The organism is Streptomyces sp. NPDC043726, assembly GCF_056436565.1.
The window spans coordinates 94,244-151,090 of sequence record NZ_JBWKCI010000019.1 but is presented as its reverse complement, the minus strand read 5'-3'; the positions used below and the strand labels follow the sequence as shown (position 1 = coordinate 151,090).

The window sequence follows — 56,847 nt, the reverse complement described above, 5'->3', positions numbered from 1 at the left end:
GGCCCTCGACTGTGTTCAGCGCGCGGGCAGTTCGGCCTCGATGAGGTCGGCGGCCCGCCGGGTGCCGCCCTCCTCGGCCATCTGCGCCTGGATCTCCTTGAGCCGCCGGGCCACCTCGGGGTCGTCGACGAGGGCGAGCGCCGTCGCGCGCAGGGCCTCGGCCGTGGCCTCCTCGGTGGGCAACTGCCGGGCGACACCGAGGGCCTGGAGCATCTCCGCGTTGCCGAACTGGTCCACGGCCTGCGGTACGGCGATCATCGGGGTGGCGGTGGCCATTCCCTCCTGGCTGCCGCCGGCGCCGGCGTGGGTGACGAACAGGTCGGCCTGCTTGAGCACGGCCAACTGCGGTACCCACGACCGCACTTCGACGTTCGGCGGTACGTCGCCCAGCTCGGCGGGGTCGACATGCCGGCCGATCTGGAGCACCAGGTGCCAGCCCGGCAGCTCGCCGAAGGCCTCGACGCACTCCCGGTAGAAGCCGGGCTGCTTGGTGAAGGCCGAGCCGAGCGAGACGAGCACGACCTTCTCGGCATCGTCCGGCCGCCGCCAGTCGCCCTCCGCGGTGCGGTCGCCCTGGCAGGCGCCGACGAAGGTGTACACCTTCTCGTCCACCCGGTCGGCGTGCGGCTGCAGCGCCTTCGGGAGCAGCACGAGCGAGCGGTCCGGGCGGCCGGCGAACGGATCCGGGTGCTGGGTGATGCCGTTCTCCGCCAGCCAGTTCTGGAAGCGGGCGTAGTAGGCCTGACCCCGCTCGGTCTTCCTGGGCTCGGCCCACATCGGCTCGGCGACCTCCTCCTCGTAGCCCTCCCAGGCGACGAGGTTCGGCGAGAGCGAGATCGCGGGAACGCCCCAGCGATGGGCGAGGACCCGGGCGGGGTAGGAGGCGATGTCGTGCAGGACGAGGTCCGGTTCGTCGCCCTCGTAGGCCTCGACGAGCTGCGGCAGCGCCTGGATGGCGTCGGCCAGGAACGGCTCGACGTTGTCCAGCAGGGTGCTGCCCCAGGCCTCCGGGTCGGCGTCGGGTCCGGGCAGGGTCGAGTTCCACGGCTTCGGCTCGGCGCCGGTCTCGGCGACCTTGTCGGCGAACACGGGCGGGATCGCGTAGGTGACCCGGTGCCCGCGCGCGACGAGCTCACGGATCACCTCCAGGCTCGGGTTCACGTGACCGTGGGCGGCGATGGAGAACATGGCGATGTGCGCGGGTGAGGTCATGGGGATGAGAGTAGACGAGACGAGACGTCTCGTGCAACCCGAAAGGCCCGGGAGTCTGGAGGTCGTCCGGCTCGGGAGCCGGGAGGTCGTCCGGCTCGTAGGGCGGCCAAGTCATGCGGCTCAGCGGCAGCGACGTCAGTCGGCTCAGGTGCACGGACGGCTCCCCAGCGCCTCGTGCAGCCGCAGCCAGCGCTCCGGTGGGACCTCGCCGACCAGCACCCTCGGATCGAGTCCGGCGGCCCGGAACGCGGCGTCCACCCGGCTCCGGGGCCGGGCCCGGCGCAGGGAGGCGTGCAGTGAGCCGCCGGCCCCGGAGAACCCGAGCTCGACCAGGCGGCACCAGCTGTCGTACCCGGCGCGGTCGAGCAGGGGCGCGGGGCGCCGTTCGATGCGCAGGATCCCCGCGTCCACGCGGGGCGCGGGCCGGAACCGGGTGCGATCGACGCGTCCGACCAACCGCCACTCGTGGCGCGGCCAGCTGCGGACGGTCAGCAGGGTCCAGCTCCCGAAGTCGCCGGTGCGCTTGCGGGCGTATTCGAGCTGCGTGATCAGGGTGGCCTCCGTGAGGGTGGCGGCGCGCAGACACCAGTCGACGATGTCCGCGGTGCGCGAGAAGGGGACGTTGCCGACGACCGAGAAGGGGGTGCGCGGCGGTCGCAGAGCGAGGAAGTCGCCGCCGAGGACCCGGACGTGGGGCGTGGCGGAGAAGCGGGCGCGCAGTGCGGGGAGCAGCCGGGCGTCGATCTCGTAGGCGCGCAGTTCGCGGCACCGAGGGGCGAGTACGGCGGTCAACGCGCCCTTTCCCGCGCCCACTTCGAGGACCAGACCGGCTCCGCGGCCGGGCGGGACGGCGAGCCGGGCGAAGCGTTGGGCGGTGGCGCGGTCGGCGAGGAAGTTCTGCGAGAGCGCGCGGGAAACGTGCGTGGAGCGGGCCATGGCCTGCGGTCCTTGTCTTCCGTGACAGGGGAAATGGGCAGCCGAAGGCCCTGACCGGAAGACAGAGAAGAGGAGACGGAGGCTCTACCGCGCCCGCGCTGACGTCAGCGGGTGCGGCTCCCCGGGCCGGTCAGGGTTCCGAGGCCACGACGCATCCGGATGGCGTGCGTGCAGCCCCGGCCGAGACCGGAGATGAAGATCGCGTTGAAGGCTCCCACGCAGGGCACGTTAGGAGGGCGGGCCGGGGACGGACAACTGGTTTTCGACGTCGTACGACGGATGCTCGTCGTACGACAGGTGCTCACCGCTGGTAGCGGGCCAGGACCAGGTTCCCGTCGTCCTCCAGCCGCTCGCGCAGGTCGTCCAGGCCGATCGCCCCGCTGTAGTACTCCTGGAGCGCGGGCGTGGCGACCTTGTCCTTCCACTCCGGGTAGCCCCGTACGGACTGGGCGGGCGCCGACCGCAGATGCCCGGCGAGGGCGGTGCCGGTGGCCCAGTCGTGCTTGGTGGTGTGCAGGGCGGGGTCCTTCAGCGCCTCGGTGCCGGTGGGGAGCATCCAGTCGCCGAGGGCGAGCCGGACCATGTTCTCGGGCCGGAGCAGGAAGTCGATGAACTCGGCGGCCTCCCGCTGGTGCGGGCTGTCCGCGGCGATGGAGAGGGTCTGCGGGCTGACGCCCTGGGTGAGCCCGTCCGCGCCCGCCGGGGCGGGGAGGACCTGCCAGTCGAAGCCCTCCGGCGCCTGCTGCACGATCTGCTGACGGTAGGAGAAGCCGAGCGGGACCATGGCGTACCGGCCGCCGAAGAAGCCGGGCAGGGTGTCCGAGCCGCCGCTGCCGAGGGTCGAACCGGAGGCGCTGTCATCGGTGTTGACCTGGTCGCGGATGGTCCGCGGGACCACCTCGTCGGGGGCCTGGAAGCGGACCTCGACCTTGCCGTCGGCGTCCCGGTGGAAGAGCTGTCCGCCGGCCGACAGGGAGAGGTTGAGGGTGGCGGAGACGGGCTCCTTCAGCGGCCAGGCCACGCCGTACTTCCCCGCGCCGCTCAGCTCCTGGGTGATCCGCCGGAACTCCGGCCAGGTCCAGGGCCGTTCGGGGGTGGGGATGCGTACGCCCGACTCCTTCAGCCTGGTGGCGTTGGCGATGAGTACGCGCGGCTCCTGGAGGAACGGCACGCCGTAGACGCCGTCCCCGAAGGTCGTCGTACGCCAACTGCGCTGCGGAATGTCGTACTTGAGGCGGCCGGGCAGCAGGTCGGTCAGCTCGGCGAGGTGGCCGCCGTATGCGAAGTCCGCTAGGTCGTCGGAGGCGTCGTGGACGATGTCCGGTGCCTCGCCGCCCTCGAAGGCGGTGAGCAGCTGGTCGTGGACGCTGTCCCAACTGCCCTGTACATACTCGACCTGGACGTCGGGATGGCTAGCGTTCCACTCCTCCACGAGCTCCTTGTTGACCGCGACGGACTCCTCCTGCCAGGCCAGGGACTGGAAGCGGAGGGTGACACGGCCGTCGTCGTCCGAGGAGCCGCCGGTGCAGCCGGCCAGGAGGCCCAGGAGGAGGAGCAGGACGATGATCCAGCGTGCGCGCACAGCCCTTTGACAGCCCATCAGTTCTTCACCGCCCCCGCGAGCATGCCGCCTGTGATCCGGCGCTGGACGACCGCGAAGACGACCAGGGACGGAAGGGTGGCGAGGAAGGCGGCGGCGGCCAGCGGGCCGAGGTCGGCGACGCCCTCCGCGCCGATGAAGTGGGTGAGGATCACGGGAAGGGTCTGTTTCTCCGGGGTCTTCAGCAGTACCAGCGCGAAGAAGAACTCGTTCCACGCGGTGACGAAGGCGAACAGGCCGGTCGCCACGATGCCCGGCGCGAGCAGCGGCGCGGTCACCGAGACCAGCGTGCGCAGCCGCCCGGCTCCGTCGACGGCGGCCGCCTCCTCCAGCTCGGCCGGCACGGCACGGACGTATCCGACGAGCATCCACAGCGCGAACGGCAGCGCCCAGACGACGTACACCAGGATCAGCCCGAACAGTGAGTCGATCAGGCGGAGGTTCTTCAGGACCAGGAACAGCGGGATGATCACCAGGACGAGCGGGAACGCCTGGCTGACCACGACCCAGCCGGTCGCGGCGCGCGCGAGCCGGGTGCGCTGCCGGGCCATGACGTAGGCCATGGGGGTGGCGACTGTCACGGCGATCAGCGCGGCGCAGACGGCGGCGATCAGGGAGTTCGCCGCGGCCTCCAGCAGGGGCTGTTCGTCGAAGGCCTGGCGGAAGTTGTCGAGGGTGGGGTTCTCGGGGATCCAGGTGGGGTGCAGGCTGCCGAGTTCGCGGGGCGGTTTGAAGGCGGTGGAGAGCAGCCAGAGGAAGGGGAAGGCGAGGAAGAGGAGGTAGGCCAGGAGGGCGGCGTACTGGCCCACGCGGGCCGTGGCGCTGGTCTTCATTCCTTCGCACCTCCGCGCAGTCTGCCCACCAGGAACAGTGCGAGCAGGATCGAGATCAGGGCGACCATGACGCAGCCCATCGCGGCGGCGTAGCCGAACTGGCCGTAGCGGAAGGCCTCTTCGTAGGCGAAGAGCATCGGCAGCCGGGTGCGGCCGCCGGGGCCGCCGCTGGTCAGGACGTAGACCAGGGCGAAGGAGTTGAAGTTCCAGATCAGGTTGAGCGCGGTGATCGCGAGGGCGACCGGCCGGAGCGCGGGCCAGGTGACGGTCCAGAAGCGGCGCCAGGCGCCCGCCCCGTCCATGGCGGCGGCCTCGTGCAGTTCGCGCGGGGTGTTCTGGAGGCCGGCGAGCAGGGCGACGGTCGTAGTCGGCATCCCGGCCCAGACGCCGACGACGATGACGGCGGGCAGGGCGGTGGCGAGGCCGCTGAGCCAGTCCCGTCCGTCGCCGAGGCCGAGGTCGCGGATCGTCTCGTTGAGGATTCCGGCGTCCGGGTTGTAGACCAGCCGCCACATCACCCCGACCACGACCTCCGGCATGGCCCAGGGGATGATCGCGAGGGCGCGGGCCAGCCAGCGCAGCTTGAGGTCCTGGTTGAGCAGCAGGGCGAGCCCGAGCGCCAGCAGGAACTGCGGGACGGTGACCCCGACGGCCCAGACCAGGCCGATCCGGAACGACTCCCAGAACAGGGTGTCCTGGAGAAGGTCCCGGAAGTTGAGACCGCCGATCCACTGGGTGGGCTGGGTACGGCCCGACTGCGAGTCGGTGAAGGCCAGCAGGATGCCGTACAGCAGCGGGCCGACGCTGAGCAGCAGGATCGGGAGCAGCGCGGGCAGCACGAGGAACCAGGCTCCGCCCGCGCGGGGCGGCCCGCCTGGTGCCGACCGCTTCGTCGCGGTCACCAAGGTCACGTGATCGGCTCCTCGCACGGCTCGTGGCGATCTCGGACTGGGTTTGGTCATGGTCGTGACAGGTGTATGCGCCGTCAAGGGCCCGCGCACACCTTCCTACCTGTGCGAATGCGAGACTGGCCGACGGATGACCACGCACCGAGGGCGACATGGAGGCCAACGATGGACGAGATGCGGGCCCGGGAGGTACTGGCCGCGGCGGACGTGCTGCCCGGTCCGGCACGGGACGCGGCTCTCCTCGCCCTGGGCGAGAACGCGGTGTTCGCCGCCGGTGACCTGGTCGTCAAGGTGGGCCGGGACACGGAGCTGATGGACCGGGCCCGGCGCGAACTCGACATCGCGGTGTGGCTGGCGAAGGCGGGCGTACCGGCGGTCCGGGCCGCCGCGCCCGAGCCGCTCCTGGTGGCGGGGCACCCGGTGACGGTGTGGCACCGGCTGCCGGATCCGGTACGCCCGGCGGAGCCCCGCGATGTGGCCGAACTGCTACGGGTCGTCCACGCCCTGCCCGCGCCCTCCTTCGCTCTGCCGCCGCGCGACCTGCTCGGCGGAGTGGAGCGCTGGCTGCGTCTCGCGGGCGACGCGATCGACCCCGCGGACGCCGATTACCTCCGCGCGCGACGGGACGGTTTCGCGGCGGCCGCGGCCGCTCTCACCCCGCGCCTGCCCCGGGGGCCGATCCACGGGGACGCGCTGCCCCGGAACGTGCACGTCGGCCCCGACGGGCCCGTACTGGTGGACCTGGAGACCTTCTCCGCCGACCTGCGGGAGCACGACCTGGTCGTGATGGCCCTGTCCCGGGACCGCTACGGCCTGCCCGCCGAGGCCTACGAGTCCTTCGTCGCCGCGTACGGCTGGGACGTGCGCGAGTGGGACGGCTGCCCGGTCCTGCGCGGAGCCCGGGAGACCGCGAGCTGCGCCTGGGTGGCGCAGCACGCGCCGAGCAACCCGAAGGCCCTGGAGGAGTTCCGCCGCCGGGTGGCCTCCTTGCGCGACGGGGACGAGACGGTGCGCTGGTATCCGTTCTGAGCCTGCCGGGCCCTGGTCGGCTCCTTCTCCCGCGGGCGGCGTCAGGTGTCGGCGGCCTGGACCGACCGGGCCGCGCGGCGGAGTTCGGCCAGGACCGTGCGCACCGCCTTCCTCGCCGTGCGTTCGGGTCGGTAGAGGGCGTCGATGTGGCGTCTCGCCTGCACGCCGCTCAACGGCTTGAGGGTCAGGGCGGGGTGGGGGCGGGTCGTCCAGCGGGGCATCAGGGCGATCCCTCCGCCGGCCGCCACCACCTCGGCTGCCACCGCGAACTCGTTGATGCGATGGGCGAGACGCAGCCGGCGCCCGGCCGCCGCCGCGATGGCGTCGATCGTGGCCAGCACCGGGAAGCCGTCGTGGACGGTGATCCAGGGCTCGTCGGCCACATCGCGCGGGGTGACGCGGCGCTTGGCGGCCAAGGGGTGGTCCCTGGGCATGGCCACGTCCAGGGGCTCCCGCAGGAGCGTGGTCACCGTGACCGTGTCCGGCCAGGGCGGGGCGTGGTCCAGGCGGTGGGCGAGGACGATGTCGTACTCCCGGGTGAGCCGCGGGAAGTCCTCCTGGGGCACGTCCTCGTCGGCGAGCCTCGGCACCGGTCGGTCCGGTCCGGCGAGCGCGCGCAGCAACAGCGGGAAGAAGGTGCCGCCCGCGCTGTGGAAGGCGGCCACCGACACCTCCCCGTCCGGCCGTCCCACGAACTCCTCGACGCTGCCCCGGGCCCGCGCCAGCGCCGTCTCGACCTCCACGGCGGCCCCCGCCAGAGCCTGCCCGGCGTCGGTCAGCACCAACCGCCTGCCCTGCCGCTCGGTGAGCGGGACCGGGATCGCCCGCTGGAGCAGCCTGAGCTGCTGGGAGATCGCCGACGGCGTCACCAGCATCGCCTCGGCGACGGCGGTGACACTGCCCAGCTCGCCCAGCTCCCGCAGGATCCGCAGCTGCCGTTCGTCCATCCTCTCAGTGTAGGAGTGCTAAAAGATCCTTTTAGAAACTGCTACTGGGCTTCAGAGACGTATCGGTGCACCGTAGGCACGTGTCCGACGTCCGCCGTACCGATGCGGTACTCCTCCTGGTCGCGGTCGTCTGGGGATCGAGCTATCTCTCCGCCCAGACGGCCACCGCCGCCCTGCCCGTCCTGCTGGTGCTGTTCGCCCGCTACGCCCTGTCCGCGCTCGCCTGTCTCGGCCTCGTCCTGTCCCGGCGCGGCGCGCGCCGCTGGACCCGCGACGAACTGCGCGCCGGGGTGCCGCTGGGTCTGACCCAGGCGGCGGTGCTGATCGTGGAGACGTACGGCGTCGCCCACACCACCGCCGCCAACGCGGGGCTCATCATCAGCCTGACCATCGTGCTCACCCCCCTCCTCGACCGGGCCGGCCGCTCCGGCGGACTGCCGCGCGCCTTCTACGCCGCCACCGGCGTCTGCGTCCTCGCCGTCGCCCTGCTGATGTCCGGCAACGGCTTCCACGCGCCGCGCCTCGGCGACCTGCTGATGCTCGGCGCGGCGGTGGTGCGGGCCGGCCATGTCGTCCTGGTCGGACGGCTCACCGTCGGACGGGCGGTCCGTCCGCTGCATCTGACGACGGTGCAGACCCTCGTCGGCACGGTTCTGTTCCTGCCCGCCGCGGGGGCCGGACTGCCGACGCTGGCCCGCGCCGACTCGGCGACCTGGACCCAGCTGGTGTATCTGGCCCTGTTCTGCAGCGTGTTCGCCTTCCTCGCGCAGACCTGGGCCGTGCAGCGCAGCTCCGCGAGCCGGGCCAGCCTGCTGCTGGGCACCGAGCCGCTGTGGGCCGTGGCCGTGGGCATCGCCCTCGGCGGCGAGCACCTCACCGCGCTCACCGGCCTGGGAGCGGCGCTGATGCTCACCGGCACGTACTGGGGGCAGTCCGTGGAGCGCGCCCACCGCACGGCACCACCGCCTCCGCCACGGACGCCGCCGCCGCCCACTCCTCGCACCGAACGGGATCCCGCATGTCCGAGCACGCCACTTACCACCACCTGATCTCCCTGCTCGACTCCTCCTCCGTCGACTACCGGCTCCTCGACCACGCGCCCGAGGGCGCCACCGAGGCCGTCTGCGCGCTGCGCGGTCACCCCGCCTCCCAGGCGGCGAAGTGCATCGTGCTGCGGGTGAAGGTGGACCGCCGCACCACACGGCACGTCCTCGCGGTCGTCCCCGGGGACCGCCGGGTCGACCTGGACGCCGTACGGGAGCTGTACGCGGCGCGCTACGCCGGGTTCAGCGACCCGGAGACCGCCGAGCGGCTGGCCCGCTCGGTGCCGGGCACCGTGCTGCCGTTCAGCTTCGACCCCGAGCTGGAGGTGGTCGCCGATCCCGAGGTGGTGGCCCAGCCGAAGCTGTACTTCAACGCGGCCCGGCTGGACCGGTCGCTGATGGTCTCCGGCGCCGACTACGCGCGGCTGGCGGAGCCACGGATCGAACGGATCGCGGGCCCCGCCGAGAACATGGCGGATCCCGCCGAGTAACTCGCCCGTCCGGCCGGACAACTCGCCCGCTCCGCCGAGCAACTTGCCCGCCCCACCGGATAAGTTGCCCAGCCCGCCGAGTACACCGCCCGTCCCGCCGAGTACACCGCCCGTCCCGCCGGACAACTCGCCCGTACCCCCCGAGTACACCGCCCGTCCCGCCGAGTGATCAGACCGTCTCGTCGGCCGGCTCCCGCAGCGGCCAGGTGCCGTCGATCACGGCCTCGGTCTCGCCCTTGCGGCGCAGGAAGCTCTGGAAGTCCGCCGCCCACTCGGCGTACCACTCGATCTGGCGGCGGTGCAGTTCCGCCGGGCCGAGGGCCGCGATCTTGGGGTGGCGGTCGGCTATCGCACCGGCGAGCCGGGCCGCGGCGAGGGCGTCGGCCGAGGCCTCGTGGGCGGAGTCGAGGGTGACGCCGTACTCCGCGCAGACCGCTTCCAGGTTGCGCTTGCCGCGGCGGTAGCGGTCGGCCCAGCGGTCGATGGTGTACGGGTCGATCACGGGCGCGGGGTCGTGTCCGCCGAGCCGGTCGCGCAGCGACGGCAGTCCGTGGCGCCGCAGTTCGGCGGAGAGCAGGCTCAGATCGAAGGCGGCGTTGTACGCGACGACCGGGACGCCCGTCTTCCAGTAGCCCGCCAGGACGTCCGCGATGGCGTCGGCCACCTGGTCCGCGGGGCGGCCCTCGGTGGCCGCGCGCTCGTTGCTGATGCCGTGCACCGCCACCGCTTCCGCCGGGATCTCCACGCCGGGATCCGCCAGCCACTCCCGGCGTCCCAGGACCTGGCCGCCCCTGACCTCGATCACGGCTCCGGTGACGATGCGTGCCTCACGCGGATCCGTGCCGGTCGTCTCCAGGTCGAATCCGATCAGCAGCTCACGGTGCCAGCCCATGGGCGGTCCCCCTTCTTGGTGGTGCTCTCCCCCAGTGGCCTCCACCTTCCCATGTGCCACTGACAATCAGAGGAGCGCGTTCCGCTTAGCGCGCCGACATCGGGGTTGGCGCGCCGACATCAAGGTCGATTCAGGACACAGGCCTCGAATCAGCCCATGCCACCTCGAACTCCTCGCGATAGGTGGGGAAGAGCCCGCCGTCGTCCACGTCGCCCGGCTTGACCACCCGGTTCCCGCCGCGCAGCACCAGCACCGGCGCCTCCATGCCCCGGCTCCGGCGCAGATAGGACTGCAGGACCGCGATGCCGTCCGAGCCGTCGCCGTCGACCAGATAGGCCGTGAAGCGCGGGGTCTCGTCGTAGACCTGGATCTCGAAGGCCCCGGGGTCGCGCAGCCGGGCGCGGACCCGGCGCATGTGCAGGATGTTCATCTCGACCGAGCGGCTCAGCTCGCCCCGCTTGAGGCCCAGTTCCCGCTCGCGCCGCTTCACCGCGCTGGACGCCGGGTTCAGGAACAGCAGCCGCACCCGGCAGCCCGACTCGGCCAGCCGCACCAGGCGCCGGCCGGAGAAGTTCTGCACCAGGAGGTTGAGGCCGATGCCGATGGCGTCCAGCCGCCGGGCGCCGCCGAAGATGTCCTCGGCCGGGAACTGCCGCAACAGCCGTACCCGGTCGGAGTGGACGGCCACCACGTCGCCGTACCGGTCGCCGACCAGGTCCTCGACCGCGTCCACGGGCAGCCGGCGCGCGGAGGGGACGTCGCCGCCCGCGCCGAGGATCTCCAGCAGCCGCGCCGAGGCGCGTTCGGCCTGGTTCAGGACCGCCTCGGACAGCGCCCGGTTGCGCGAGACGACGTTCCGGGTCACTTCCAGCTCGTCCAGGGCGAGTTCGACGTCCCGGCGCTCGTCGACGTAGGGCTCGAAGCACGGCCAGTGCTGCACCATCAGCTCGCGCAGCTGCGGCAGCGTCAGGAAGCTGAGGACGTTGTCGTCGGCCGGGTCCAGCAAGTAGCCCTTGCGGCGGCTGACTTCGCGTACGGCGACCGCGCGCTGCACCCATTCCTGCCCGGCGGGTCCGGCCGCCGCGACCACCCAGTCGTCGCCGTGGACGGGTTCGTAGATGGGGCGCAGCACGGCGGCCACGACCGCGCGCAGCCGCTGCTCGACGAGGTTCAGCCAGATGTAGGCCCGGCCGGCCCGCTGGGCGCGGGTCCGTACCTCGCGCCAGGCGTCGGCGTCCCAGTCCAGCTCCGGTCCGATGGCGCCGACGCCCGCGTCCATGGGACGCGCCAGGGACACCGTGCCGGGCGGGACGTCTGCGGAGTTCCCCTCGTGACCCTCGTCACCAGGGGGCAACTCCAGCCCTCCCGAGCCCACCCGCGCACCGCCTTCCGCTCCCCCGAGCACTCCCCGTGTCAACGATCAAGGAAGGGTACTCCGGGAGCGGTCGGCGGTGCAGCAGGATGGACAGGGTCGTTGCTCAACTACCGCTGTTCCAGTCGCCGTTCTGGTCGGCGAGCGCGGGCGGAGTGAGCGGATTCATAGCGGTGACGTCGCGCGGGGCGATGGAGAAGCCCTGCCAGTGGACCGGCATGGGCTGCTGGTCCTCGTCCCTGGCTATGTGGTGGAAGCCGATGTTCATCCACACCGAGGGGCGGGTGAGCGTCTGTCCGTTGACGAACTGGTCGACGGACTCCCCCGTTCCGGCGCCGCATCCGGGCATGTTCTCGCTGGCGTACTTCTCGCACTTCTTGTACTCGGTGAAGTACACGTCGTGCTTGGTGAAGCCGCGTCCCGCGTACTTGCTGGTGGGGCCCGGGACGAGTTCGTACGACCGCGGGTGGCCGTCCTTGTTCTTGCCGGCCGTGCTCACCACCCGCCACCAGCGCAGGTTCTTCAGGTCGCCGGCCAGTTCCTTGGTCACCTTGGTGCGGGTGGTCTTGGTGGTCGGGCCGTCGCCGGCGCCGGCGGGCGGGCTGACCTTGGAGTCGTACTGCTCGACCTTCGTCTTGGAGGAGCCGTCGAGCGCGAAGTCGAGCTTCCAGAAGACGTTGTGGCTGTGGCTGTCCGCCTTCGCGGCGGAGCCCTTGCCGATGGGCCAGCTGCGGCCGTCGCCGCCGTCGTAGTCGTACGGCGAGAGGCTGCCCGTCGCGCCGACGTTCATCGTGAGGGTGCCGTCGTCCTGGAAACGCCACTCGGTGATGTACTCGTACCAGTCGACCTTGTTGACGGTGTACACGAGCAGGTCCTTGCCCTGCTTCTGGTAGACCTTGTTGTCCTGGTTGGCGTTGAGGAAGCGGTAGGCGTGCCCCCGCGCGCGGGTCGTGGTGCACAGGCCCTTGATGTTGCCGTCCTCGTAGTACGACGGGTTCTGGACCTTGACCGTCTTGATGGTGCCGCCGGGGCACTCACCGGCGGCCATGTTCATCAGGCCGTTGCCGAAGTTGTACCGCGTCAGGTCGTTGTACTCGCTGCGCCCGTCGTCGTAGGGCACGTGGATCTGGGCGAGCTTGGCGCTGTTGAGGACCTTGATCGGCGCGGCCTCGCCGGGCGGCTGGTAGGAGATGTCCTCCAGGACGATGCCGGCCTTGCTCTCGAAGCGCCAGCACATCCGCCAGGTGGTGCCGGTGGAGAGCTTCTGCTCGATCCGGTAGGCCGTGCTGCACTCGGCGGCCGCCGCGGGCGCGCTCCTCGGCTGCCCCTGGGGCGCGGTCTTGCTCTGGGCGGTGGCCGGGCCCGCTCCGGTCGTCGCGCCGGCGGCCAGCGTGGCGACGGCGAGCGCCAGGGCCGACCGGTTGCGGGCACGGCTGATTCTGGTGACGCGCATGAAGAAACGACTCCCTTACAGGGGGTGCAAGTAGGAAAAGCGAACGGACTGGCTCAGCCGCGGTCGATCGCGAAGACCTTGCGAGCGCTGAGGTCGATCACCAGGTGCCGGGCGTCGATCCACGGCCCGTTCGTGACCTTCGGGGTCAGCGTCGCGCAGCGGTGCTTGCCGCAGTCCGCGAGCGCGGCGGGCCGGATGCCCGGATCCGCCTTGAAGATCATGCTGTTCAGCTGGAGCTGGTCCGGCGAGGTCAGCTCCTTGCCGGTGGCGTCCTTGTAGTCGCCCTTCAGACCCGCGGCCTGCGGGTCGGCGAGCAGCAGTCGTGCCGCCTCGGCCTCCTCCTCGGCGCTGAGCGGCGGCTGCACGCCCCGATGGGTGGAGGTCTGCTCCACCTTGCCGGTGTCGAGGTTGACCGTCCGGGTGACGAGCGTGTCGTCCTTGTAGTCGTAGAAGGTGACCTCGGCTCGCCGCGGCGCGCCCGGGTCGTCGAGCTCGTCCGCCTCGGGCTCGGCCAGTTCCAGGCCGAGCTGCTGCGGACCGCGGTCCCCTTCGACGTCCTCACTGGCGTTGACCAGCTGCCGGCTCAGGGCGATCCGCTCGACCCTCTCCAGCTCGCCGTCGGTGAGCGGGTCGCGTCCCGTGCCCTTGTCGCCCTCGGCGGGCGCCTGTTCCACGACGCCGGGTGCGACGGCCTGGTCCCCGGCCTGTCCCTGCGTCTGGCCCTGTCCTTCGCCTGCCTGCTGGGCCCCCGTCGTGTTCCTGTCGCCCGAGTCGTCGGCCCCCGCCGTCCCGGGCAGGGTCACGGCGATCATCGCCGCGGTCCCGGCCAACGCTATGGCCGCACCGGCCACCACCTTGCCCAGATGGCGGTGCACTGTGTTGCGCACGTCTTTTCCCCCTACTCCCCCTGGGTCCCCGGGAGTATGTGATTGCCCCACTGGTTCGGCATACCGGGTATGCCTGGTCGCCCGGTAAGAGGGGCGTAAGTCATAGGTGGTTCCATCACTTTCGGGGAGACTCGGAGCCAAGGCGCCACCGACGGCGCGGTCCACCTGAAAGAGTCGTGTGCATGCAGGTCTGGCCTGGAGAGGCGTATCCACTCGGTGCCACGTACGACGGCGCCGGCACCAACTTCGCGGTCTTCACGGAGTCCGCGAACCGAGTAGAGCTGTGTCTGCTGCATGACGACGGCTCGGAGACGGCGGTGGAACTGCGGGAGAGCGACGCGTTCGTCCGGCACGCGTACCTGCCCGGCGTCATGCCGGGTCAGCGGTACGGCTTCCGGGCGCACGGTCCGTACGCCCCGGAGCGGGGCTTGCGCTGCAACTCCGCCAAGCTGCTCCTCGATCCGTACGCGAAGGCGGTCAGCGGCTCCATCAGCTGGGGCGAGGAGGTGTACGGCTATCACTTCGACGCGCCCGACGAGCGCAACGACCTGGACTCGGCGCCGCACACGATGTCGTCGGTCGTGGTCAACCCGTACTTCGACTGGGGCGACGACCGGCGCCCGCGCACCGACTACCACCACACCGTGATCTACGAGGCCCATGTCAAGGGCCTCACCATGCGCCATCCGGGACTGCCGGAGGAACTGCGCGGCACCTACGCGGCGCTGGCCCACCCGGCCGTCATCGAGCACCTGACCGCACTGGGGGTGACGGCGCTGGAGCTGATGCCGGTCCACCAGTTCGTGAACGACCACCGTCTGGTGGACATGGGCCTGAACAACTACTGGGGCTACAACACGATCGGCTTCTTCGCCCCGCACAACGCCTACGCGTCCTGGGGCGACCGCGGCCAGCAGGTCCTGGAGTTCAAGTCGGCGGTGAAGGCGCTGCACGAGGCCGGCATCGAGGTGATCCTGGACGTCGTCTACAACCACACGGCCGAGGGCAACCACCTGGGCCCGACGCTGTCCTTCCGGGGTCTGGACAACCTCTCCTACTACCGGCTCACCGACGACCGCCGCTACTACATGGACACCACGGGCACCGGGAACTCCCTGCTCATGCGGTCCCCGCACGTCCTGCAGCTGATCATGGACTCGCTGCGGTACTGGGTCACCGAGATGCACGTGGACGGTTTCCGCTTCGACCTCGCGGCCACCCTGGCCCGGCAGTTCCACGAGGTGGACCGGCTGTCGTCCTTCTTCGACCTGGTGCAGCAGGACCCGGTGGTCTCCCAGGTGAAGCTGATCGCCGAGCCCTGGGACGTGGGCGAGGGCGGCTACCAGGTGGGCAACTTCCCGCCACTGTGGACGGAGTGGAACGGCAAGTACCGCGACACCGTACGGGACCTGTGGCGCGGCGAGCCCCGCACGCTCGCGGAGTTCGCGTCCCGGCTGACCGGCTCCTCCGACCTGTACCAGGACGACGGGCGCCGCCCGCTGGCCTCCATCAACTTCGTCACCTGCCACGACGGCTTCACGCTGAACGACCTGGTGTCGTACAACAACAAGCACAACCAGGCCAACGGCGAGGACAACCGCGACGGCGAGAGCCACAACCGGTCCTGGAACTGCGGGGCGGAGGGCGAGACCGACGACCCGGAGGTGCTGGAGCTGCGGGCCCGCCAGCGGCGCAACTTCATCGCGACGCTGATGCTGTCCCAGGGCGTGCCGATGATCAGCCACGGCGACGAGTTCGCGCGCACCCAGCGGGGCAACAACAACGCCTACTGCCAGGACAGCGAGCTGGCCTGGCTGAAGTGGCCCGAGGGCGAGGAGGCGGACACCGAGCTGCTGGACTTCACCCGCGCGATGGTGTGGCTGCGCCGGGACCATCCGGTCTTCCGCCGGCGCCGCTTCTTCCACGGGCGGCCGGTGGAGGGCACCCACGACGAGCTGTCGGACATCGCCTGGTTCACTCCGCCGGGCAAGGAGATGACCCAGCGGGACTGGAACTCGGCGCAGGCGTCGGCCCTGACGGTGTTCCTCAACGGCAACGCGATCTCCGAGCCGGGCCCGCGCGGGGAGCGCATCGCCGACGACTCCTTCCTGCTGATGTTCAACGCCTCCCCGAAGACCCTGGACTTCGTCGTGCCGGTCAACCACGGCCGCCAGTGGCAGGTGGTCGTGGACACCGCGCGCGGAGAGGGCGTCGCGGCGGGCTCGGGCCCGAAGGTGCAGGCCGGGGACCGGCTGACCCTGGTCGACCGGAGCATGGTGGTGCTCCAGCGGCCCGTCTAGGCCCTGTCGGCCTGTGAGCGGGTGCCCGCGCGCGGGTGGCTCTCGGCGTCGTACGAGGCGTACGGCGCCGCGGGTGCCGCCAGCGCGAGGGCGCAGGCGAGGGCGGCGGCAAGGCTCGCCGCCCCGAACGCCGCGGTGGGGCCGTACGTCTCGGCGAGGCGGCCGGTGACGGCCACCGCGAGGGCCTGGCCGCCCACCAGGGCGCTCGTCGCGACGGCCATCGCCTCGGCGAGCCGCCCGGGCGGCACCACCCGCTCGGTGAGCCCGAACACCGTGATCAGGTGGGGCGCGTAGGCGACCCCGAGGACGACGACCGTCGCGTACAGGCCGATCAGTGACTCCGTCCAGAGCAGGGGCAGCGAGAGCGCGCACGCGGCCGCGGTGGCCGTCCGCCACCGTGCCGTGAGTCCCACGCGCGCGGGCACGGCGGCCATGGCCAGTCCCGCGACGGCGCTCATCACCCCCATGGCGGCGTACACCAGTCCCGCCTGTTCCGGCCGCCCGAGCCGCTCCGTGAGGGCGGTGATGCCCGCCTGGCAGGCGCCGAACATGGCGCCCTGGAGGGCGAGGGCGGCGCGCAGCGAGTGGACCGGGCGAGGCATGCGTCCACGGACTCCGGTACGGCGTACGGCCGCCGAGCGGGTCAGCGCGGCCGTCGGGTGGAGGGCGAAGCCGCTGCCGCACACGGCGACCAGGAGCGCGGCGGCGATCAGGGCGTGCGCGGGGTGCGCCAGGACCGCGGCCAGACCGACCAGGGCCGGGCCCAGAACGAAGGAGATCTCGTCCAGGGTGCTCTCGAAGGACAGGGCGGCGCCGACGACCGGCTCGGGCGCCTTCTCCCGGCGCGCGAGGGCGACCAGCCGGGCCCGGGCCAGCGGGCCGACGAGCGGCACGCTGGCGCCCGCGCAGGCGCCGAGGAGCGCGAGCCACGGCATGCCGAGTCCGGCGAGCGCCCCGGCCACGAGCGCGGTGATCGCGAGGGCGTTGGCGAGGGAGAAGCCGAGCACGACCGCGCGCTGGCCGTGCCGGTCCGCGAGCCGGCCCACCAGCGGGCCGCACACCACCTGCCCGATCGCCAGCGCCCCGCCGGTCACACCGGCGGCGGCCAGCGAGCCGCTCGTACGGGCGACCAGCAGCACACTGCCGAACTGGATGGTGGCGGTCGGCAGCCGCCCGAGGAACGACACGCCCGGCAGGAACGGCCCGGTCAGACCGATCACCTCGCGGTACGTGCCCAGCGTGCCGCCGTGTCCCACAGATCCCATCGCTCGACGCTAGCCACGCGTGCGGGGGCACGTGGAGCGGACGATGACACGAAGCGCGGCAGGGCGGGTACGTACGTTTCCATGACACCTGAGCGACCTGACCCGGTGGCGCCCACGGCCACGTACCGGCTGCAGCTGCAGCCCGAGTTCCCGTTCGCTGCCGCGGCCGAGGCGGTGCCCTATGTGGCCTCGCTCGGCGTCTCGCACCTGCATCTGTCGCCCGTGCTGGAGGCGGTGCCGGGCTCGACGCACGGCTACGACGTCGTCGACCACGCGCGCGTGCGCGGGGAACTGGGCGGCGAGGAGGGACTGCGCGCGCTGTCGCGCACCGCGCGGGAGCACGGGCTCGGCCTGGTGGTGGACATCGTCCCCAACCACATGGCCATGGCGCCGCGCCAAAACCGCGCCCTGTGGGAGGTCCTGCGCGAGGGCCCGAAGTCGCCCTACGCGCGCTGGTTCGACATCGACTGGGAGGTGCTCGGCGGGCAGGTGCTGCTGCCGGTGCTCGGCGGCCCGCTCGGCCAGGAGCTCGACCGGCTGCGGGTCGACGGCGACGTCCTGCGCTACTACGACCAGGAGTTCCCGCTGCGCGAGGGCACCGGGGAACTGCCGCTGCCGCAGCTGCTGGACGCCCAGTGGTACCGACTGGCCTGGTGGCGGCTGGCCCGTACGGAGCTGAACTACCGCCGGTTCTTCAGCATCTCGGAGCTCATCGGGGTGCGGGTGGAGGACCCGGAGGTGTTCGAGGCCACGCACGACAAGACCCTGGCCCTGCTGCACGAGGGCGTGATCGACGGGCTGCGCGTCGACCACCCCGACGGGCTCGCCGACCCCGACGCCTATCTGCGGCGGCTGCACGAGGCGACCGGGGGCCGCTGGACGGTCGTGGAGAAGATCCTCGCGGACGGCGAGCACCTGCCCGCCGCCTGGCCGGTCGCGGGCACCACCGGCTACGACGCCCTGCGGCACATCGACGGCCTCTTCACGGACCCCGCCGGGTGCGGGGAACTGCTCGGCCAGTACCGGCGGTTCGCGGCCCCGCAGACGGACCGGGGCGGGCAGTGGGAGGCGACGGTACGGCGGGCCGCGTACAAGGTCGTCACGTATGAACTGGCCGCGGAGACCGACCGGCTGACGCGAGTGGCCGACCGGGTGTGCGCCACGTCGCTGGAGCCCGCGCTGCGCGACCGGGCGCCCTGGGCGCTGCGCACCGCCCTCCAGGAGCTCCTGGTCCGGCTGGAGGTGTACCGGCCGTACGCCTCCGGGGACCCGGCCGCCGTCGTCACCGAGGAGGCGGCGGCCGAGGCGCGGCTCGCCTTCGTGGTCCCGGAGGAGGCGGGCGCGGTCGACGCCGCGCGCGATCTGGTGCTGGGGCGCGCCGGGGACGGGCCCGACCAGGTCGAGTTCCGTACCCGGTTCGCGCAGACGGCGGGGGCGCTGCGGGCCAAGTCCGTGGAGGACACGGCGTTCTACCGCTATGTGCCCCTGCTGTCGGCGACCGAGGTGGGCGGGAACCCCGGGGCTCCCGCGATGTCCCCGGAGGACTTCCACGCCTACTGCGCGCGCGTGCAGCGCGACTGGCCGGCGACGGGGACGGTGGTGTCGACGCACGACACCAAGCGCAGCGCCGACGTGCGGGCCGCGCTCGCGGTGCTCACCGAGTGCCCCGCGTGGTGGGCCGACGTGCTGGCCGAGGTGACCCGCACCGGCGAGGGCGTGCCGGACGCGCAATTGGCGTGGGCCGCCTGGCAGACCGTCTTCGGGCTCGGTCCCGACGCGGAGGCCGGGCGGGTGCAGGGGGCGCTGCTGAAGCATGTGCGGGAGGCGGGGCTGTTCACGAGCTGGACGGAGCAGGAGCCGCCGTACGAGGAGGCGGTGGCGGCGTTCGTCGCGGCGGGGCCGTGCGGCCCGCCCGGCGAGCGTGTGGCCGCCCTGCGCGAGCGGCTGGCGCCGCACATCCGGGCCAACGTGCTCGGCACCGCCCTGGTCCACCTGACGATGCCAGGCGTGCCGGACGTGTACCAGGGCACGGAGAGCGAGTACCGGGCGCTGGTGGACCCGGACAACCGGCGTCCGGTGAGCTTCCCGCCCGCGGAGCCCGGCGAGAAGGACGAGGTCACCGCGGCGGCCCTGCGCCTGCGGGCCCGCCGCCCCGCGGTCTTCGGCGACGCGGCGACGTACGTCCCGCTGCCCGCGGAGGGTCCGGCGGCGGCGCACTGTGTGGCGTTCGCGCGTTCGGAGCAGGTGGTCACCGCCGTGACCCGGCTGTCGCTGCGGCTGGCGGAGGCGGGCGGCTGGCGGGACACACGGCTCGCGCTGCCGCCGGGCCACTGGGTCGACGTCCTGGCACCGGACCGGGAGTTCACGGGGCACGCACGCGTGGAGGAACTGTTCGGACGACTTCCGGTGGTGTTGCTGGAGCGGGTCTGAGGGGGCGGGGGACGAACGCGGGCGGCGCACGAGCAAGGGCGGGGCGAGACGAGCAGGGGCGGGGCGGGACGAGCAGGGGCGGCGCACGAGCAGGGGCGAGGCGGGACGAACGCGGGCGGCGCACGAGCAGGGGCCCGGGGGGAGACGAACGCCGGCGGCGGACCCGAGCAGGCTCCGGGCGCACCCGCGTCGCGCCGCGCTCAGCGCGCGCCCTCTCGTCGTGCGCCCCGGCACCCGCCCCGCCACCGGCACACACCCGCGCCCGCCCCCGGCGCCGACCACGACCGGGCGGCGCACGGGAACGACCGACGCCGCTCCCTCCCGCGCCCGGTGCTCCCAGCCGATTCCCGGCCGTCGGGTCTCCCACGGGCCCCGCCCGCACCACCCGCCCTGTCCACGGCCGGCGAATGCCCCTGGGCGCCCCCTGGAGCCTCCCCCTGGGTGTCCTTGACAGTGCACTGCGACCGTGGGGTACTGCGGATTGCGAAGCCGGGCGGATGTGACGGGGGTGAGTCTCCTGCCGGAGCTGCGCTACCCCACGGTGACCGAAGTCGTCTCGACGGCCCGGGCGTTGGCTGCCCAGCGACCGGGCCTGTGCACTCTGCGGCAGGTGGGTGCGTCGCGGGCGGGCCGCCCCCTCCACCTGCTGTCCGTCGGCCGGTCCCGGACCGCCGTGCTGGTGGTGGCGGGCGCCCACGCCAACGAACCGACCGGCGGCCGTACCCTGCTCGCGCTCGCCGAACGCGTCCTGCACGAGCGGGCGTTACGCGCCGACACCTCCTGGCACTTCCTGCTGTGCGCCGACCCCGACGGGGCGCACTTGCACGTCACCCCGGCGCCCCGCAGTCTCTTCGACTACCACCTCGGCTTCTTCCGGCCCGCGGGACCCGAGCAGCCGGAGTGGTCCCCCGCCGTCCTCCCGCCCGACCGGCTGCCGCCCGAGACGCTCGCCCTCACCGGCGTCATCGACGAGGTGCGCCCCTACCTCCAGGCGACCCTGCACGGCACCGACCTGGGCGGCAGCTGGGTGCAGTTGACGAAGGACGTGCCGGGGCTCGCCGAGCCGTTCGCGAAGTCGGCGGCGGAGCTGAACATCCCGGTGGAGACGGGCGCCTCGGACGCGGCGGGCTGGCCCGCCTCGGGGCCGGGCGTGCATGTGATGCCGGCGCCGGGGACCCAGGCCGCGTACCCGAGCATGCCGGACGACGCCCGGCACAGCACCTGGCACCACGTGCACCGGTACGGCGGTCTGACCGCGGTCGTGGAGGTGCCGATGTGGGCCAGCGACCTGGTGGACGACCCCGTGCCGCATCCGGCGCCGGCCGCGGCGATGCGGCGGCTCGCGGGCCGGCTGGTGCGGGACGCGCTGGAGGTGGAGCGCGTGCTCACGGAGGCGCTGCCCCGGCTGGACGGCGTCGACGGGCCGCTGCTGCGGGCCGCGCGATGGGCGCTGGAGCTGGTGCCGGGCCTGGCCGCGGACTGGATCCACACGGTGCCGGCCGACAACACGCGCGCGTACATCGGCAGTGTGGACGCCTTCGCGCGCCGGCTGCCGCTGCGGGCGGCGGCCATGCTGCTGCGGGTGCTGCAGGAGACCGACGACCGCGCGGCACCGGGTCTGGAGCGGCTCGTGGCGTCCTGGAGCTGCTCCTTCGAACGGCGGTTCCGGGCGCGCTGGGTGCCCTTGGAGCACCAGGTCGAGCACCAGTCCCGCACGGTCGTGGCGGCGGCGCGGCACGCGCGCGACCGGGCGGCGTGAGCACCGGCCCGCCACGCGCGCGTGCGCGGCGCCGCCGCGCCGCCGTCACTCGTCCAGCGCGAACACCGCCCCGGTCAGCGCCCCCATCTCGCAGGTGTTGCCGAACTGCCGCTGGTACTCGACCTGGCGGCCGTTCCACTCGCCGCTCGCCCGGACCGAGACCGGGGCGTAGATCATCGGGCAGACGGTGTCCCGCGCCGCCATGCGGTCGATCTCGCCGTCGACCGCTGTCAGTTGCGCGCAGGCCTCGGCGGCCCGCGCGTGGCCCTGCGGCGGGTCGCACATCAGCAGGGTGCCGCGGGTGTCGCTGGACTGGGCACTGCCCTTGGTGAGCGTGAGGTAGAGCCAGTTGCCCGGGATGCTCTCCCGCTCGACGGCCTGCGCGGGAACCGTCGCGAGGACGAGCAGGGAGGCCGCGGCCAGCAGGACGCCCCGGACACCGGCCCGTCCCGCCTTCACTGTGGTGGAGTGTGTCATTCCCGATGCATCGGCACGGCGGCCTCGGATCCCCACCCCGGCTCACCCGAACGGGACTCCCCGCGCGTGTGGCGCGCCGCCAGGTCGAACGCGGCGAGCACCACACGGGACTGGTATTCGACCTGCCGCGCGACCGGTATCCACCGCGCCCCGCAGCCGTCGCGGTAGTCGGCGCACCAGGCCTCGATGAGCCGGTCCAGCTCCGGCAGCGCACCGGCCGGGTCGCGCCCGGCGTCGGTGACGAGCCGGTGCAGCAGCCCCGCGGTGCGCAGCGCGAGGCGCCGGCCGGCGATGCGCAGGGTGGCGAGGTGGCCGGTACTCAGGGGTGGCAGCGGCTGGGCGTCGACGGTGGCGAAGTCGGGGTCCCAGGCGTCGGCGAGGCCGGGGCAGACCAGTAAATAATCGTCGACCGGGGCGAGCAGCCGCACGGTGTCGGGGGTGGCGGGCAGGTGAGGGCGGATCCGCCCGAGGAGCCGCGCCAGCAGCCGGGAGTCGTTGCGCAGGGTGCGGCTGACCGTGCGCAGGACCGTGGCCGCGTCGGCGGGTGTGGTGTCGTCCTCCACCGCGGCCACGCCCCACATGGGTGCCTCCACCACAGCGGTCACCGTGCCGTACCGGTGCGGGTGGAACCACGTCGACTCGACGGCGGCCTCGGTGATGGCGGCGGCCAGGTCGCCCCGGCGCGGCGGCGGGATCCGGTAGACGGCGGGCCCGAGGCGAGGCCAGTACAGGGTGTCGTACGGGCCCAGTTCGCGCGGGATGCCGAGGCGGGCCGCGGTCTGGGCGAGGCGGCGCGGGAAGCCGGGCAGGTCGTGGGTGAGTTCGGCGAAGCCGCCGCCGACGTCGACGCCGTGCAGGGAGCACTGCAGGAAGGGCCGCAGTTCGTCCTGGAGGGCGAGCAGGGCGCGGGTCTCGGGCAGTGCCACGCTCTCCGGGCCGTCGGGCAGCCATTCGGGCTGTTCCAGGAAGCCGGGCCGGAAGAAGTTGCGGAAGTAGCGGTCGAGGGTGTACGGGCCCTGCAGCCAGCCCTCGTTGCGGCGCAGTCCGTCGGGGTCGAGGCAGAGCAGGAGGTTCCAGGTGGCGTCGGCGCGCTCGTGGCGGCGGGGGTCGGCGAGGGCGTGCTCGGCGAGCCGGAGGGCGGTGGCGCCGCCCACGGGTTCGTTGGCGTGCGGTCCCGCGACGACGAGGGCGTGCCGGCTGCCGTGGCCGACGGAGAGCAGCCACAGGGGGGTGCCCGCGCGGGAGGTGCCGACGCGGCGCAGCCGTGCCTGCGCGGGGTGGCGGGTGACGAGCGCGGCCGCCCGGGCGCCGAGTTCGTCGACGGTCGGGTAGCGGAGGAGCGGGAGCAGGGCGCACCTCCGCGTGCCGGTGCCGTCGATTCACCTGATGTGCATGGGGTACGCACAGTCAGTCACGAGTTCAGCGGCACGTCAACACCCCTGCATGCAAAGGGATTTCCCCCACCGCACCCGGTAAAGCCAAGGCCAGAGATAAGGTTTGGCTCAGTTCGCGGCGAGCCGGAAGGCCATCTGCCCGAACCCGACCTGGTCCCCCTCGCGGACGACGGCCGCCCCGATGACGCGTCGGCCGTTCACCGTCGTGCCGTTGGTCGAGCCGAGGTCACGCAGCACCCACATGCCGCCCTGGCGGGTCAGCTCGGCGTGCACCCGGGAGACCGTGTCGTGGGTCAGCCGCAGACCGTTCGCCGGGTCGCGTCCTATGCGCAGCGGGTGGCCGCCGCCGGGGTGGGGCAGCAGCAGCTTGGGCAGCCGCTCGGCCTGCCAGGCCCTGCGCAGCCGTACGCCGAAACCGGAGACCGCCTCGACGGTGCCGAAGACCAGACGCGAGAGCCGGCTCTCCTGGGGCAGGTCGGCGGTGAGGGCGAGCAGCTCGTCGGAGCGGCGGGCGACGAGGGCGAGTTCCATGCGCCGGATGAACGTCTCGTGCGACAGACGGCCCATGGCGACGCCGTCCCTGAGCACCTGCAGCGCCTTGTCGCGCTCCGCGTCGGAGAGCCGCGCGGGGTACGTGTTGAACTCGAAAGACGACGTCACGCTCGTGATTGTCGGTCAGCCGCGCCGGGGTGTCCAGAAAACGGGAGAACGGCCGCCACGCGCGCGTACCGACGACACCCACCGTAAAAGGGAAGATTCACAAACGGATTGATCTCGTTTGCAGCACCATGGACGGGGCTACATCACGGTGAGCAGACGAAGGGGAACCGTCCGTGCAGTTCGAGGTGTGGGCACCGCAGGCCGACCGTGTGACGCTCCATTGCGGGGAGGACACCACCCGCGCGTTGGAGCGCGATCCGGAGCGAGAGGGCTGGTGGCGGGGGGAGGCGGAGGCCGAGGACGGCACCCGGTACGGCTACGCGCTCGACGACGGTCCGGTGCTGCCGGACCCCCGTTCGCGCCGTCAGCCCGAGGGGCCGGACGGGCGGAGCGCGGTCGTGGACCACGGCCGGTACGTCTGGCGCGCCGAGTGGGCCGGACGCCCGCTGCCGGGCGCGGTCCTCTACGAGCTGCACGTGGGCACGTACACCCGCGAGGGCACCCTGGACGCGGCGGCCGAGCGGCTCGGGCACCTCGTCGAACTGGGGGTCACCCACGTCGAGTTGATGCCCCTGTGCCCCTTCCCCGGCCGCCACGGCTGGGGGTACGAGGGGGTCTCGTTGTGGGCGGTGCACGAGCCGTACGGCGGACCCGAGTCGCTGAAACGGTTTGTCGACCGGGCGCACGAACTCGGCCTCGGAGTCGTCCTCGACGTCGTGCACAACCACCTGGGTCCGTCGGGCAACTACCTGCCGGTCTTCGGGCCCTACTTCACCGAGACCCATCACACGCCCTGGGGCGCCGCCGTCAACCTGGACGCGCCCGGCTCCGACGAGGTGCGCGACTACTTCGTGGGCAGCGCGCTGGCGTGGCTGCGCGACTACCGGCTCGACGGACTCCGGCTGGACGCGGTGCACGCGCTGCGCGACACGCGCGCGTGCCACTTCCTGGAGGAGCTGTCGACGGCGGTCGACTCCCTCGCGGGCGATCTGGGCCGGCCGCTGTTTTTGATCGCCGAGTCGGACCTGAACGACCCGCGGATCATCACCCCGCGCGAGGCGGGCGGGCTCGGGCTCCAGGCCCAGTGGAACGACGACTTCCACCACGCCCTGCACACCGCGCTGACCGGCGAGTCCCAGGGTTACTACGCCGACTTCGGGCGCTCCCCCCTCGCCGCCGTCGCCAAGACCCTCACCGGCGGCTTCTTCCACGACGGCGCGTACTCCAGCTTCCGCGGGCGGCACCACGGGCGCGCCCTGGACCGCTCGCGGGTGGCCGGGCACCGGCTGCTGGGGTACAGCCAGACCCACGACCAGGTCGGCAACCGCGCCCAGGGCGACCGGCTCGCCGCGAACCTCTCCCCCGGCCTGGTGGCCTGCGCGGCCACGCTGACGCTGACCGCGCCGTTCACGCCGATGCTGTTCATGGGCGAGGAGTGGGCGGCCGGCACGCCCTGGCAGTTCTTCACCGACCACACCGACCCCGAACTCGCCGAGGCGGTACGGCGGGGCAGACGCCGGGAGTTCGCCGCGCACGGCTGGGCCGAGGAGGACGTGCCCGACCCGCAGGATCCGGCGACCCGCGACCGCTCCTGCCTGGACTGGTCCGAGCCCGACCGCGAGCCCCACGCGCGCGTGCTGGCCTGGTACCGCCGGCTCATCGCCCTGCGGCACGAGCAGCCCGACCTCACCGACCCCGACCTCGCCGACATCAAGGTGGCGTACGACGAGGAACAGCGCTGGCTCGCCTTCCGGCGGGGGGACGTGCGGGTGGCCGTCAATCTCGGCAAGGAGGCGGCGCGCATCCCGCTGGGCCCCCGTCAGGCGCGCGTACTGGCCGCGTGGGAGCCCGTGGAGGCACCCGGCGAGGAGGGAGAGCTGCACCTGCCCGGTGAATCGTGCGTGGTGCTGCTCCAGGAGTGAGCCGGGGGTGGGGAAGGCGGGCCGCGTGACCGGGCTCAGGTCTCGCCCTCCGGGGGGTCGTCGCCCTCCCGCAGCTCGGTCACCCGCTCCAGCAGGATCGCCTCCCACGCCAGCTCCAGCTGGTGCCTCAGCTGGGGCAGCGGGCCTCGGTCCGTGCCGTCGAGGGACTCGGCGAGGCGGACGACGGTGTCGCAGCGGGCCAGCCACAGGCCGCGCAGGCAGGGCCGGGCGCCGTAGCCGGCCAGGGTGGCGGCGCGGACGGCGGCCGGGGAGCCGACGGCCCGGGCGAGCCCCGCGATGTCCTCGGCGGGGTCGCCGACGACCGTGTCGGTCCAGCCGAGGACTCCGCGCACCCGCCCGTCGGCGCTGACCACGAGGTGCTCGCCGGTCAGGCCGTGGTGGACGAGGACGGCGCTGCCGGGCTGGGCCGCGAGCTGGACGGCGGCCGACGGGGTGAGCTGGTGCAGCCGGGTGGGGTCGAACTCGTCGGCCGCCGAGAGGCGCGCGGCGGCGCGTTCGGCGGCCCGGCGCAGCCCTTCCAGGGACCGTGGTCCGGTCCGCGGCACACCGAGCGACTCGGCCTGCCGCACGGGGACCTCGCGCAGCCCGGTCAGCAGCCCGGCCAGGTCGGCCTCGCCGAGGGCGGACACGTCGTGCACCTCGGCCGAGCCGCCGGGCAGCTTGGTGTCCAGCGTGTAGGTCAGGCCCGGCGCCCACTCGCCGTACGCGACGCTCGTGGGTACGGCGACCGGGACGTGCGGGCGGACGAGGTCGCGCAGCCGCAGCTCGCGGCGCTGGCGGACGGCGGCCTCGCGGTCGGGCGCGAGGCGCAGCACATGGCGGGTGCCGACCCACCAGGTGGCGGCCGCGCCGCCCGCGGCGACGGGCCGGACCTCGGGTCCTGCGGTGTCGTCCGCGCCCTCCTTGAGCAGGGAGCGGACGAGTCGGCGGACGGTGTCCGCGGTGGGTGTCGGTGCCTGGGTCATGGGTCGCGCCGTTTGTCGCTGGAGGGGATGCAGGGACTGCTGAGGGCCGTTCAGTCCACTATGACCAGCTCATGGGTCGTGTCGTTGAGGCGCCGTCCGCCGTCCTCGGTGACCGTGACGATGTCCTCGATCCGGACCCCGAAGCGCCCGGGCAGGTAGATGCCCGGCTCCACGGAGAAGCACATCCCTGGCACGAGGGGCTGTTCCTCGCCCTCGATCATGTACGGCGGTTCGTGCGTGGTGACGCCGATGCCGTGGCCGGTGCGGTGGATGAAGTACTCGCCGTAGCCGGCGTCCGTGATCACCGCGCGGGCGGCCCGGTCGACCTCCTGGCAGGCGACGCCGGGCCGTACGGCGCGAAAGCCCGCCTCCTGGGCCTCGCGCACGATCGCGTGGATCCGGCGCTCCTCGTCGGTGGGCTCGCCGACGTGCACGGTGCGGGAGGTGTCGGAGCCGTAGCCGCCCAGGAGGCCGCCGAAGTCGAGGAGGACCATGTCGCCGCGCTCGATGATCCGGTCGCCCGTGTCGTGGTGGGGGTTGGCGCTGTTCGGCCCCGAGGCGACGATGGTGAAGTCGACCGTGGTGTGCCCGTGCTCGCGCAGCAACCGGGCCAGGTCCGCGGCGACGTCGGACTCCGCGCGCCCGGCGAAGGGAACCTTCCGGATCTCCTCGTACGTTGCGTCAGCGGCCGCGCCCGCGGCTGCCAGCCGTTCCAGTTCCGCCGTGTCCTTGACGGCCCGGAGCATCGGCAGGGCCTCGGTCAGGGAGGTGTAGGAGGTGCCGGGCAGGGTGCGGGTCAGGGCCAGCAGGTGCGCGGCCCAGGCGTTGTCGCTGATGCCGAACCGGCCGCCGGAGTCGAGCAGGGCGGCGGTGGCGGCGTAGGGGTCCTTGCCGTCGGTCCAGTCCCGCAGGGCCAGCGCGGGCCCGCCGGGCGCCTTCGCGGCGTCGGGGGCCTCCAGCGCGGGGACGACCAGGGCGGGGTCCTGACCGGGGACGAGGACGAGCAGCGTGAGCCGTTCGCTGACGTGCGGCGCGTAGCCGGTGAGCCACACCAGGTCGGGTCCCGGCGCGACGAGCAGCCCGGCGAGACCGGCGTCGGCGGCCGCCCGCGCGGCGCGCTCCATCCGGGCGCGGTAGTCGTCGGCGGTGAAGGGAGCGGGCGTACGGGCGGTCATCCGGGCCTCCCTGGGCGAGTGAAGGTGACGGGCAGCATCCTGCCCGCATGGCGGGGGCGGCGCGAGCCGGTCGGCGGAGCCGGTCTCATCCGTCCAGGGCCGTCCGGACGCCGAGTGCCCCCACCGGCAGGTGCGGGGCGCCGTCGGGGGCGAGAGTGGTCGGCATGGGGCCCATGGTGGCCTGGGCGCGCCTTTGGGGACAGTGGTTTTACGGGACCTGAGTGACCGGTGAGGTCGGGGCACGGGTCCTCAGGTGACGACGCCCGGGACAACCGTCAGCTGCTGATAGCCGCCGCTCTCATGACGCACCGTCAAGGTGACCTCGGTGCCGGGGCGGGCCTCGGCCACCGCGCGGGCGAGATCGGCCGCCGTGTCGACCCGGGTCGTGCCGAAGACGAGGAGGACGTCGCCGCGGACCAGGCCCGCCGAATAGCCGGGCCCGGGCACATGGACGCCGACGACCTCGGCGCCCGCCTTCTCGGCGTCCACCGCCTCCACGCCGAGGGTCGCGGTGACGGTCTCGGCGGTCGGGCCCGGCGTCGCCACGAGCGTGGGCCGGGGCTCCACCGGGGCCGAGCGGGTGCCGGGCGGCGGAGGCGCCTTCCGGAGCTCGGCGAGCTTGCTCATGCCGATCACCGTGGCGCCCACCGTGCCGAGTCCGACGCCGGACAGGACCAGGACGGCGCCGACGAACAGCGCGAACAGCAGGGTCCTGAGCCGGCGTCCGCGCCGGCGCGCGGCGTGCGGGCGCCGGGCGGCTGCCGCCCGGGTGCCGCCGCCGGGCTCCTGGCCGGGCATCGGCTTGGGACGCAACGCGGTCTGTTCCATGGCTCGCCTCCGGCCGGAGCACTGGGGATCGTCTCCGGCTGGAGGACTACCCGGGGCGCCGGCGCACGACGTGCCACGAACGAGTGAGACTGACCCGGCGTCACAGGCGGAAGTCCCCTCCCGCGCGGGAGGTCAGCGCGGCCGCCAGCTCCTGCGCCGCTCCCCGGAGCGAGCCGGCGTGCACCAGCTCCGTGCGGTGGACGAGCCGCGGTGCGGTGACCGGGACGGCGGCCGCGCCCGGGACCCCGGTCGCGAGAGACCAGGGCAGCAGGGTCAAGCCGTGCCCCGCGGCGGCCAGCGCTGCGAGGACGCGCACGTCCGTGCCCTCGTAGCGCAGCGACGGGCGGAAGCCCTGGCCGCCGCAGGCCGCGCGGAGGTGCGCGAGCGGCAGTCCCGCGTCGGGGGCGTCCAGCCAGCGGGCGTCGGTGAGATCTCCGAGGCGCAGACCGGGGCGCCGGGCCAGTGGATGCGTCTCGGGCAGCAGCACGCACACCGGCTCCTCACCCGCCCCGCGCGTGGTGAGCGGTGCCACGTCGGGCAGCCGCAGCGGGTCGCTGGGGGCGGCCAGGCCGTCGACGAGGCCCAGGTCGGCGGTGCCGGTGGCGACGGCCGCCGGGATCTCGTCCCGGGCCGGTGTCCTCAGGGTCACCCCGGCGGCCGGGAGCGCGGCGAGGACCCGGGGGCCGAGGGCGGTCGGCGCTGCGGCGAGGGTCAGCCCGTGCGCGGGCGCGCCCGCCATCCGTACGACGTCGGCGCGGGCCGCGTCCAGGCGCAGCAGCAGGGGACCCGCGTGCTCCAGGAGGCGCTCGCCCGCCGCCGTGGGGGCGACGGGCCGCCGGGTGAGCAGCGGGGTGCCCAGGTCCTGTTCGAGGGCCGCGATGTGCTGGGACACCGCCGACTGGGTGTAGCCGAGGGCGCGTGCGGCCTCGGAGAAGGAGGACAGGCGGGCGACGGTGACGTAGGTGCGCAGCAGATGCGGGTCCATGACGGCCAGGGTGTCATCAGCTCCGCTTATCGATGATGCAGGGATCATCGTTGGACGTGAACTCGGCCCGGCGCCCAGGATGAGGGGCATGACCGAGACCTGCGCACGGATCGCCCTGGTCGGCGACCGCTCCCCCAATGTCGTGTCCCACACCCGGATCCCGTTGCTGCTGGACGCCCTCGCCACCCGCGAACGGCTGGTCCTCGACGCGTACTGGATCCCGTCCGAGGAGGCCGGCGAGCCGGGCGCGGTGGACGGCTTCGACGCGGTGTGGGTGGTGCCGGGCGGCCCGTACCGCAGCGAGTCCGGAGTGCTCGCGGCGATCCGCACGGCCCGCGAGCGGGGCATCCCGTTCCTCGGGACCTGCGCCGGGTTCCAGCACGCGCTGCTGGAGTTCGCCCGCTCGGTCTGCGGGCTGACCGGCGCGGCGCACGCGGAGAACGACCCGTCCGCGAAGGAGCCGCTGATCGCGCCGCTGGCCTGTTCGCTGGTGGGTCACGAGGGCGTGGTCGTGGTCGAGCCGGACTCGCTCGCGCAGTCCGTCCTCGGCTCGGAGCGGACGGTGGAGCGCTACTTCTGCGCGTACGGCCCGGCCCGGCACCTCGACACGCTGAGCACGCACGGCCTGCGCTTCTCCGGGCGGGACGAGGAGGGCGGGGTCCGGCTGGCCGAACTGCCCGGCCACCCCTTCTTCCTGGCCTCGCTCTTCCAGCCGGAGCTGTCCGGCGACGGCTCCCGTCCGCATCCGATGGTGACGGCGTGGGCCCGGGCCGCCGTCGAACACGCACGTCAGCCCGCCTGAGCCGGGCTCGCGGAGTCCGTTGTCAGTGGGGGCTGTTACGTTCTGTGACATGACCGATCACGCCCTGCGCATCCTGCGCCAGGACCCGCGCCTGGCCGAACTGGCCGCGTCCCCCTTCGACTTCGACCCGCGCCGCGCGTCCCATGGCCATGTCGAGCCGGTCCGCCTCGCCTCCGGCGGCCCGCTGGAGGTCGTCGCGGGCACCGGCGCGGGCGGTACGTACTTCGTGTGCGCGGACGGATCGGTGCTGTACGCCGACTCCGAGGGCGGGGCCGGGATCATCGGCTCGAGTGTCGACGAGGCGCTGGAGACGGTGATCGGTCTGCCCGGCTGGTTCGATTTCGTGGATCTCTCGCCCGCCGACGGTGAGCGGGCGATTCTCGCCCGGTTCGCGGAGCACGAGGCGGAACTGCGCGAGTACCACGACCTCGACGCGGTCCGGGCCGAACTCCGGGCCGCCCTGGGTCTCCCCGAGCGGTCCCCGGTGGAGCTGGTCACCCGGCTGCACACCGCGCTCCTGCGCACCGAACCCGACTTCGTGCTGCTCACCGAGGAGGAGGGGTTCGCCTACCGGCTGCTGGACGAACACCCGCGGCCACCGCTGTGGGAGCCGGTGCTGGCGCCGGGTCGCGCGGACCTGGCCCGGTTGCGGGCGGACGGCACCCGCGCCGGGTGGGACACGGTGGCCGGTGATCCCGTACGGCGTCGACTCGTCCTGCGGGCCGCGCAGTTCGACCGGGCCGACGGTGACCTGGAGCTGCTGAGGCATCTGCTGTCGCGCGAGAGGGAGTCGTCGATGACGGACGAACTCCGGCTCGCCGCCGTCCTCGTGGGGCGGCACGGGGACGTCGCCGATCTGCCGCTGCTGCACGAGGTCCGGGAGACGGACTTCGACACCCATTGCGGCCTCAGCGAGATGCCCGGGCCGGGCGCGGAGGCAGCCGAGCTGGTGCGGTGGGCCGAGGAGCTGGACGAGTGGTTGTTCGGCGCGGATCCGGCGGACGAGGCGCTGACGACCTGGACCGAACTCGCCCTGGACCAGGGGATGACCGAGCTGGCCCGGGTGGCGCTGATCCGCGCGCTCGACGAGATCTTCCTGGATCAGAGCGTCCTGCTGAAGCCGGGCGATCCGGCGCGGTGGGAGACGGGACGGATCAGCTGGATCGCCGGAGAACTGGAGCGGGCCGGCGACCTGCCCCAGGCGCTGCGCGCGCGACGGCTGTACGCCACGCTCCAGGAGACGGCGTGGGACCGCATCTCGGCCCGCGTGGACCAGGCCCGGCTGGAGCGCCTGTGCGGACAACTTCCCCAGGCCATGGACACTTTGGCGGCGATACGTGGCCTCCTGGCCGACCCGGGCGACGATTCCCTGCGGCACTGGGCCCGGGCGAACTTCGGCCGTTTCATCGCCCAGGAGCACTACGCCCTGACCCGGGCCCTCGCCGACGCGAGCCACGCCGACCCGGACCTCGCGGAGCAGGCCCGCACCTTGCTCACCGCCGCCGACGCGATACTCGGCGAGCTCTCGGAGTTCCCCGCGAAGGGTGTCCGGGAGCTCGCCGAGGAGACCGCCGAGCGCGTGCGGGACGTCAGCCCCTGACTCAGCCGACCGGCAGGGCCGGCAGAGCCGACGGCCGGTCCGGCAGGAAGCCGTGGGTTCGGCGGGCCAGGTGCTCGGACTTGTAGCGGTCGACCTCGCGGTGCCAGTGCAGGATGCCCGCCATCCAGTTCTTGAGGTCGCAGACGTACGCCCCCATGGCGTCACGGGCCTCGGCCGAGAGGCCGAAGTCGTCGTACACCACCGGCAGTTCCTGGGCGACGACGTGCTCGAACTGCCGCATCCGCTGGGTCATCAGGTCGTGCACGACACCGAGGGCGGCCGGGTAGTCGCAGCCGAAGAAGTTCTGCACGACGAGGATCGCGTTGTGGATCTCGCCCTCGTACTCGATCTCCTTCTGGTACGAGAAGACGTCGTTGACGAGGCAGGCGTAGTCGACGGCCGCGTTCTCCAGGGAGCGCACGGGACCGCTGCGGTAGACCTCCGGTGGTACCGCCGGGCCGTGACCCATCCGGCACAGGGCCGTCGTGAGGTCGGCGCCGAAGGTGGCGCGGCGCATCTCCAGGTAGTCGACCGGGTCGGGGATGCGGTGCTGGAGCTGGTTGGACACCTCCCACACCCAGCTCTCGGTCATGACGTTCACCGCGTCCCTGAGGGTGCGCCGCTGCTCGGGCGTCATCGCGGCGGTCGTCCGCGCCCACAGGTCGACCAGTCCGCGTTCCATGGCGCCGGCGGGGACGAGGGCCGCCTCGCCGTCGACGGGCATGCAGTCGGCGAGGCGCCGGGTGGTGAGCCGGGCGGCGGCCAGATCGCGGCGACGGCCGAAGACGAGGGGGTAGTAGTCATCGCCGTAGGTGCCCCAGGCGAGCCAGGCCGCGCTGAGGTCGAGGGCTTCCTCGGTCGCGTCGGGATCCATGCCGGCCGAGCACAGGGCCAGGTCGGCGGCGGCGAGCCTGTCCTCGTCCCAGACACCCTCCGCCAGCAAGCCCATGCGCCCGCACCAGTCGGTGAGCCGCTGCCGGGCGCCCGGCAGATGCGGGCACAGCTCGACCTGGAAGGGCATGTGGATGTCGGGGATCACGGACGGCCCGACCTTCTGGTACGGCACATGTGTGTAGGCGCGCAGCCTCCCCCACTGTCCGAAGGGCGTGGGAGGTGCCCCCATGGCCCCGGCGGAGGCGAGCAGGGCGCCGACGTCGGCGGCGGAGGTGCCGGGCCCGGTGAGGCCGTCCCAGGGGTCGGTGGAGCGGGCGCGTCCGTTCATGTACCGGCTGGAGCGCAGGTGCCAGGCGTGGCCGCCGGACTGCCAGTCCTGCAGGCCCAGGGTGTACGCGGCGACCGCGGCCACCTCGTCCGGGGGCAGGCCCCGCTCCAGGGCCAGCGCGGGGACCTCGGTGAGCGCGGTGTGCTCGAACTGGTGGAGGCGGGAGGTGAGGACGTCGTTGACCATGTCCGCCGCCTCCTGGGTCGTACAGCCGAAGAAGGTCTCCAGGACCAGGACGCCGTTGCTGAGTTCGCCCTCGTCCTCGACCTCGCGCTGGTAGGAGAACAGGTCGTTGCGCAGGTGCACGCCGTCGGAGAAGGTCTCCATCAGCACCCGCAGGGGCCGGGAACCGGCGACCGACTCCGGGACCTCGGCACGGGCGTACTCCACCAGGCCCGCCGACCAGGGGGCGCCGCCCACCTTGCGGCGCATCTCGATGTACTCGACGGGGTTGGCGATCCGCCCCTCGTTGATGTTGGACAGCTCCCACATGGACTCGTTGAGCAGATGCTCGGTGGCCACGGCGAAGCGGCGGCGCCAGCCCGCGGACATCGCCGGGACCGTGCGCGTCCAGAGGTCGGCGAGGCCGGCCTCCACCGGGTTTCGGGGCTCGGGCATCGGCGTCGCGTCGTCCATGGGCATGAAGAGCGCGAGCCGGTCGAGATGGGCCTTGCCGGCGGCGCGGTCCTGGGTGCGCTTGTACATGTCCAGGAAGTGGTCGTCGAAGAAGAAGACCCAGACGTACCAGTCGGTGATCAGGGAGAGGGCGGGGCCGTCGCATTCGGGGTGGGTGTAGGCGCAGAGCAGGCCGTAGTCGTGTGCCTCGAGGTCGGACCGCTCCCAGATCCCGGATCCCTCCAGCATGCCCATCTCGCGCGCCCAGGCGGTCGAGTGGGCGCGGGCCTCTTCGACGTGGGGGTTGAGCCGCGCGGGATACGGCATGTAGAAGTGCGGGAGTTCGAAGGGCTGCTGCGTCATGGCCGGGCACTACCCGGTGGCCCGTACAGCCATCCGTGCGCCGGGACATGATCACACCATCGCGTGAATCCGGGATGAACCGGCGGCCTCCCAGGGGCCCTTGTGGCGTTCACCTCTACGCGCGCAGACTACGGAAGTTCTCGCGTCCCCTCCCAGCCGGAGTCCCGATGAACCAGACCGGATCCCTCTCCCGCCGCACCGCACTCGCCTCGCTCGCCGGAGCGGCGCTGGCCGGCACGGCGGCCTGGCCCGCCTCGGCCACCGAACGCCACTCCGCCGCCGAACGCCACTCCCGCGCCGTCCGGTTCGCCACGTTCAACGCCTCCCTCAACCGATCCGCCGAGGGCGCGCTCGTCGCCGACCTGTCCACGCCGGACAACACCCAGGCACGCAATGTCGCGGAGACGATCCAACGGGTCGACCCCGACGTCCTGTTGATCAACGAGTTCGACTACGTCGCGGGCGGCGCCGCGGTCCGGCTGTTCCTCGACAACTACCTCGCCGTCGGTCAGCGCGGGGCGCGGCCGGTGCGCTACCCGTACCACTTCACCGCCCCGGTCAACACCGGTGTCGCCTCCGGCGTGGACCTGGACGGCCGCAACGGCGCGGTGACGACGCCCGGTTCGGACGCGTACGGCCAGGACGCCTTCGGGTACGGCTGGTTCCCCGGGCAGTACGGCATGGTCGTGCTGTCCAAGTACCCGATCCACACCCGCGCGGTGCGCACCTTCCAGCGCTTCCTGTGGAAGGACATGCCCGGCCACCTGATGCCCCCGGGCTACTACAGCGCCGAGGCGACGGCCGTCTTCCGGCTCTCCTCCAAGAGCCACTGGGACGTACCGGTGCGGATCGGCCACGAGACGGTGCACTTCCTGGTCTCGCACCCCACCCCGCCCACCTTCGACGGCCCCGAGGACCGCAACGGCCGCCGCAACCACGACGAGATCCGGCTGTGGGCCGACTACGTCGGCGGACGCAGGCGCGGTGCCTACCTCTACGACGACCGGGGTGTGCGCGGCGGCCTGCGGCCGGGAGCGCGCTTCGTGCTGGCCGGTGACCAGAACGCCGATCCGCTCGACGGGGACAGCTACGACCACGCCATCCGGCTGCTGCTGGACCACCCGGCGGTCCGCCCGCCCCTCACCCCGCCCGCGAGCGCGGGCGCGCCCGAGGCGGCATCGCTTCAGGGCGGCGCCAACGCCTCGCACAGCGGCGATCCGGCGTACGACACCGCGGACTTCAACGACAACGCCCCCGGCAATCTGCGCGTGGACTACGTCCTGCCCTCGCGCGGACTGGTACCGGGCGCCAACGGCGTGTTCTGGCCGACGTCGGCCGATCCGCTGTACCGGCTGGTGGGCGGCGGGTCGAACGTCCCGACGTCGGACCACCGGCTGGTGTGGCAGGACGTGTACGTCCGCTGAATCCCGTGCTCTTGCCGAGCCAGGGCGGGAGGGCCACCGTAAGCGCATGACCTCCTTCACGCTCCCGCACGAGCTGCACGGCGACGGTGCCCACAAGGTGTTCGCGGTGCACGGCTGGTTCGCCGACCGGTCCGCGTACGCAAGCGTCCTGCCGGATCTCGACGTGACGTCCTTCACCTACGCGCTGGTCGATCTGCGCGGCTACGGCGAGGCGAAGGACGCCGTCGGGGCGTACTCGACGGCCGAGGCGGCGCAGGACCTGCTGGAGCTGGCCGACCGGCTCGGCTGGGAGCGGTTCTCGGTCGTGGGGCATTCGATGGGCGGGGCGGTGGCCCAGCGGCTGCTGGCCCTGGCGCCGGGGCGGCTGCGCCGGATCGTGGGGGTCTCCCCGGTGCCCGCCTCGGGGCTGCCGCTCCCCGCCGAGCAGTGGGAACTGTTCGCGGACGCGGCCCACATGGCGGAGAACCGGCGGGCGATCATCGACTTCACCACCGGCGGCGTCCGCCCCGCCGCCTGGCTGAACCGCATGGTCGGCCGGTCCCTCGCGGTCAGCGATCCGAAGGCGTTCCGGTCCTGGCTGGACTCCTGGGCGGGGGAGGACTTCCACGCCGAGGTGGCGGGCGCCCGGGTGCCCGCGCTGGCCGTCACGGGCCGCCTCGACCCGGCGCTGTCGGCGGCGCTGCTGCGCGAGACCTGGCGGCGCTGGTATCCGTACGGCGAGGTGCGGGAGCTGACTTCGGCGGGGCACTACGCGATGGACGAGACGCCGCTGGAGCTGATCCAGATGGTGGAGGCCTTCCTCGACTCGGACGACGAGGACGAGCCGGACGGGATGGACGAGCCGGACGGGATGGACCAGCCGGACGATCCGGCGGAACAGGCGGCGCCGGGAGGGCCGGTCGCGCCGGCCGCGGCAGAGGCGCGCGAGGGCGAGGAGGCGTGACCTTCCGGCCGTCCCCGCCCGTCCCCGACGTCTTCGATCCCCGGCAGTACGCCACCGGCGTGCCCCACGCCGCCTACCGCGTCCTGCGCGACCACCACCCGGTGGCCTGGCAGGACGAGCCCGAGGTGCTGGGCTGGCCCGCGGGGCCGGGCTTCTGGGCGGTGACCCGGCACGCGGACGTGGTCCAGGTGCTCAAGGACCCGCTGACGTACTCCTCCCATCTGGGCGCCACCCAGATCCGGGACCCGGACCCGGCGGACCTGCCGTTCATCCGGCGCATGATGCTCAATCAGGACCCGCCGCAGCACGGCCGGTTGAGAAGGCTGGTCAGCCGGGCCTTCACGCCGGGCCGCGTCGACCGTTTCACCGCGGTCGCCGAGAAGCGCGCCCAGAGCCTGTTCGCGCAGGCCCTGGAGACGGCCGGAGAAGGGGACGGCACGGTCGACCTGGTCACCGCCGTCACCGACGACTACGCCCTGCTCAACCTGGCCGACCTGCTCGGCGTCCCGGAGCGGGACCGCGGGCTGCTGCTGCACTGGACGCGGCGGGTCATCGGCTACCAGGACCCGGACGAGTCCGGCGAGCCGGTGCTGGACCGGGCGGGCAGGCCGGTCAACCCGCGCTCCCCCGCGATGCTGCGGGACATGTTCGACTACGCCCGCGAACTGGCCGTGTACAAGAGGCGCTACCCGGCGGACGACGTACTCACGATCCTCGCGCACGACGCCGAACTCACCGGCCCCGAGCTGGAGATGTTCTTCTTCCTGCTCACCGTGGCGGGGAACGACACCGTGCGCTCGGCGGCACCCGGCGGACTGCTGACGCTGGCCGAGCACCCGGGGGCGTACAACCGACTGCGCGCCGGCGACATCGAACTGGCGCCCGCCGTGGACGAGTTGCTGCGCTGGCATCCGCCGGTGCTGACCTTCCGCCGGACCGCCGACCAGGACACCGAACTGGCCGGGCGGCGGATCAGCGCCGGGGACAAGGTGGTCGTCTTCCACGCCTCCGCCAACCGCGACGAGCGGGTCTTCGCCGAGCCCGACCGGCTCGACCTGACCCGCGCGCCGAATCCGCACGTCTCCTTCGGCGACGGCCCGCATGTCTGCCTGGGCGCGCACTTCGCCCGGCTGCAACTGCGGGTGCTGTACCGGGAGGCGCTGCGGGTGCTGCCGGTCCTGCGCGGCGCGGGCCCACCGGTGCGGCTGGTGTCGAACTTCATCAACGGCATCAAGTCGCTTCCCGTGCAGGTGCGTTGACCTGGACGAGGGCGTGGGTCCCGCTGGTGCGCCAGCGCTGTCCCTCGGCCTCGGTCAGGGCGGCCTCCGTCCCGGCGTCCAGGCCGGTGATCACCTCGGACTTCAGGGTGCGCAGGGCGGCGACCGGGCCGGGGAAGTACGCGGTGACGTCCGTGAAGTCGGTGGTCGGCGGCCACCTGCGATCACCCACCAGACGGCGGTAGTTGAGATCGCCCTTGAGGACGGTCAGCGTGGCCCGCGCGAGCTCCTCGCGGAGGTCGCCGGGCATCCGCTCGTACGGCAGGGGCGCGCAGGAGAAGGGGTGCGCGCGGACCGTGAGCCGGCCGTCGGTGAGCGCCGCCCACAGCGTCTCGCCGTACGACCGTGCCGCGCCGGTCGAGGACCTCAGCCGGCGCAGGGCGTCGAGTACGTCGGCCGGGGTGGCGTCGGAGACGAAGTACGGGTACGGCTTGACGTGCAGCACGGCCCGCTCGACGCGCCCGGTGTTCAGGAGGTGGGCGATCAGCAGCAGGTCGGGGACGAGTTCGCGGCCCGCGTTGTCGGCGACGAGACACAGCAGGGGTGCGGGCGTCAGCAGGGACCACAGGGCCGTGCTGTCGTCGGCCACCAGGGGCGGGGTGCCCGCCGGCGTCGTACCGCCCGCGTCGGACAGCCGGAAGCCGAGGTCGGCGCGATTGCCCCACAGGGAGCCGTGCAGCAGGGCCCGGTCCCGCTCCTGCGGGGACAGTTCGGCGAGGCCGTCGAGCGCGGCCAGCTCCTCGTCCGTCTCCGCGGAGTCGAGCTCGGCCAGTTTGGCGGGGCGGAAGGGGTCGACGCCCTGCCAGGCGCCGGGGGCGAAGTAGGCGACGGCGTCGAGGAGCCGGCGGTAGAACCAGCTCTCGGCCCACAGCCACGGTACGGCGGTCCAGGGGCGGCCCGTGTGTTCGGCGAGGCCCCACTCCTGCCAGCGGTCCCGGTCGTGGGCGTCGGCGGGGAGCGGTTCGATGACGCCCTTGGTGCACTCGTCGAGGAGTACGTCGAGCGCGGCCCGCCGCTCGGGCCCGTACGGGAAGGCCTCGCGCACCTGACGGATGATCGCCGGGTGCCGTTCGGTGAGGACGGAGTGCGGGAAGGACCCGGGTTCGTCGCCGAGGATGACAGGCGGGGTGTCGTGCATACGGCCGACCGTACCGCGCCTCGGTCGTCCCGCCTCAGCCCATCCGGGCCTCCCGCTCCAACTGGTTCGCCAGCGTGAGATAGCGCGGCCTGCGCGGCACCGGGACCATGCCGCGGATCAGGAACTGCCACATCTCCGCGACCCGCCGCGGCTGACGGGCGACGGGTTCGAGGGAGCGGCCGACCACCCGGGTGCCCACGAAGAAGCAGACGAGGGAGTGGGCCGCGGCGTCGATGTCGACGTCCGGATGGACGTCCGACTCCTTGACCGCGCCCACGAGTTTGCGGGACGCGATGTCCAGCCACTCCGTGAAGGGGTGCTGCAGCGGGGCCTTCACCGCCACTCCCCCGGTGGCCAGCCGGAGCCCGGCCCGCGGGATCGGCCCCTCCACGGACATGCGGCTGATCCCGAACGTCGTGCGCATCAGCGCTTCCAGGGAGGAGTAGCCGCGCACCTCCATCTCCCCGGCGATCTGCCGGAAGGCCTGCGACTGCAGTTCCATGATCGCGCGGGCCAGGTCCTCCTTCGCCGCGAAGTGGAAGTACAGGGCGCCCTTGGTGACTTGGGCGTGCTCGACGATGTCGCTCAGACTGGTCGATTCATAGCCGCGACGATCGAACAGGTCAGCGGCAGCGGTGATGATCGTCGCGCGGGTCTGTTCAGCGCGTAACTGCCTCGCCATCGGCTGGACTCTCCTGGGGCGGAAAAGAACGGGTCATGCCGTTTGTTTTTTACTCCCCGTACACAATAACTCACCGGACGACCATACCCACCCGGCATGCGAAGACTGCCGAGTCCCCCTGGATGCCGACGACTTGGACCTGACCCTCCGGACCCGGCTCCGCCTCGATCCATGTGGGCTGGTCCAGTTCGGCGTAGCGGTCGAAGGTCGCGTGGAACGACACCGGCGCGCACCGCCCGCCACCCACGACCCGGGCCGCCTGACCGGCCGCCTCCAGCAGCAGCATGCCGGGGACGTGATCGAGGGGATGATCGAAGAAAACGGGATGTGCGGTATCTACTCGCAACTGCCAGCGCCCCGGGCGGTCGGGGCGGGCGAGGACGACATCGGCGGGGACGGTACGGCCCACCAGGGCCGGCAGCGGTCCGGCCGGCGGGAGGGGCACGGCGTCGGCGGTGGCCGTACGGCCGCCGCGCAGCCTGCGGTAGACGGCCTCACTGGTCCAGGACGCGGCGAAGTAGGCGCTCGCCACCTGCGTGTCCTCTATGGCCACACCCGCCGTGAGGCGGAACGCGGCCACGCGCCCCGCGCGGTGGCGGACGTCGAAGATCTCGACGGCGACGGCCGCCTCGGCGGGCGCGGGGCCCACGGCGAGGTGCTCGGGCCGGGTGCTGACGCGCAACTCCTGGAGCACGAACCGGTAGCCGAGCGGTACGTCGTACTCGGTGTGGGCGAGAAGGGTTCCGCTCTGCCGGACGGTTTCGGTGACGAGCAGCGGCTCATATGCGGTACGGTCGCTCGACACGTGTAACTGGTGGGCCCGCGGCCACTGCGCCGCGACGTCGAAGCGGTCGGCCCCGATCCGGCGCCAGCCGGTGAGGAGGGTCTCGGCGACAGCCGCGCGGTGCACCAGCTGGCGGGGCACGGTGGTCGTGAGCGCCTCGGACGCCGTAGGGAAATCGGCGAGTCGCGGCATATGAGGCATGTCTCTCCCTGGCTCCCCCGACAGTGTTGACAGACGGCGAGGTGCCCGTGCCGTGAGCGCTAGAGTACGAGCCGACCGGTTTGTTTTCAATGAGACCAGGGTGACCAGGATCGGTACGCGTCCGGGCCGTCGTACTGTGGGCCATCCGGTCAACTCGGCGCTTCGGAGGGCCCCTTATGGCGAAGCAGGAACGCGCCATCAGGACGCGCAGAGCGATCCTGGAAGCCGCGGGCGCGGTGTTCGACGAGCACGGCTACGCCTCGACGACGATCTCCATGGTGCTGGAGCGGGCCGAAGTCACCAAGGGCGCCCTGTACTTCCACTTCCCTTCCAAGGAGTCTCTCGCCCAGGCCGTACTGGACGAGCAGGTGCCCTTCGGTGCGGTGCCGCCGCAGCCGTGCAAGCTCCAGGAGATGGTGGACATGAGCTTCGTCTACGGTCAACGGCTGCTGCACAACCCCTTGCTGCAGGGCAGTGTCCGCCTGACCGTGGACCAGGCCACGCCACCGGGCGTCGATCACAGCGGACCGTTCCGGCAGTGGGCGGACCATCTGGTCGACCTGCTGGAAGAGGCCGAGAAGCAGGGTGAGTTGCTGCCCACCGTCGTGCCGCGGGAGACGGTGGAGCTGCTGGTCGGGTCCTTCGCCGGCATTCAGCTGATGTCCCGGGCGCTGACCGGGCGGGAGGATCTCGCGCACCGCCTCTCGGTGATGTGGGCGCACATCCTGCCGAGCATCGCCGTGCCGGGGCTGCTGGGCCGGCTGGACACCGCCCCGGACCGGGGCGCGCGGATCCTGGCCGCGATCGAGGAGGAGGCCGAGCTGATGCAGGGGGCCGAACCATGATCCTGCTCACCGGAGCGACCGGAACCGTCGGCGGTCTCGTCGCCCGTCGGCTGCGCGGCACCGTACCCCTGCGGTTGCTGACCCGTCGGCCGGACCGGGCGTCGGACCTCGCCGGGCCCCAAGTTGAGGTCGTGGGCGGCGACTTCGACGATCCGGCGAGTCTGCGGGCCGCGCTGGCCGGAGTGACGTCCACACTGCTGGTCACCGCGAATCCGCTGACCCACGCCCATGACGAGCACTTCGTGGCGGCGGCGCGCGAGGCCGGTGTACGGCGGGTGGTGAAGCTGTCGGCGCTGGCGGTCACCGACCCCGACGCCGCGGACCTGATCACGGCCTGGCAGCGGCGCAACGAGCAACTGCTGCGCGAATCGGGGTTGTTGTGGACGCTGCTGCGCCCCCGCGCCTTCATGTCCAACACGCTGGGCTGGGCCATCTCCGTACGCGCGGAAGGTGTCGTCCGGGCGGCGGGCGGGACCGCGGTCAATGCCACCATCGACCCACGGGACATCGCCGAGGTGGCGGCACTGACGCTGCTGGACCCGGAGGACCATACCGGGCGGGCGTACGCGCTCACCGGCCCCGAGGCCATCAGCGCCGAGGACCAGACGAAGATCCTCGGGGAACTGCTGGAACGGCCGCTGGGCTTCGAGGAGTTGACCGAGGCGGAGGCCCTGCGCCGACTGCTCGGGCGGTATCCGGCGCCGATCGCCGAGGCGCTCGCGGAGAGCGCGGCACGAGGGCGGGCCGGGGCGAAGGCGCAGGTGGATCCGACGGTCGAGGAGCTGCTGGGACGGCCCGCGGGGAGTTACCGCCAATGGGCCCTCGACCATCTGGAGGCCTTCCGGGGCCGGGCATGACGACGGGCCGGCCGATGCCCCATCCGCACCGGCCGACCCGTCCGCTCTGGGGAACCCTCAGGGTTCACCTGTCCGGCTCGCTCAGAAGGTCAGCTTCCAGCTGTTGAGCGTGCCCGTGTCCTGCGCCGCCGTGTCCTGCACCCGCAGCTTCCAGGTGCCGTTCGCGGCCTCGGCGGAGGCGTTCACCGAGTAGGTGGTGTTGACGTTGTCCGCGGAGTCCGAGGAGCTGGCGGACTTCAGGCGGTACGTCGACCCGTCCGGGGCGACGAGGTCGATGACCAGGTCACCGCGGTAGGTGTGGGTGATGTCCACGCCGACCTGGAGCGCCGAGGGAGCGTTGCCGGTGCGGCCGGAGACGGTGATCGGGGACTCGATCGTGCCGTTGTCCGGGACCGCGACGGCCGAGGTGCTGGTGAAGGTGGTGCCCCCCGTGGAGCCGCCGGACCCGCTCACCGCCTGCACCGTCTTGGCCGCGTCGGCCAGGCCCGCGCCACAGCCGCCCGAGCAGGTACCGGCCAGCGGTCGCGAGTTGGTCTTGATCGCGGACTCGATCTGGGCCGGGGTCAGCGCGGAGTTCTTCGACTTCATCAGCGCGGCGAGACCCGCGACGTGCGGGGCGGCCATGCTGGTGCCCTGGTAGTACTCGTAGCTCTCCGCGCCGGGGCCCTGCGCGCCGGAGTTCAGCGTGGACAGGATGCCGTTGGTGGTGACGGAGTTGGTCTCTCCGCCGGGAGCGGCGATGTCGACGACCGTGCCGTAGTTGGAGTAGTAGGAGCGGTTGCCCTGGCGGTCGGCGGCCGCGACGCTGATGACGTTGTTGCAGCTCGCCGGCGAGTAGTTGGCCGCGTTCGCGTTGCTGTTGCCCGCCGCGACGACGACCGTGGTGCCGCGGTTCACGGCGGCGTTGATCGCGTTCTGGGTCGCGGTGGTGCAGGCACCGCCACCGCCGAGGCTCATGTTGATGACCTTGGCGACGTTGGTGTTGGCCGGGACACCGGAGACGGTCCCGCCGGACGCCCAGGTGATGGCGTCGATGATGTCGGAGTCGTAGCCGCCGCACTTGCCGAGGACCCGCAGCGGGGAGACCTTCGCGCCGTGGGCGACACCGGCCACGCCCTTGCCGTTGTTGGTGGCCGCGGCGATGGTTCCGGCCACGTGGGTGCCGTGCCAGGAGGAGTCGTAGGCCGGGTCGCCGGACTGGCACTCGTTCGCCGCGGTCCAGTCGCCCGGGTCCGCCGGGTTGCTGTCCCGGCCGCCGCCGTCGTTGGCGACCGTCGCGTCGGAGATGAAGTCGTAGCCGCCGACGATGTTCGCCGCGAGGTCGGAGTGGGCGACATAGCCGGTGTCGATCACCGCGACGGTCACCCCGGTGCCGGTGGCGAGGTCCCAGGCGCCCGGCACGTTCATGCCCGCGGTCGTCTCGAACAGGTCCCACTGCTTGGTGTACTCGGTGTCGTTCGGCGTGGCCAGCGGCTTGTTCAGCCGGTCCGCCACGACGTAGGAGACCTGCGGGTCGGCCTGGTACTCGGCGATGACGTCGGCGACGTCCGCCTTGGTCAGGTCCTCGCCGAGGTCGACGAGCGCGGCACCGGTGCCGAGGCGGCGCTCGAAGTCCAGCTTCTCGCCGGCCTCCTTGCCCTTGGCGACGGCGTCGGCGTCGGCGGCCTTGTTCGACTTCGCCTCGGCGGCACCGGACTTGTAGCCGACGATGAGACGCTCGGCCGGGGCGCCGGGGGCGGCCTCGGTGCGGGTGGCGGGGGCGTCCTGGGGGGCGGCGGAATCCTGGGCGACGGCGACCGAGGCGGTCGCGGCCGTGAACAGCGCGGCGGAGACCGCGGCGACGGATATCAGCTTCCGTCGCACGGAGGGAGAGGTACGCAAGGGCTTTGCCTTTCGTGGCCGTACTCCGGGCAGCGCGGAGCGGCGGTCGATGCGCTTCGTCCTCGAAGCGGAGGGGGGGGAGAACCGAAAAGCGGTGCGACGGCCCGGCCAGGCGTGGGGACCGACCCGTCCGGGGTTACCTGTGGGTCGGCTGTGCTGGAACGATAGGCAAACAGCTGGTCATAGGGATACAGGGGAAACCCTCGATCCGGCCGGAAACCAACCCTCGGCGTCCATCGGTTGACCGCTTGTGTCCGTCTTTGCACGGGCTCGCACCGGCTGAACGCACCGGGCTCCGCGCCCGTACTGGTCAGAAGCAGACGGTCCCGTTCCGGCCCAGCACGGCTCGGCGGCGGACCGATCCGGACCGGCCGAGGAGACCCGTCACATGACCCGGACCCGCGCTCGGCGCGCCGCCCTGGCCGCGGCCCCCGCGCTGCTCGCCCTCTGGGCCGCGACCCCGGCCGCCGCGCACGGCGCGCCCACGGATCCGGTCAGCCGGGTCATGGCCTGCTCCCCCGAGGGCGGAAGCGCGGCGCGGGCCGCGTGCCGGGCGGCCGTCGCCGCGAACGGCGCGCCCTTCACGGCCTGGGACAACCTGCGGATCGCGAACGTGAACGGCCGGGACCGGCAGACCGTCCCCGACGGCCGGCTGTGCAGCGGCGGCCTGCCCGCCTACCGGGGCCTCGACCTGGCCCGCGCCGACTGGCCCTCGACCCGGCTGCGGCCGGGCGCCGCCCTGACCATGCGCTACGTCTCGACCATCCCGCACACCGGCACGTTCCGCCTGTACCTCACCGAGCAGGGCTACGACCCGACCCGTCCGCTCACCTGGTCCGACCTGCCGGACAAGCCCTTCGCCGAGGTGCGCGACCCGGCGCTCACGGACGGCGCCTACCGGATCCCGGCGACCCTGCCGAAGGACCGGACGGGGCGTCATGTGCTGTACACGGTGTGGCAGAACAGCAGTACCCCGGACACGTACTACTCGTGCTCGGACGTGGTGTTCCCGGAGAGCGAGGGAGCCACTGGAAAGGAGAGCGCGGCGGAGAAGGAGGAACCCGCCGAGAAGGAGGGCGCGGTGGAGCGGGAGAGCAAGACTCCGGCCTCGCCCCCGCCCTCCCCCTCGTCCGCCGCGCCCTCCCCTTCACCGGCCTCGGTCGACGAACGCCGTACGGCGGTCACGAAGGCGGACGCGGACTCAGGCCCCTCGGCCCCGCTGCTGGCGGGCGGCGCCGCCGCGGTGCTGGCGCTCACCGGGGGCGCCGCCCTGGCCGTACGCCTTCGACGGCGCTGAACCGCGCCCCCCGAAGTGACACATCTTCGACATCCTTTTTCCACAACTCCCTTGACCCTCAAATGTAACCCCGGGTAACTTCCTCGAACGCTGTCGCGGAGTACGGCGGGAGGCGGGGGAGCCCGCCTGAACCTGGCTCCCCCGCCGACCGTCACGACGGAAACCGGCCAACGCGGTCCACCTCATTGACGTACCCCTGCCACGCCCCTACCTTCTGACCGCTCCACCGAACTGCGTTCGCCATACCGAACATTCCCCGCATCGGCCGTGACCGCTCCTGGAGTCCCCATGACCGCTCTGTCCCGCAGAACACTCCTAGGCCTGGCGGCGACCGCCCCGCTGGCCGCGACCGGCGCGCTGACCCTCGGCGCCGGGACCGCGCACGCCGCGGACTCGGCGTACGTGATGGCCTACTTCACCGAGTCGAACACCATGCTGGAGGCCAACTACGGCCTGCACCTGGCCGTCAGCACCGACGGTCTGCGCTGGACCCCGCTGAACCAGAACGCCCCCGTGGTCACCCCGACCGCCGGAGCCGGCGGACTGCGCGACCCGTTCGTGCTGCGCAAGCGGGACGGCACCTTCGTCGTGCTGGCGACGGATCTGAGCGGCACCGACTGGAGCCGCACCAGCGTGTACATCCACGTCTGGGACTCGGTGGACCTGCGCTCCTTCACCGGCTACCGGCTGCTGAAGCTGCACGACATGACCACCACGCACAGCTGGGCCCCGGAGGCCTACTGGGACGCGGGGCGCGGGCAGTACGGGATCCTCTACTCGTCGGTGAACAGCAGCGGCCACAACGTGATCATGGTGAGCTACACGACCGACTTCCGGACGACGACCGGCCCGCAGGTCTTCTTCGATCCCGGCTACGACGTCATCGACGGCAACCTCACCGTCGGCGTGAACGGCGTCAACTACCTTTACTACAAGAGGGATCAGACCCTCGTCGGGGCGCGCTCGTCCACCCTCGACCCGGGCAGCTTCACGCCGTTCAGCACGCCGGTCGCGCACGGCGGGACCGAGGCGCCGACGGTCGTGAGGTCACTGACGTCCGGCAACTGGTTCCTCTGGGGAGACACCTACACACCCAACGGCGTCTTCTACGCCTGGCAGTCCGGCGACCTCGCCTCCGGCACCTGGACGCCGGTGGACCAGAGGCTGTACACGCAGCCCCTCAACTCCAAGCACTGCGGCATCCACCCGATCACCTCGACCGAGTACACCAACCTGCTCACCCGGTGGGGCGCACCCGCCTGGAACCGGCTCAAGTCGTACAACTTCCCGGACCGTTACGTCCGGCACAGCGGTTTCGCCGGACGGATCGACGCGTACCCCTTCGATCCGTACCCCGACTCCCAGTGGAAGCTGGTGCCGGGGCTCGCCGACGCGGCCGGGGTGTCGTTCCAGTCGGTCAACTACCCGACGCGCTACCTGCGGCACTACAGCTACAACCTGCGCCTGGACGTGAACGACGGGACCTCGTCCTTCGCCGGGGACGCGACCTTCTACCGTACGGCGGGGCTGGCCGACGCGTCCTGGACGTCGTTCCGGTCGTACAACAACCCGACCCGGTACGTCCGTCACTACGACTACGCCCTGCGGATCGATCCGGTCTCCACAGCGACGGAGCGGCAGGACGCGACGTTCCAGGTCGGGTACTGACGCCGCTCGGTCAGCCGAGGCCGACCGACTTCAGCCACTCCTTGGCCACGTCGAGCGGGTCCTTGTTCTCCAGCTGGACCTGGGAGTCGAGGTCGAGCAGCGTCTTGGTGTCGAGCTTGGCGGAGACCGCGTTGAGGGCGTCGACGCCCTCCTGCGGCAGGCCCGACTTGTAGACCAGCGGGGTCACGTTGGCGAAGCCGAAGAGGTTCTCCGGGTCCTGGAGGACGACGAACTTCTCCTTGGTGATGGTCGGGTCCGTGGTGAAGATGTCCGCGGCCTGCACGGTGTTCTTCGTCAGGGCCGCCTGGGTCAGCGGACCGCCGGCGTCGAGCGCCTTGAAGGACTTGAACTCGACGCCGTAGACGTCCTTCAGGCCGACCAGGCCCTGGTGCCGGGTCTGGAACTCGGGCGAACCGCCGATGACCATCTCGGGCGCGATGTCCTTGAGGTCCGCGAGGGTGGACTCGGCGGTGAGGTTGTACTTCTTCGCCGTCGCCGCGTTGACGCTCACGGAGTCCTTGTCCTCGGCGGGCGAGGACTCCAGCAGCGTCAGCTTCTTGTCCAGCTTGGTCTGCACCGCCGCGTTCACCGCGTCGGCGCTCTTCTGCTCCGCCTTCGGGTCCAGGTACGCCAGCAGCGAGCCGTTGTACTCGGGCAGGACCGTGATGGAGCCGTTCTTGAGCAGGCCGTAGGTGGTCTCGCGGCTGCCGATGTTGGGCTTGTACTCGACCTTGACGCCCTTGGCCTTCAGGGCCTCGCCGTAGATGTCGGCGAGCAGGATGGACTCGGCGAAGTTGTTGGAGCCGACGACCACGGTGTCGCCGCTCGCCTTGTCCCCGGCCAGGGGGTTGTCGTTCTCGTCGTCGGAGGAGCCACATCCCGCGAGCAGGGCCGCGGCGGCGGCCAGCGCGACGATGGACCTGCTGCGTGGGGCGGTAGAAGTCACGATTCCCGTTCCGGACTGAGGGGTTGGGCGGACGGCAGTTCTCCAGTTCTGAACTGATCCAATCCAGCGGCTTCTTGGTCAGTCAAGGGAATTCGGGTCACCGATTGGCCTCAATGCGTAATCGGTTGTGATCGTATGTGACGACGTTTGCCTCAAGAGGCGATAGTCTCCCCGCAGTTGACGCCTGGAGCCCAAATCGAGGAGGAATGGTGTCCACGAACGAGGTGGACGCGTCGTCCACCGCGACCCACGATTCCTCCGGATTCCGGCGCCTCGCCGACCGCTGGCCCTTCCGCCGCAAGCTCAATCTGCTGGTCGGCGTGCCGCTCGCCGTGGTGGCCGCCCTGCTCGCGTACCTCATCAGCGACCAGCTCGACCAGTCCTCCGCCGCCTCCGACGCGGCCCGGCTGGTCCGGGACAGCGCCGAGGTCGCCACCCTCGTGGACCGGGTGGAGGCCGAGCACCAGCAGGCCATCCTGCTCTCGGTACGGCACGAGGCCGCCGACGGCGCGGCCCGCCCCGCCACCGACGGCTACGACCGGGCGCAGGCCGCGGTGGACGCCCAGGTGACCAAGGTCCGGGAGACCTTCGGCGACCGGCTGCCGGAGACCGAGGCGCGGGCGCTGAAGGAGATCAGCGCGCTGGGCAGCCTCCGGGACACCATCGAGCAGGGCTATCTGCCCGCCGACAACATCGACCCGGCCTACACGAACGCGGCCAAGGGCGTCATCGACGGCCTCGGCCTGGACCGCAACACGGCCCTGGCGGCCACCTTCACCGGCAACCTCCTGGACTCGCTGCTGCGCGCCGACGCCGCCCACAGCGCCTTCGAGACCGGCGTGTTCTCGGCGACGACCGGTGACTCCAACGCGCTGATCGAGTTCATCGGCGCGGTCGGCTCGTACGAGGTGTACACCTACCAGGCGGACCGTTTCGCCCGGTTCGCCACCACCGAGCAGGCCGAGGAGCTGCGCGGGATCGAGCACAGCTCCCCGCAGGCCGTCATCGGCCGGCAGTACGCCGAGCTGCAGATCGACCCCAGCACCCTCCAGGCCGACTCCCCCGCCGAGATCCGCCAGGCGTTCCGGGCGGCCCTCGACTCCTACCCCGCCTACCGCGAGCAGGCCGAGATCCGCCTCGGCGTCACCGCCTCCCTCATCGACCAGATCGCCGACCGCGCCGACGCGGCCTCCGACGACGCCGCCTGGCGCGCGGGACTGCTGCTCGGGTTCGCCCTGTTCGGCTTCGCACTGTGGCTCGCCCTGTCGGTGGCGGTCCGCCGCTCGGTGGTACGGCCGGTGCAGGCCCTCACCGGCGCCGCCCGCGAGGTCGCCGAGGTCGCCGACCGCGAGCTGGCCCGGGTCGCCGACGACGACGCCGAGGACGACGGACCGCCGCGGCTGCGCGAGGTGCCGGTCACCGCGCGCGACGAGATCGGCGACCTCGCCGACGCCTTCAACCGCGTCCAGACCACCGCGGCCGCCCTGCTGGAACGCCAGGTGCTCAGCCGCCGCAACGTCGCCGAGATGTTCGGCAACGTCGGCCGCCGGGTCAGCAACCTGACCACCCGCCAGCTCTCCCTGATCGACGCCGTGGAGCGCGGCGAGACCGACCCCGAGCTGCTGGAACGGCTGTACAGCATCGACCACATCGCGGTCCGGCTGCGCCGCAACGCCGACAGCCTGATGCTGCTGGCCGGCATCCGGGAGTCGGGCCTCGGCTCGGGCCCGCTCGCGCTCACCACCGTCGTACGCGCCGCCCTCGGCCAGATCGAGGGCTTCCAGCGGGTACGGCTGACCGCGCGCTCCGAGGCCGCGGTGGAACCGGACGTGATCGGCGACCTGACCCTCATGGTGGCCGAACTGCTGGAGAACGCGGTGTCGTTCTCGCCCGCGGGCTCCCCGGTCGAGGTGACGGTGGCGACCGGTGCGGACGAGCGGTCCGCGTCGATCGTGATCGCCGACCACGGACTCGGCATGAGCGCCGAGCGCCTCGCGGAGGAGAACGCCCGGCTGATCCGCCGCGAGCGGCTCGACCTGGTGCCGACGAAGGTGCTCGGGCTGTTCGTGGTCGGCACGCTGGCGCGCCGCTGGGAGATCGCGGTGACGCTGACCCGGACGCCGGGCGGGGGTGTGACGGCGGAGGTGAACGTCCCGGCGGCGCTGCTGCTGCCGACGGCAGCCGTGCCGGCGCCGGCCACGAAGGCGGCCGAGGCGCCCGGCTCGGGGCCCCTCCCCGCCGCCGCCGACGACTCCGGTCCGCTCCCCCGCCGGGTCCCCCGGCGCGAGGGCGCGGCCGATGACTCCGGCGCGCTCCCCCGCCGCGTGGGTCCCGCCCCGGAGACAGCCGCCGCACCCACGGCCCCCGAGACGGCCACCACCACCCCCACGGCCGCCGCCACCGCCGTACCGCCGCCCCCGGATCACGCCCGCGCCGGGCAGCCGGAAGCCTCCACTCGGGCGCACGCCGACGCGGCGCCCGCGGGCGACTCCGGTTCCCGCCCGCTGCGCCGCCGGGTCCGCGGGGCCACCCTGCGCTCCGCCGAGGACACCTCCTCGCAGCCGGTCCTGCCCCGGACCGCCCGCCCCGCCGACGCCGACGCCGTACGGTCCGCGCTGGAGGAGTTCGAGGCGGCCGTGGAGCGGGCGCACCGGGACAGCGGCACCTTCGAGCAGATCCAGACCACCGAAGAGCAGGACCAGAACCACCTCCCGGAAGGAGCGGAGCAGTGAGTACGTCGACAGGTGGCACTCCGGCAGGAGGCACCACCCCGGCCGAACTCCAGGCCGCCGCAGCCGACTTCACCTGGCTGCTGAATCGCTTCGCGACCGAGACCGCGGGAGTCGTCGACGCCATCGCCGTCTCCTCCGACGGGCTGCTGATCGCGGTGTCCGAACTGCGCGAGCACGCCGACTCCGAGCGGCTGGCCGCGATCGTCTCCGGCATCACCAGCCTCGCCGCGGGCGCCTCCGGCAACTACGGCCTGGGCGGCCTCAACAAGGTGATCATCGATCTGGAGGGCGGGCACGTCCTGGTCTCCGCGATCGGCAGCGGCGCCGTGCTCGGCGTGGTCACCGACAAGGAGGCCAAGCTGGGCAACATCGCCTACGAGATGACGCTGTTCGCCAACCGCGCCGGCACCGCGCTCAGCCCGCAGCTGGTGCTGGAGCTGAAGAACAGCGTCGGCGCCGCGTCGGCGCGCTGACCGGGCCCTGAAGGACGGAACGGACCCCATGGCGGACGGCACCCCACCCCCGGGCCCCGACCCGGTCGGCCCCGCCCCCGCCGTACGGCCGTTCCTGGTCACCGCCGGCCGGGTGGCGCCCAGCGCGTCCGGCCGGCCGATGCCCGTCGAGACCCAGGTGGTGGCCACCGCCGAGGGGCTCGACGCGCTCCCGCTGCTCTCCTTCGAGCAGCACGACATCGTCGCGGCGTGCCGGCGGCCGCAGTCCATCGCGGAGATCGCCGCGCGGCTGCGGCTGCATCTGAACGTCGTCCGGGTGCTCGCGGAGGATCTGCGGGCCGAGGGGCGGCTGACGGTGCATGTGCCGAACTCCGAGGCCGTCCACGATTCATCCGTACTGCGAAGAGTGATCGATGGCCTGCGCGCCATCCCCGACTCCCGGGGGGTACTCCGTGACCACGACTGAACCGGCTGCCGCCGTACGACCGCCGCTGCCGGTCAAGATGGTGATCGCGGGGGGATTCGGGGTCGGCAAGACGACCGCGGTCGGCTCGATCTCCGAGATCGAACCGCTCACCACGGAGGCCGCGATCACGGAGGTCGCGGCCGGCGTCGACGACCTGTCCCACACTCCCCGCAAGACGACCACCACGGTCGCCATGGACTTCGGGACCATCACCATCGATCCGACGCTGAAGCTCTACCTGTTCGGGACGCCCGGACAGGAGCGGTTCGGGTTCATGTGGGACGACCTCGTCGAGGGCGCGGTGGGCGGCCTGGTCATCGTCGACACCCGGCGCCTGGACGACTGCTACGCCGCGGTCGACTACTTCGAGCACAAGGGGATCCCGTTCGCGGTCGCGGTGAACGCGTTCGACGGGAAGGTGGAGCACGAGCTGGACGATGTGCGCTGGGCACTCGACGTCAGCGCGGGCGTGCCCGTCGTGGTGTTCGACGCCCGGGAGCGCGGCTCGGTGCGGGACGCCCTGCTGGTCGTCCTGGAGCAGGCCCTCGCCCGCACCGAGGCCTGACTAGCCGATCCCGGCCCGCCGGACGCCCCGCGACACCGTCAGCCGCGCCACCGCCCAGAACAGCCCCAGCGTCGCCAGGGCCATCGCCGCCACCAGGGTCGCGCCGCCGACGACCTTCTCGTAGTCCCGCTGGTACAGGCCGTCCACGATGTAGCGGCCGAGGCCGCCGAAGCTGACGTAGGCCGCGATCGTCGCCGTCGAGACGATCTGGATGGCCGCCGAGCGCAGGCCGCTGAGGATCAGGGGGAGCGCGACGGGGAGTTCGACCCGGAACAGGATCTCCGTCCCGGCCATGCCCATGCCGCGGGCCGCGTCCACGGGGGCCGGGTCCACCGAGCGCATCGCCTCGTACGTCGTGACCAGGATCGGGGGGATGGCCAGGACCACGAGCGGGATCATCACCGGGGCCATGCCGAGGCCAAGCAGGACGAACATCAGCACCATCAGGCCGAAGCTGGGCAGCGCCCGGCCCGCCGTCGCGATGAGGGCCAGGGTGTTGCCGCCCCGGCCTGTGTGCCCGGTGAGCAGGCCGACCGGGAGCCCGATGGCGGCGGCGATGCCCAGCGCCATCAGGGTGTAGCCGATGTGCTCGGCGGCCCGGGTGGGGATGCCGTCGTAGCCCTCCCAGTGGGCGCTGTCGCTGAAGAAGGCGTCGATGTAGTTCAGGATGTTCATCGAGCGGCCTTCCTCGGCATCCAGGGGGTCAGCAGCAGGCGTACGACGATCAGGGCCGCGTCCACCAGGGTCGCGAGGACGGCCGTGCCCACGACCGAGAGCCAGATCAGGCGGTCCTGGTGGTAGATCATGCCGCTGTTGAGCAGGTTGCCGAGCGCGCCCTGGTTGCCGATCAGCATGCCGACGCTGACCAGGGAGATGCTCGACACCGTCGCCACCCGCAGGCCCGCGATGATCGCGGGGGCGGCGATGGGCAACTGCACCTGGAAGTAGCGGCGTACGGGCCCGAAGCCCATGGCCGTGGCGGCGGCCAGGGTCTCCTGCGGCACCGAGCGGACGCCGTCGACGATCGCCGGGACCAGCACGACCAGGCTGTACACGGCCAGCGGGATCATCACGGTGAGTTCGGACAGGCCCGTGTAGTCGATGAGGATGACGAAGAAGGCCAGTGACGGGATCGCGTACAGCACGGTCGTCACCCACAGCACCGGCGGGTACAACCAGCGCAGCCGTACGCAGAGTTGGGCGATCGGCAGGGCCACCAGCAGTCCGGCCAGCACCGGGAGGAGGGCCTCGCGGAGGTGGAGGCCGACCAGGCCGAGGTAGCTGTTCTGGAGGTCGCTCGGCATGTCGAAGAGCTCGCTCATCGCGCGGCCTTCTCCGTCTTCGCGGTCTGCACGGTGGTCACGGTGTTCGCGTGGGCGCCCCGGATCGCCTCGCCGATGGTCTGCTGCGAGACCACTCCGGCCGCCCGGCCCTCCGCGTCCACGGCGACGGCCCAGCCGGTCGGCGAGAGCACCGCGCAGTCGAGCGCGGCCCGCAGGGAGTCGGTGCCCTGCGCGAACGGGCGTCCGTACGGCAGGAGTCGGGCCGGGTCGATCGCGCCCGCGGTCAGCTCCTTCGGCTCGGCCCACCCGAGCGGCCTGCCGTCCAGGTCCGTGACGAGGAGATAGGGGGCGTCGGCCGTGTCGCGGGCGGCGATCTGCTCGGCGGTGGCGTCGATCGCGACGATCGGAGCGGTGAGCAACTCCATTCCCGCGGAGGGGAAGAAGGACAGCCGCCGGATGCCCCGGTCGGTGCCGAGGAAGTCCTCGACGAAGGAGTCGGCGGGGTCGGTGAGCAGTTCGGCGGGCGGGGCGAACTGGGCGAGCCGGCCGCCGGTGCGCATCACGGCGACCATCGTGCCGAGCTTGACGGCCTCGTCGATGTCATGCGTGACGAAGACGATGGTCTTGCCCAACTCTGCCTGGATGCGCAGCAGTTCGTCCTGAAGGCCCTTGCGGACGACCGGGTCGACGGCGGAGAAGGGCTCGTCCATGAGGAGGACCGGCGGATCGGCGGCGAGCGCCCGGGCCACGCCGACGCGCTGCTGCTGGCCGCCGGAGAGCTGGTACGGGTACCGCTTGGCGAGGGCGCCGTCGAGGCCGACCCGGTCCATCAGCTCGCGGGCCCGGGCCCGGGACTTCTCCTTGCCCCAGCCGAGCAGACGGGGCACGGTGGCGATGTTGTCCAGGATCGTGCGGTGCTGGAAGAGACCGGCGTTCTGGATGACGTAACCCATCGAGCGGCGCAGGGTGTTGACGGGCTGCTGCTGGATGTCCTTGCCGTCGAGGAGGATGGTGCCCTCGCTGGGCTCGACCATCCGGTTGATCATGCGCAGGGTCGTGGTCTTCCCGCAGCCCGAGGGTCCGACGAGGACGGTGATCGAGCGGTCGGGTATCTCCAGCGACAGCCGGTCGACCGCCACCGTGCCGTCCGGGTACCGCTTGGTGACTGAATCTATCCGTATCAAAACGCCGAATACCCTTCGGGTCTGGCAGAAGTCGCCCGCTTCCGGCCGGGATTGAGCAGGCCGTTGCGGGGAGAGTCTAGACCGCCTGTGTTGCGGGGCCTTGGCGGGTGCGTGGCGTGATCAGCCTGGGTCGGAGGGCGGCCGACGCCATGTCCGGGGCTCCCGGGCGGTGGTCGTGGCGGGGACGACCCGTTCGTCGCCGGGTGCCCGGGATGTCGGCCGAAGAGGGCCGCGTCCCGCATGGTGGAGTCATGAGCGAGCAGCAGCGGTTCGACGTGTGGCAGGCCGGGCCCGCCTACGAGCGCTACATGGGCCGGTGGAGCCGGAAGGTCGCCGAGCGGTTCACCGCCCTGGCGGGCAACGCGGACGGGCTGCGCTGGCTGGACGTCGGGTGCGGGACGGGGGCGCTGTCGGCGGTGCTGGCCGCCCGGTGCCGGCCGGCGCTGGTGCTGGGCTGCGACCGGTCCGCCGAGCTGGTGGCGACGGCCCGGGACGCGGCGCACGGTCCGGTGCGGTTCGTGGTGGCGGACGCGCGGGCGCTGCCGGTGCCTGACGGTGCGTGGGACGTGGCCGTCAGCGGGCTCGCGCTGAACTTCCTGCCCGAGCCCGCCGAGGGGGTCGCCGAGATGGTCCGGGCGGTGCGGGCGGGCGGCCGGGTCGCCGCGTACGTCTGGGACTACGCGGAGGGCATGGGCCTGCTGCGCCGCTTCTGGGACGCGGCCGCGGCGACGGACCCGGCGGCGGCCGAACTGGACGAGGGGCGCCGGTTCCCGATGTGCCGGCCCGACCCGCTGCACGCGCTGTGGACGGCGGCCGGTCTGGAGGACGTCCGGGTCACCCCGGTCGTCGTCCAGACCGCCTTCACCGACCTCGCCGACCTGTGGTCCCCGTTCCTCTCGGGCCAGGGCCCGGCCGCGGGCTACGTCGCCGACCTGCCGCCGGAGGGACGGGACCGCCTCCGGGACGCCCTCGCCGAGACCCTCCCCCGGGACCCGGACGGCTCGATCGAACTCCCGGCCCGGGCCTGGACGGTGACCGGCGTCAGGCCGTGACGGTACCCGCCGCCACCGGCAGTCCCTCCGTCCGGAACACCCGTCGCCCCGCGTCCACCGCGAACACCTCGCACCCGGGGCGGGCGGACGCCCACGCGATCCCTTCCTCGCCCATCGCGAAGGCGGCCGTGGCCGTCGTGTCCGCCACCGTCAGGGACTCCGCGACGACCGTGACGCTGAGCAGACCGGTCGCCGGACGTCCGGTGCGACCGTCCAGGATGTGCGCGCCCCGCTCGTAGAGCGCGGAGGTCGCGACGGCCCCGTCGGTCACCTCCAGGACGGCGCACACCCGGTCGGCGTGGTCGGGATGCCGTACCCCCACCCGCCAGGGACCGCCCGCGGCGACCACGTCACCACCGGCGTTGAGGCAGAAGCGCGCCGCCCCCGCCGCCCGCAGCAGTTCCGCCGCACGCTGCACCGACCAGCCCTTCACCACCGCGCAGGGGTCGAGGCCCCGCCCCGGCAGCCGTACGTCGAAGGCGCCGCCGGTCGCCACCCGGTACTCCTCGCACAGGCCGAGGACCTCGGCGAGGTCGTCACTGACCTCCCCGGGGCCCATCTCGCCCCGGTCGAGCCGGGACACCTCGCTGCCGGCCCTGAACGGGCTGAACCGCTCGTCGACCTCGCGCAGCCAGGCGAAGACGGCGTCCACGGCCGTACCGGGTACCTGCTCGTCGTCCACCCGGAGCGAGACCGGGAACCCCATGACGTGTTCGACTCGGCGCACGCTCAGCCCCTCGCGTCGAGGGCCGCCTGGAGGGACTCCCGGTAGCCCTCGCTCGTG

Annotated in this window: 48 protein-coding genes and 1 pseudogene; 21 read left to right on the top strand and 28 right to left on the bottom strand. The window is 72.5% G+C overall.

Translation table 11 applies throughout. From position 1 onward, the window contains the following. Positions 1-15: 15 nt before the first annotated feature. From AC068Z_RS38585 to AC068Z_RS38565, 5 genes and pseudogenes are all read right to left on the bottom strand, one after another. Positions 16-1,249, bottom strand: a pseudogene (locus AC068Z_RS38585) (glycosyltransferase). Between the two features lie 107 nt (positions 1,250-1,356). After that, positions 1,357-2,148, bottom strand: a complete 792-nt coding sequence (gene erm, locus AC068Z_RS38580) for an ErmE/ErmH/ErmO/ErmR family 23S rRNA (adenine(2058)-N(6))-methyltransferase (protein WP_478567104.1) — start codon at positions 2,146-2,148, stop codon at positions 1,357-1,359. A gap of 301 nt (positions 2,149-2,449) precedes the next feature. After that, positions 2,450-3,730 (bottom strand): ABC transporter substrate-binding protein, encoded by a 1,281-nt coding sequence (locus AC068Z_RS38575; RefSeq protein ID WP_478567101.1) that lies wholly within the window; start codon positions 3,728-3,730, stop codon positions 2,450-2,452. A 17-nt stretch (positions 3,731-3,747) separates the two neighbouring features. Beyond that, complete coding sequence (locus AC068Z_RS38570) at positions 3,748-4,581, bottom strand: carbohydrate ABC transporter permease (RefSeq protein WP_478567098.1); 834 nt, start codon at positions 4,579-4,581, stop codon at positions 3,748-3,750. Continuing rightward, positions 4,578-5,492 (bottom strand): carbohydrate ABC transporter permease, encoded by a 915-nt coding sequence (locus AC068Z_RS38565; RefSeq protein WP_478567095.1) that lies wholly within the window; start codon positions 5,490-5,492, stop codon positions 4,578-4,580. The genes AC068Z_RS38570 and AC068Z_RS38565 overlap by 4 nt, the downstream gene beginning before the upstream one ends. 162 nt (positions 5,493-5,654) lie before the next feature. Here AC068Z_RS38565 and AC068Z_RS38560 point away from each other — a divergent pair, with 162 nt between their 5' ends. After that, entirely contained in the window at positions 5,655-6,518 is an 864-nt protein-coding gene (locus AC068Z_RS38560; protein ID WP_478567093.1) for a phosphotransferase enzyme family protein, read from the top strand. Between the two features lie 41 nt (positions 6,519-6,559). Here AC068Z_RS38560 and AC068Z_RS38555 read toward each other — a convergent pair whose 3' ends face one another. Continuing rightward, positions 6,560-7,465 carry a LysR family transcriptional regulator gene (locus tag AC068Z_RS38555; RefSeq protein ID WP_478567090.1) on the bottom strand — a complete coding sequence of 302 codons (906 nt, stop codon included), beginning with the start codon at positions 7,463-7,465 and terminating at the stop codon, positions 6,560-6,562. Between the two features lie 80 nt (positions 7,466-7,545). Between AC068Z_RS38555 and AC068Z_RS38550 the strand changes: the two genes are divergently transcribed. Together AC068Z_RS38550 and AC068Z_RS38545 are read left to right on the top strand one after the other, a co-directional pair. Further along, complete coding sequence (locus AC068Z_RS38550) at positions 7,546-8,514, top strand: DMT family transporter (RefSeq protein ID WP_478567087.1); 969 nt, start codon at positions 7,546-7,548, stop codon at positions 8,512-8,514. Further along, a complete protein-coding gene (locus AC068Z_RS38545; RefSeq protein ID WP_478567084.1) occupies positions 8,484-8,999 on the top strand; it encodes a YbaK/EbsC family protein in 516 nt (171 codons plus the stop codon). The genes AC068Z_RS38550 and AC068Z_RS38545 overlap by 31 nt, the downstream gene beginning before the upstream one ends. A 169-nt stretch (positions 9,000-9,168) precedes the next feature. On the opposite strand, the gene AC068Z_RS38540 is transcribed toward AC068Z_RS38545, so the two are convergent. From AC068Z_RS38540 to AC068Z_RS38525, 4 genes are all read right to left on the bottom strand, one after another. Beyond that, positions 9,169-9,891 (bottom strand): exonuclease domain-containing protein, encoded by a 723-nt coding sequence (locus tag AC068Z_RS38540; RefSeq protein WP_478567081.1) that lies wholly within the window; start codon positions 9,889-9,891, stop codon positions 9,169-9,171. Positions 9,892-10,021: 130 nt separating this feature from the next. Continuing rightward, complete coding sequence (locus tag AC068Z_RS38535) at positions 10,022-11,266, bottom strand: SAV2148 family HEPN domain-containing protein (RefSeq protein WP_478567078.1); 1,245 nt, start codon at positions 11,264-11,266, stop codon at positions 10,022-10,024. 103 nt (positions 11,267-11,369) lie between these two features. Then, positions 11,370-12,716, bottom strand: coding sequence for a copper amine oxidase (locus AC068Z_RS38530; protein ID WP_478567075.1), 1,347 nt, complete (start codon positions 12,714-12,716; stop codon positions 11,370-11,372). Between the two features lie 53 nt (positions 12,717-12,769). Then, positions 12,770-13,603: a Tat pathway signal sequence domain protein gene (locus tag AC068Z_RS38525; protein ID WP_478567072.1), complete on the bottom strand. Its 834-nt coding sequence runs from the start codon at positions 13,601-13,603 to the stop codon at positions 12,770-12,772. Between the two features lie 182 nt (positions 13,604-13,785). Between AC068Z_RS38525 and glgX the strand changes: the two genes are divergently transcribed. After that, positions 13,786-15,903, top strand: coding sequence for a glycogen debranching protein GlgX (glgX, locus tag AC068Z_RS38520; RefSeq protein ID WP_478567069.1), 2,118 nt, complete (start codon positions 13,786-13,788; stop codon positions 15,901-15,903). On the opposite strand, the gene AC068Z_RS38515 is transcribed toward glgX, so the two are convergent. Further along, entirely contained in the window at positions 15,900-17,168 is a 1,269-nt protein-coding gene (locus AC068Z_RS38515) for an MFS transporter (RefSeq protein ID WP_478567066.1), read from the bottom strand. The two genes, glgX and AC068Z_RS38515, sit on opposite strands and share 4 nt — an antisense overlap. A gap of 81 nt (positions 17,169-17,249) precedes the next feature. Between AC068Z_RS38515 and treY the strand changes: the two genes are divergently transcribed. Continuing rightward, positions 17,250-19,598 (top strand): malto-oligosyltrehalose synthase, encoded by a 2,349-nt coding sequence (gene treY / locus AC068Z_RS38510; protein WP_478567063.1) that lies wholly within the window; start codon positions 17,250-17,252, stop codon positions 19,596-19,598. Between the two features lie 508 nt (positions 19,599-20,106). Beyond that, positions 20,107-21,357, top strand: a complete 1,251-nt coding sequence (locus tag AC068Z_RS38505; RefSeq protein WP_478567060.1) for a M14 family zinc carboxypeptidase — start codon at positions 20,107-20,109, stop codon at positions 21,355-21,357. Positions 21,358-21,402: 45 nt separating this feature from the next. Here the strand turns inward: AC068Z_RS38505 and AC068Z_RS38500 are convergent, their stop codons facing one another. From AC068Z_RS38500 to AC068Z_RS38490, 3 genes are all read right to left on the bottom strand, one after another. Next, positions 21,403-21,834, bottom strand: a complete 432-nt coding sequence (locus AC068Z_RS38500; RefSeq protein ID WP_478567058.1) for an SSI family serine proteinase inhibitor — start codon at positions 21,832-21,834, stop codon at positions 21,403-21,405. Continuing rightward, positions 21,831-23,183 carry a M14 family zinc carboxypeptidase gene (locus tag AC068Z_RS38495; RefSeq protein ID WP_478567142.1) on the bottom strand — a complete coding sequence of 451 codons (1,353 nt, stop codon included), beginning with the start codon at positions 23,181-23,183 and terminating at the stop codon, positions 21,831-21,833. Before AC068Z_RS38495 ends, AC068Z_RS38500 begins: the two co-directional genes overlap by 4 nt. Before the next feature lie 153 nt (positions 23,184-23,336). Next, positions 23,337-23,888 carry an FHA domain-containing protein gene (locus tag AC068Z_RS38490; protein ID WP_478567055.1) on the bottom strand — a complete coding sequence of 184 codons (552 nt, stop codon included), beginning with the start codon at positions 23,886-23,888 and terminating at the stop codon, positions 23,337-23,339. 173 nt (positions 23,889-24,061) lie between these two features. Here AC068Z_RS38490 and treZ point away from each other — a divergent pair, with 173 nt between their 5' ends. Then, complete coding sequence (gene treZ, locus AC068Z_RS38485) at positions 24,062-25,810, top strand: malto-oligosyltrehalose trehalohydrolase (RefSeq protein ID WP_478567052.1); 1,749 nt, start codon at positions 24,062-24,064, stop codon at positions 25,808-25,810. A gap of 35 nt (positions 25,811-25,845) precedes the next feature. Here treZ and AC068Z_RS38480 read toward each other — a convergent pair whose 3' ends face one another. The 4 genes from AC068Z_RS38480 to AC068Z_RS38465 all read right to left on the bottom strand — a co-directional run bounded on the left by AC068Z_RS38480 (position 25,846) and on the right by AC068Z_RS38465 (position 29,784). After that, a complete protein-coding gene (locus tag AC068Z_RS38480) occupies positions 25,846-26,796 on the bottom strand; it encodes an aminoglycoside phosphotransferase family protein (protein ID WP_478567050.1) in 951 nt (316 codons plus the stop codon). A 50-nt stretch (positions 26,797-26,846) separates the two neighbouring features. Beyond that, positions 26,847-27,971: an aminopeptidase P family protein gene (locus AC068Z_RS38475; protein WP_478567047.1), complete on the bottom strand. Its 1,125-nt coding sequence runs from the start codon at positions 27,969-27,971 to the stop codon at positions 26,847-26,849. Positions 27,972-28,220: 249 nt separating this feature from the next. Next, entirely contained in the window at positions 28,221-28,799 is a 579-nt protein-coding gene (locus AC068Z_RS38470; protein ID WP_478567044.1) for a PDZ domain-containing protein, read from the bottom strand. Positions 28,800-28,899: 100 nt separating this feature from the next. Beyond that, a complete protein-coding gene (locus AC068Z_RS38465) occupies positions 28,900-29,784 on the bottom strand; it encodes a LysR family transcriptional regulator (protein WP_478567041.1) in 885 nt (294 codons plus the stop codon). An 88-nt stretch (positions 29,785-29,872) separates the two neighbouring features. On the opposite strand from AC068Z_RS38465, the gene AC068Z_RS38460 reads away from it, so the two are divergent. Then, a complete protein-coding gene (locus AC068Z_RS38460) occupies positions 29,873-30,586 on the top strand; it encodes a CTP synthase C-terminal region-related (seleno)protein (RefSeq protein WP_478567038.1) in 714 nt (237 codons plus the stop codon). A gap of 49 nt (positions 30,587-30,635) precedes the next feature. Next, on the top strand, positions 30,636-32,186 hold the full coding sequence (locus AC068Z_RS38455) for a hypothetical protein (RefSeq protein WP_478567035.1): 1,551 nt from the start codon (positions 30,636-30,638) through the stop codon (positions 32,184-32,186). A 1-nt stretch (position 32,187) separates the two neighbouring features. On the opposite strand, the gene cyc2 is transcribed toward AC068Z_RS38455, so the two are convergent. Next, positions 32,188-34,386, bottom strand: coding sequence for a germacradienol/geosmin synthase Cyc2 (cyc2, locus tag AC068Z_RS38450; protein ID WP_478567032.1), 2,199 nt, complete (start codon positions 34,384-34,386; stop codon positions 32,188-32,190). Between the two features lie 167 nt (positions 34,387-34,553). On the opposite strand from cyc2, the gene AC068Z_RS38445 reads away from it, so the two are divergent. Genes AC068Z_RS38445 through AC068Z_RS38435 form a run of 3 tightly spaced genes read left to right on the top strand, consistent with a single transcriptional unit; the run spans position 34,554 to position 38,012 of the window. Next, positions 34,554-35,810 carry an endonuclease/exonuclease/phosphatase family protein gene (locus tag AC068Z_RS38445; protein ID WP_478567030.1) on the top strand — a complete coding sequence of 419 codons (1,257 nt, stop codon included), beginning with the start codon at positions 34,554-34,556 and terminating at the stop codon, positions 35,808-35,810. Positions 35,811-35,856: 46 nt separating this feature from the next. After that, entirely contained in the window at positions 35,857-36,753 is an 897-nt protein-coding gene (locus AC068Z_RS38440) for an alpha/beta fold hydrolase (RefSeq protein ID WP_478567027.1), read from the top strand. After that, positions 36,750-38,012 (top strand): cytochrome P450, encoded by a 1,263-nt coding sequence (locus tag AC068Z_RS38435; RefSeq protein ID WP_478567024.1) that lies wholly within the window; start codon positions 36,750-36,752, stop codon positions 38,010-38,012. Before AC068Z_RS38440 ends, AC068Z_RS38435 begins: the two co-directional genes overlap by 4 nt. Here the strand turns inward: AC068Z_RS38435 and AC068Z_RS38430 are convergent. The 3 genes from AC068Z_RS38430 to AC068Z_RS38420 all read right to left on the bottom strand — a co-directional run bounded on the left by AC068Z_RS38430 (position 37,984) and on the right by AC068Z_RS38420 (position 40,835). After that, positions 37,984-39,168, bottom strand: coding sequence for a damage-control phosphatase ARMT1 family protein (locus AC068Z_RS38430; protein ID WP_478567021.1), 1,185 nt, complete (start codon positions 39,166-39,168; stop codon positions 37,984-37,986). The two genes, AC068Z_RS38435 and AC068Z_RS38430, sit on opposite strands and share 29 nt — an antisense overlap. Before the next feature lie 34 nt (positions 39,169-39,202). After that, on the bottom strand, positions 39,203-39,850 hold the full coding sequence (locus AC068Z_RS38425) for a ScbR family autoregulator-binding transcription factor (RefSeq protein ID WP_478567018.1): 648 nt from the start codon (positions 39,848-39,850) through the stop codon (positions 39,203-39,205). Between the two features lie 70 nt (positions 39,851-39,920). Next, entirely contained in the window at positions 39,921-40,835 is a 915-nt protein-coding gene (locus tag AC068Z_RS38420) for a ScbA/BarX family gamma-butyrolactone biosynthesis protein (protein ID WP_478567015.1), read from the bottom strand. Between the two features lie 176 nt (positions 40,836-41,011). On the opposite strand from AC068Z_RS38420, the gene AC068Z_RS38415 reads away from it, so the two are divergent. Next, on the top strand, positions 41,012-41,680 hold the full coding sequence (locus AC068Z_RS38415; RefSeq protein WP_478567012.1) for a ScbR family autoregulator-binding transcription factor: 669 nt from the start codon (positions 41,012-41,014) through the stop codon (positions 41,678-41,680). After that, complete coding sequence (locus AC068Z_RS38410) at positions 41,677-42,537, top strand: NAD(P)H-binding protein (RefSeq protein WP_478567009.1); 861 nt, start codon at positions 41,677-41,679, stop codon at positions 42,535-42,537. Before AC068Z_RS38415 ends, AC068Z_RS38410 begins: the two co-directional genes overlap by 4 nt. Before the next feature lie 81 nt (positions 42,538-42,618). Here AC068Z_RS38410 and AC068Z_RS38405 read toward each other — a convergent pair whose 3' ends face one another. After that, positions 42,619-44,418, bottom strand: coding sequence for a S8 family peptidase (locus AC068Z_RS38405; RefSeq protein WP_478567006.1), 1,800 nt, complete (start codon positions 44,416-44,418; stop codon positions 42,619-42,621). Positions 44,419-44,806: 388 nt separating this feature from the next. Between AC068Z_RS38405 and AC068Z_RS38400 the strand changes: the two genes are divergently transcribed. Beyond that, on the top strand, positions 44,807-45,715 hold the full coding sequence (locus AC068Z_RS38400; RefSeq protein WP_478567004.1) for a lytic polysaccharide monooxygenase: 909 nt from the start codon (positions 44,807-44,809) through the stop codon (positions 45,713-45,715). Positions 45,716-46,003: 288 nt separating this feature from the next. After that, entirely contained in the window at positions 46,004-47,383 is a 1,380-nt protein-coding gene (locus tag AC068Z_RS38395; RefSeq protein ID WP_478567001.1) for a glycoside hydrolase family 43 protein, read from the top strand. A 10-nt stretch (positions 47,384-47,393) separates the two neighbouring features. Here the strand turns inward: AC068Z_RS38395 and AC068Z_RS38390 are convergent, their stop codons facing one another. Further along, positions 47,394-48,329, bottom strand: a complete 936-nt coding sequence (locus tag AC068Z_RS38390; RefSeq protein WP_478566998.1) for an ABC transporter substrate-binding protein — start codon at positions 48,327-48,329, stop codon at positions 47,394-47,396. 209 nt (positions 48,330-48,538) lie between these two features. Between AC068Z_RS38390 and AC068Z_RS38385 the strand changes: the two genes are divergently transcribed. Genes AC068Z_RS38385 through AC068Z_RS38370 form a run of 4 tightly spaced genes read left to right on the top strand, consistent with a single transcriptional unit; the run spans position 48,539 to position 52,544 of the window. Beyond that, positions 48,539-51,061, top strand: coding sequence for a sensor histidine kinase (locus AC068Z_RS38385; RefSeq protein WP_478566995.1), 2,523 nt, complete (start codon positions 48,539-48,541; stop codon positions 51,059-51,061). Continuing rightward, complete coding sequence (locus AC068Z_RS38380) at positions 51,058-51,534, top strand: roadblock/LC7 domain-containing protein (protein WP_451725652.1); 477 nt, start codon at positions 51,058-51,060, stop codon at positions 51,532-51,534. The genes AC068Z_RS38385 and AC068Z_RS38380 overlap by 4 nt, the downstream gene beginning before the upstream one ends. A gap of 28 nt (positions 51,535-51,562) precedes the next feature. Further along, the gene (locus AC068Z_RS38375) at positions 51,563-51,979 is read left to right on the top strand and encodes a DUF742 domain-containing protein (RefSeq protein WP_478566992.1); all 417 of its coding nucleotides are present in this window, start codon (positions 51,563-51,565) and stop codon (positions 51,977-51,979) included. Continuing rightward, positions 51,927-52,544, top strand: coding sequence for a GTP-binding protein (locus AC068Z_RS38370; RefSeq protein ID WP_478566989.1), 618 nt, complete (start codon positions 51,927-51,929; stop codon positions 52,542-52,544). Before AC068Z_RS38375 ends, AC068Z_RS38370 begins: the two co-directional genes overlap by 53 nt. Here the strand turns inward: AC068Z_RS38370 and AC068Z_RS38365 are convergent, their stop codons facing one another. Genes AC068Z_RS38365 through AC068Z_RS38355 form a run of 3 tightly spaced genes read right to left on the bottom strand, consistent with a single transcriptional unit; the run spans position 52,545 to position 55,011 of the window. Next, positions 52,545-53,219 carry an ABC transporter permease gene (locus AC068Z_RS38365; RefSeq protein WP_478566986.1) on the bottom strand — a complete coding sequence of 225 codons (675 nt, stop codon included), beginning with the start codon at positions 53,217-53,219 and terminating at the stop codon, positions 52,545-52,547. Next, on the bottom strand, positions 53,216-53,866 hold the full coding sequence (locus AC068Z_RS38360) for an ABC transporter permease (protein ID WP_478566983.1): 651 nt from the start codon (positions 53,864-53,866) through the stop codon (positions 53,216-53,218). The genes AC068Z_RS38365 and AC068Z_RS38360 overlap by 4 nt, the downstream gene beginning before the upstream one ends. Then, complete coding sequence (locus AC068Z_RS38355) at positions 53,863-55,011, bottom strand: ABC transporter ATP-binding protein (protein ID WP_478566980.1); 1,149 nt, start codon at positions 55,009-55,011, stop codon at positions 53,863-53,865. Before AC068Z_RS38355 ends, AC068Z_RS38360 begins: the two co-directional genes overlap by 4 nt. 251 nt (positions 55,012-55,262) lie before the next feature. Between AC068Z_RS38355 and AC068Z_RS38350 the strand changes: the two genes are divergently transcribed. Then, entirely contained in the window at positions 55,263-56,063 is an 801-nt protein-coding gene (locus AC068Z_RS38350; RefSeq protein WP_478566978.1) for a class I SAM-dependent methyltransferase, read from the top strand. Here AC068Z_RS38350 and AC068Z_RS38345 read toward each other — a convergent pair. Beyond that, entirely contained in the window at positions 56,053-56,790 is a 738-nt protein-coding gene (locus AC068Z_RS38345) for an FAD:protein FMN transferase (RefSeq protein ID WP_478566975.1), read from the bottom strand. The genes AC068Z_RS38350 and AC068Z_RS38345 overlap by 11 nt on opposite strands. Between the last annotated feature and the right edge of the window lie 57 nt (positions 56,791-56,847).

Bases quoted from the DNA above. Each gene is read 5' to 3' on its own strand.
- erm (WP_478567104.1), bottom strand. From the start codon at position 2,148: ATGGCCCGCTCCACGCACGTTTCCCGCGCGCTCTCGCAGAACTTCCTC.
- AC068Z_RS38570 (WP_478567098.1), bottom strand. From the start codon at position 4,581: ATGAAGACCAGCGCCACGGCCCGCGTGGGCCAGTACGCCGCCCTCCTG.
- AC068Z_RS38560 (WP_478567093.1), top strand. From the start codon at position 5,655: ATGGACGAGATGCGGGCCCGGGAGGTACTGGCCGCGGCGGACGTGCTG.
- AC068Z_RS38555 (WP_478567090.1), bottom strand. From the start codon at position 7,465: ATGGACGAACGGCAGCTGCGGATCCTGCGGGAGCTGGGCGAGCTGGGC.
- AC068Z_RS38545 (WP_478567084.1), top strand. From the start codon at position 8,484: ATGTCCGAGCACGCCACTTACCACCACCTGATCTCCCTGCTCGACTCC.
- AC068Z_RS38540 (WP_478567081.1), bottom strand. From the start codon at position 9,891: ATGGGCTGGCACCGTGAGCTGCTGATCGGATTCGACCTGGAGACGACC.
- AC068Z_RS38530 (WP_478567075.1), bottom strand. From the start codon at position 12,716: ATGCGCGTCACCAGAATCAGCCGTGCCCGCAACCGGTCGGCCCTGGCG.
- glgX (WP_478567069.1), top strand. From the start codon at position 13,786: ATGCAGGTCTGGCCTGGAGAGGCGTATCCACTCGGTGCCACGTACGAC.
- AC068Z_RS38515 (WP_478567066.1), bottom strand. From the start codon at position 17,168: ATGGGATCTGTGGGACACGGCGGCACGCTGGGCACGTACCGCGAGGTG.
- treY (WP_478567063.1), top strand. From the start codon at position 17,250: ATGACACCTGAGCGACCTGACCCGGTGGCGCCCACGGCCACGTACCGG.
- AC068Z_RS38500 (WP_478567058.1), bottom strand. From the start codon at position 21,834: ATGACACACTCCACCACAGTGAAGGCGGGACGGGCCGGTGTCCGGGGC.
- AC068Z_RS38480 (WP_478567050.1), bottom strand. From the start codon at position 26,796: ATGACCCAGGCACCGACACCCACCGCGGACACCGTCCGCCGACTCGTC.
- AC068Z_RS38475 (WP_478567047.1), bottom strand. From the start codon at position 27,971: ATGACCGCCCGTACGCCCGCTCCCTTCACCGCCGACGACTACCGCGCC.
- AC068Z_RS38470 (WP_478567044.1), bottom strand. From the start codon at position 28,799: ATGGAACAGACCGCGTTGCGTCCCAAGCCGATGCCCGGCCAGGAGCCC.
- AC068Z_RS38465 (WP_478567041.1), bottom strand. From the start codon at position 29,784: ATGGACCCGCATCTGCTGCGCACCTACGTCACCGTCGCCCGCCTGTCC.
- AC068Z_RS38460 (WP_478567038.1), top strand. From the start codon at position 29,873: ATGACCGAGACCTGCGCACGGATCGCCCTGGTCGGCGACCGCTCCCCC.
- AC068Z_RS38455 (WP_478567035.1), top strand. From the start codon at position 30,636: ATGACCGATCACGCCCTGCGCATCCTGCGCCAGGACCCGCGCCTGGCC.
- cyc2 (WP_478567032.1), bottom strand. From the start codon at position 34,386: ATGACGCAGCAGCCCTTCGAACTCCCGCACTTCTACATGCCGTATCCC.
- AC068Z_RS38445 (WP_478567030.1), top strand. From the start codon at position 34,554: ATGAACCAGACCGGATCCCTCTCCCGCCGCACCGCACTCGCCTCGCTC.
- AC068Z_RS38440 (WP_478567027.1), top strand. From the start codon at position 35,857: ATGACCTCCTTCACGCTCCCGCACGAGCTGCACGGCGACGGTGCCCAC.
- AC068Z_RS38430 (WP_478567021.1), bottom strand. From the start codon at position 39,168: ATGCACGACACCCCGCCTGTCATCCTCGGCGACGAACCCGGGTCCTTC.
- AC068Z_RS38425 (WP_478567018.1), bottom strand. From the start codon at position 39,850: ATGGCGAGGCAGTTACGCGCTGAACAGACCCGCGCGACGATCATCACC.
- AC068Z_RS38420 (WP_478567015.1), bottom strand. From the start codon at position 40,835: ATGCCTCATATGCCGCGACTCGCCGATTTCCCTACGGCGTCCGAGGCG.
- AC068Z_RS38415 (WP_478567012.1), top strand. From the start codon at position 41,012: ATGGCGAAGCAGGAACGCGCCATCAGGACGCGCAGAGCGATCCTGGAA.
- AC068Z_RS38410 (WP_478567009.1), top strand. From the start codon at position 41,677: ATGATCCTGCTCACCGGAGCGACCGGAACCGTCGGCGGTCTCGTCGCC.
- AC068Z_RS38400 (WP_478567004.1), top strand. From the start codon at position 44,807: ATGACCCGGACCCGCGCTCGGCGCGCCGCCCTGGCCGCGGCCCCCGCG.
- AC068Z_RS38395 (WP_478567001.1), top strand. From the start codon at position 46,004: ATGACCGCTCTGTCCCGCAGAACACTCCTAGGCCTGGCGGCGACCGCC.
- AC068Z_RS38375 (WP_478566992.1), top strand. From the start codon at position 51,563: ATGGCGGACGGCACCCCACCCCCGGGCCCCGACCCGGTCGGCCCCGCC.
- AC068Z_RS38370 (WP_478566989.1), top strand. From the start codon at position 51,927: ATGGCCTGCGCGCCATCCCCGACTCCCGGGGGGTACTCCGTGACCACG.
- AC068Z_RS38365 (WP_478566986.1), bottom strand. From the start codon at position 53,219: ATGAACATCCTGAACTACATCGACGCCTTCTTCAGCGACAGCGCCCAC.
- AC068Z_RS38360 (WP_478566983.1), bottom strand. From the start codon at position 53,866: ATGAGCGAGCTCTTCGACATGCCGAGCGACCTCCAGAACAGCTACCTC.
- AC068Z_RS38350 (WP_478566978.1), top strand. From the start codon at position 55,263: ATGAGCGAGCAGCAGCGGTTCGACGTGTGGCAGGCCGGGCCCGCCTAC.